We start from the raw sequence: 50,659 nt of genomic DNA, 5'->3' as shown, positions 1-50,659 counted from the left end.
GTTCCAGCTTTTTCGCAATTCGCTCAAAACGTTCATCGTAGAAGTTGAGTTCACCGTTTTTCCAGTCACCGGCAATGAGGTTTTCCGGGCTGCTAAATTCGAGTGATTCGGATTGCCGGTCCATTTTAACCAGCTGTCCAGGTGCAAGTTTGTGCTCGGTGTCACTTTTTTTTGTCATGAAGGTTACGATTCCTTCTTCCAGATGGGTGGTAACAAACGGGTCGTCATGATAAGCGCTGACAGCAAACCGGGTTCCGGTTACTTTGATTTGCGCATCGGATGTTGATACAAAAAAAGGATTGTCAGAATCCGAAACAACATCAAAATAGGCCTCACCGTCGAGCGAGACATAGCGGTCGCTTCCGATGAGATATTGGGTGTAAGTGAGTTTCGATTTGGCGTTGAGCCACACCTTTGACCCATCAGGCAAGCTGACTTCATTCACTTGGCCGGCATCAGTGATGTATTCGATTTGTTCAACCGGATAATGCTTTGCCCAGGAATAAAGTCCGAAGCCAATGGCTACAACAACCAAGACAACAGCCACATAACCAAGAAAGTTATTCTGAAAATCCCGAAAGTTTCGAAACGAGATTTTGCGCCATGTTCGGCGGCTGATGCGCGATGCAACATGCTCATCTTCCACTTTCATATTCCAAAACTCCTCAATTTGGCTAAAGTTGGATTTGAGGTCATTGCCTAAAACACGACTTTTTAATGAAGATGCTTCTCGCTTAGAGAGATCTCCCGCCAAATACCGGGCGAGAAGTTCATATGTGCTTGGTTTCGTATCCACTTTACACGCGTACATTTTGGTCATCAATTTTAAAGATGCATTTGGCGAAAGAATCCCCTAGCTTGATTCCGTTTATTTTTAAAAAAAATGAAGGAAAAGCAAAATCGTTGTTGAAATCACCTTTTTCAGCTGATCCAATTCCCGCTGATTTTCACGCGATAGTATGGTATCGATTCGTTCAATTGCAGCAGCAATGTGGTTCTCCACGGTTCGGGTTGAAATATTCATCAAAAGCGCAATTTCCTTGTATTTTAGTCCGTTGATTTTCGCCAGCGTGAAGATCATTTTGTTTTTTGCCGGCAGCTGCGCAATGCTTCTGTTGATGAGCCCCATCGTTTCTTTGTCTATCAGTATTGTTTCCGGGCATTGTAGTGGTTCAAGCTCGAAGGTATCAATCTCGTCCAGAGTCAGATGGGGCTTGTTGTTTTTTGATCGAAGATAGGTCAGCGAGTTGTTTCGGACTGCTGTGATGAGGTAGGATCGGATATTATGAATTCGACCGATATTCTGTCGTTCATTCCATAATCTGAAAAAAATATCGCTCACAATTTCTTCGGCAACCTCTTTCCGTTTCACAAGTCCAAACGCAAAAATATACAGCTCGGTCGAAAAGTGTTCGATCAGTTTAGTCAGGGCAGCCTCCTCATTCATTGATATCCCAGCAAGTAATATATCAATACTCTTGTCCATTGGCAACAAATCTATTTTCTAAGCACAAGCAATACGCACAAGCAACAGGCAATTTGTTGGTTTCGGCTAGGTCCGTAAAGGTAAAATTTTTTCTTTTCCCTCCTACAGCTTATGTTTTATGTCATACCTATCCTAGGCTGCCTTCGAAACAGACACTTATTTTAGATCTTTGTATTCACCTGACGACCAGACACCTACTCGTTTGTTTCAAAAGCTGTCCCGAATTAAAGTACAAAATACTGTTATAAAGCATCTGATTTTTTTTCACACCCATATAATTCATCTGGCTCTTTTCCTCGTCCCTGTACCAAAAAAAATCCCTGGCAGACCAAAATTCTGCCAGGGATTTGCCTCGGAGTGAGGGTTATTAGTACTAGTTGAGTTTCATCTTTGCATTTTCAATGGGATTAACGCCTGTGGTCATTGGGCGCATCCGGAAGGAATAGCTGTAACTTCTTTTGGTCAGACGGTATTGTTCGTGTGTCCAGGCACCCCAGCTGTTGTCGCCACCAACGCCCATTTGTTTGTAGTCGATATTCACCGAGGTCAGATCGCGCGGCTTGACGTCGGTTGTGTGACGGTTCACAACCTCCACTCCTTCAATCTGACGTCCGTCCGTGCGTCCCGGTGATTCAAAATCTTCCATGATGTTGTGGTGCGCACTCACTGACAAAAACGGTTGTCCCACGAAGAGCAGGCCATTTCCGGCATCATTGGTGATCGTCATCCAACGGACATCGGTTTTGTTGCCGTTCTCCTGTGGGCGCAGATAAGCCCAATATTGATCAGCAACTGAGCCGGAATACTTGCCGACGAAAGCCGAGGTTTTACGATCTTCGTACGATTCGTGCGGTCCGCGCCCAAACCAGCTCATTTGGTCAAACTGGCGAGGCATCTGCAGGTTCATGCCCATGCGGACAATCTCCGGCAGCTCGTCTTTTGTCATTTCAAACTGATTGTTGACCACGACATCGCCACTGCCATAAACGGTATAGCTTGAACTGTAGTCGGCAATTTTTTCCCCTTGCTCATTGGTCAGGTCAAATTTGAAATCGACCACCACTTGGTTGGCTGCTTTTTTAGTCAGCTTGACGGAATTCACTTTCCGGTTTTCGCCTGCTTTCCGCCATACGCGGCTCCGTTGATCCAGGCCATTTCCGTAATCATTGTCGATTGGTGCACGCCAGAAATTCGGAATCGGGCCTTCTTTCAGCAATTCAGTTTCTCCCGATTGGAAACTGCTCAATACGCCAGCTTCCTTATTGAAAGTCAGGCTAAAGCCTTCGCCCTGAATGGTGATTTCAGAATCGGTCTCACTGGCTGTCATAGATGGAAAATCGGAAGTATCGGTCTTTTGGACAGGCCTGTATCTCGGCGCTTCGATCAAAAGTGGGATAAAACTGGCCAGCACGATTTGTTCGGCAGCCAGCTCATAATTGGCAGGAACCAGTCCCTGGGCCGCTTTTGTTTTTGCAGAGAAGTTCAGGAAATATTCGGTGCCCGGTGCCGGGTCGATGGAATAATCCAGGTCAACTTCGAGTCTCGCGCCGGGAGTTAGTTCAAAGTTGACAAGCTTTCCTTCTTTAATTGTCTGTCCATCTTCCATAATGCTCCAGCTGATATCCAGCTCAGACAAGTTGGTGAAGGTGTATTTGTTTTCAATTTCAACAGTACCCTTTTTCAGGTTTACAGGGGTGAAGCCGATGTTTTGATAAACTTTCTTCACTTCCAACAGGTGCGGTTTAATTCCGCGATCCGGATCAACCAGCCCGTTGTTGCAGAAGTTGCCGTCGGATGGAACCGTGTCCGGGCCAAAGTCGCCGCCGTAAGCCCAAAATTCTTCACCTTCATCGTTCGTGGTCAATAATCCTTGGTCAACCCAATCCCAGATGCAGCCCCCTTGGAGGACATCGTAGTGTTCAATCACGTGCCAGTAATCTTGCAAATTGCCGACGCTGTTGCCCATGGCGTGGGCGTATTCGCACTGAATCATCGGTTTGGAAGGATTCGACTTGGCGTAGTTTTCCATGTGCTCGATTCGTGCGTACATCGGGCAATTGATGTCCGTGTTTTCGCCACCGTGTGCTTGTTCGTACTGAACCGGCCGGGTGGAGTCTTGTTCTTTCAGGTAGTTGTAAGTAGCCATGAAATTGACGCCGTTTCCGGCTTCGTTGCCCAGTGACCAAATGATGATGGACGGCTGGTTTTTGTCGCGCTCGAACATGTTCTTGGTACGATCCAGGTGGGCTGTGCCCCAAACCGGGTCTTTGGCCAGCGATTCTTCTCCGTAGCCCATGCCATGCGACTCGATGTTGGCTTCGTCAATCACGTAAAGCCCGTATTGGCTGCAGAGTTTGTACCACAGTTCGGGCTGAGGGTAGTGCGACGTACGAACCGTGTTGATGTTGTGGGTTTTCATGATCTCAATGTCTTTCAACATGGTTTCCTTGTCCACCACATGGCCGTTTACATCGTGGTGCTCGTGCAGATTGACTCCTTTCACATAAATGGGCTTTCCGTTGACCATTAGCTGGGCATTTTTAATTTCAACTGTGCGAAAACCAACATCCTGACGAAGAACTTCGATGGTGTTGCCCGCTTCATCTTTCAGCGTAAGCAGCAGCAAGTATAAATTCGGATGTTCAGCTGACCATTTTTTCACATCGGCAAATGTCTCTTCAAACGAAACTGTTTCGCTGGGGTTGGCCAGTTCGATTGCTTGTTCAAACGATTTGACAGTGGTGGCGCCATCAAACAATTCGGCTTGCAAAGTCACTTGTTGTGCCGCATCCGACGAATTTCTCAGCTCCACATCCAAGGCAAATGTTCCATGCTGGTAGTTTTCGTCCAGTCCGGCGGTCACCCTAAAATCGTGAATGTTTTGCTTGTTACGCGCCATCAGAAACACGTCGCGGGTCATCCCGCTCATGCGCCAAAAATCCTGATCTTCGAGGTAGCTGGCATCGCTCCAGCGGAAAATCTCTACAGCAAGCGTGTTTTTTCCACCTTTTAGCTTGGGTGTAATGTTGAACTCGGCAGGCGTTTTGCTGTCTTCGCTGTAGCCCACAAATTCTTCATTCACCCAAACATTGATGGCCGAACTGGCGGCCCCAAAGTGCAGGATGATGTCTTTTTCTTTCCAGTCTGAAGGAATGGTAAAGGTTCGTTTGTAAGATCCTACCGGGTTGTAATGATCCTGAATGAGCGGAGGCGTTTTGGCATGCGGATATTTGACGTTGGTATAAATGGGGTAATCAAATCCTTCCACTTCCCAATTCGAAGGAACTTTGATTTCGTCCCAATCGCGCGTATCGTAGTCGTTTTTGAAAAACCAATACGGACGTTCGCCCGGATTTTGTGCCAGATGAAATTGCCAGGTGCCGTTCAATGAAAGCAGCATGGGCGATTCCCATTTTTCATCGGCGATGGCCTGTTCGGCTGTTGCGTAAGGAATGTAATGCGCCCGGGGTGCTTCCTTGTTGATTTGAACGATTTCAGGATCTTCCCAAGGTTTTGGGTTGGGTTCTTCAAAAGGAACATCTTCATACTTGCTGGTACATGAAAATCCTAGGAGAAGAACGAAAAGTAGCGTAATTGAGTAGTAGTAGCTTTTCATTTTTCAGAATTTAGATTGTTAGCCTAACCGGTTGGTACTGGTAGGTATGCAAAAATCTTAAAAATTACCTTCAAATCCAAGTGGAAACAGAAAATTTATAGCGAATCAATTTTTCCGGTATTTTCTGAAAAGAAGACCGATGCGTTTTTTCCAGCACCCGCTTTTGTGTTTGCCCTGCGGAGACTGTTGTTTGAGCCGATTTTTCAACAGCAAGCTGAATGTCAGGCGCTTTTGCTTGAAGGAAAACTTATTCACAAAACACTTGAAAGATATAAACAGCTGACAATATCTTGGTCTTTGTCGGCCAATAAATTTGTACTTTAAAAGACTTAACGAGGTCCGTTTCATACAAGGTGCCTTAATTGTCGTAATTCCTTAACAAAAAAGTTACAGGTTGTTAATTATTGACAAGTATGTTTTTGTGTTATTTGTAATAAATCTTAATCTATTGTTCTATGAAGACAAAAATGAAAAATTACACTTTACTCTTTCTTTTCATGCTGCTGGCATCTTCGCCGGTGCTTTCACAAATTACAACGGCTGGAATGACCGGAACAGTGAGCACCGAATCAGGCGAAAGCCTCCCGGGAGCCACGGTACTGGCCATACACGAACCATCAGGCAGCCAGTATGGTACCATCACCAACAACGAAGGCCGGTTCGATTTGCAAGGGATGCGGTCAGGCGGGCCCTACATCGTGGAAGTATCCTTTGTTGGTCACCACAAAGGAACTTATGCTGATATTCGGCTGGCGTTGGGTGAAACGTTTATTTTAAATGCAAAATTGAAGGAAAGTTCGGTTGATGTTGGCGAAGTGGTTGTGCTGGGAGCAAAAGCTTCGCCTTTTCGCACAACCAAAACGGGTGCCACAACAAATATTTCGAACGAGCAGATGAACGCCATGCCCACCATTAACCGAAGCATCTCGGATATTGCCCGCATTTCGCCCTATGCCAACGGCATGAGCTTCGCCGGAGGCGACGGCCGTTCGACCAATTTCACGGTTGACGGGGCTAATTTTAACAACAACTTCGGATTGAGCTCAACGCTTCCTGGTGGTGGTAATCCCATTTCGCTGGATGCCATTGAAGAAGTTCAGGTGGTGATTGCCCCTTTTGATGTCCGCCAAACGAATTTCATTGGTGGCGGTGTCAATGCCATTACCAAATCGGGAACCAACACTTTTAAAGGCTCGGCCTACCACTACTTCACCAATCAGGATATGCGGGGAAACCGGATTGGAGACGTTGACTTTGGAGCACGCGACGAAGAATCGACAAAAACGTACGGCGCCACGTTTGGAGGCCCAATCATCAAAAATAAATTGTTCTTTTTTGTGAATGGCGAATACGAAATACGCCCGGGACAAGTGGTTACCTGGAGGCCGTCGGAAGATGGCACAGCCAATACCGATTTGTCGCTTTCGCGCACAAGTGTGTCGGACATGGAGCGGGTTCGGCAACATTTGATTGACAATTATGGCTACAATCCAGGTTCGTACAGCAGCTATCCGGCTGACGAAAGCAACAAAAAGCTGTTGGCCCGAATTGACTGGAACATCAATGACGCCAACAAGGTGAGCTTGCGCTATAACTACACCAAAAATCAAGCCTGGAACCCCACTAACGGGAATTCAACCGACGGGGGTTTCCGAAACAGGAACATGGACCGGATCTCTCAATACTCCATGGCTTTTTCAAATTCCATTTACTCGATGGATAACATTGTCAACTCGTTTTCCTTCGATTTGAACAGCCGTATTTCAGAAAAATTCTCAAACCAATTCCTGTCTACTTACACGAAAATCCAGGATGTCCGTGGATCAGAATCGTCGCCATTTCCTTTTATCGATATTATGAACGGCGTGACCGGAGACGGGCAACAAATTCTTGAACCCTACCTGTCGGCCGGTTACGAATTATTCACCTGGAACAATGGCGTAAACAACAACATCTTCAGCATAATCGACAACGCCACTTTCTATTTGGGCAGTCACAAGATTACCGCTGGTGTAAGTTTTGAACACCAAATGGCCAATAACTCCTACATGCGAAATGGAACGGGTTATTATCGCTATGCCAGCATCGACGATTTTTTAAACCAGGCTGCACCCCGGGATTTTGCCTTAACCTATGGGTATGATGGTGAAAAAAGTCCGGCAGCTGAAGTGGCATTTAATCAGTTTGGCTTGTATGCCCAGGATGAATGGAATGTGAATACCGATGTTAAATTAACTTACGGTATTCGCGCCGATTACCTGAAATACGAGGACAACATTATTCGGAACAATGCCATTTATGAATTGGATTTTGGCGGCAAAAAAATTGATACCGGCGAATGGCCCGAAGCCAAAGTTCAGCTTTCTCCAAGAGTGGGTTTCACCTGGGATATGAAGGGCGATCAAAGTATGAAACTGCGCGGTGGTACGGGAATATTTGCGGGTAGGTTGCCCCTGGTGTTCTTCACCAACATGCCCACCAATTCAGGCATGGTGCAAGGCAGCTATGCAGCAGTGACGCGCTACGATTCGGAGGGCAATGTAACCAGTGCTGATCCTGTTTTGGCATCGTTGGCCGGCCCCATGATGACCGATGTCGGCGAAATGATCTCACGTTTGAATCTTCAAAATACCATTAGTCCCGAAGATGGAGCCCTGCCACGCGATGTGAACGCGATCGATCCTGATTTCAAAATGCCACAGGTGTGGAAATCGTCTTTGGCTCTGGATCTTAATCTACCGGTCTCTTTCCCCATGTCAGTCACCGTTGAAGGAATCTATACCAACAACATCAATGGGGTGATGCTGAAAAACTATAACCTGGAACAACCCGACAATAGCTGGCAACGTTTTAACGGCCCCGATAACCGGTACATTTATCCGGATAGCGAAGAGATCACCTATACTTCAAAGAACGCTTATGTTTTAGCGAATACGGATGAGGGTTGGGGTGCAATCGGAAACATTACCCTGAAAGCTGAGCCAATTGAAGACTTGAGTTTAATGGCTGCCTATACCTATACCGAATCAAAGGAAATTTCGGGCATGCCGGGGAGTAACGCAGCATCGGCCTACAATGGTCTTGTTACCGTAAACGGACCGCATTTGCCTGAAGTCCAGCGTTCGCAATATGTGGTGCCAAGCAAAGCCATTGCATCTGCATCGTACAAAATTCCATGGTTGAACAACACGCTTAAATCGGCTACGATCGTTAATTTGTTTTACTCCGGATATTCAGCCGGCGGGTATAGTTTTACCTATACAAACGACATGAATGGCGATGGTTATGCTTCCGATTTAATTTATATTCCAAGTGCTAAAGGGGAGATTAATTTTGTGAGTGCCGCCGATGAAAATGCTTTCTTTGAATTTGTGGAGCAAGATGACTATCTGAAAAAGCACAAAGGAGAATATGCCGAAGCAAACGCTGCCAGAGCTCCTTGGGTACATCGGTTCGATTTGCGCCTGGCACGTGAATACTATGTGAAGATTGGAAATACAACCAACACTTTGCAGTTCAGCCTTGATTTCCTGAACTTTGGCAACCTGCTGAACAACGAATGGGGAGTTGTTAAGAACATGTTTGAAGCCAATAACGGACAGATTTTGAGGTATGAAGGCGTGGACGCCAATAATGTTCCCAATTTCTCCATGGTGAAAGATTCCGATGGAAACTATTTGTCAAAATCCTACTCAACTTACTACAACTACAGCCAGAACTGGCAACTGCAGGTAGGTGTACGCTATATTTTCTAGCGGATCAAGGAAAATTAGCGGTCTGATAAAAAAAGAGGCTGTCCGAACTTAACGGGCAGCCTCTTTTCAATTCAGGAAAAACCGGGAAGCTTATGCGAAGGACTTCCCGGTTTTGAAAAAAAACTCAACTGTGCGAATTTTAGACTGAAAATCTGGCGTTTCGTTTAACGATCGGTTTTTTTCTTTTTTTTAGTAGGAAGTTTGGAAACAAAATCTCTACATTTGTCACGGATTTGGTTCCAACGATCCGGCAACTGCCAGATCAGGATCAAAAGGGAATCCGGTTAGAATCCGGAGCTGTACCCGCAGCTGTAAGCCTCGAATGATCTTTCTGAAACCCCAGCCACTGTCCGGCAACTGACGAACGGGAAGGCATCAGAAAGAGAGGTGAGCCAGAAGACCTGCCAAAATCCTATTGAATATTTAACAAAGGCTTCGGGAATAAAGCTAGTGAAATGTAATCGCGTATCTTTCACAAATCTTATCCTAAGCTCATTCTAATTTTTTAGTAATGAGAAGGTTTATTTTATCAGGACTATTGGTCCTTCTGTTTGGTGGGCTTGATGCGCAGCAGCCCAGCGTGGCCGACACCATTTTGTTGCATGAGGTCACATCGTATGCACCGTACAAAAAGTACCAGGCCGGTGCCAAAATGGAAAGCATTTCGGCTGAGCAAATGCAATTTGCTCAAGCTGGCGGCCTGGATAACCTGCTGATGCGTTTCACTCCCATTTATGTGAAATCGAATGCAGGCGGCCTGTCAACCATTCGTTTGCGCGGCACGAGCCCCAATCACACCTCCGTCAATTTTGGCGGTATCAATGTCAACTCCCTTACTTTGGGACATTCCAACATGGCATCCGTTCCTTCTTACCTATTTGATGGTTTGGATTTGCAATACGGCAGTTCATCGGCTGTCAATGGCTCCGGATCAATTGGCGGCGCCATTTATCTGGGTTTGCAAAACAACTGGACCGATGGCCTGAAGTTGAAAACCACCATCACGCAAGGTTCATTCGGTGAGCAGCTTTACGGAGCAAAAATATTTGCCGGAAACGGGAAGTTTGAGTCCGTCACTCGCCTGTTCTACTTCAGCAAAAGGAATGATTTCCCTTTTGAAAACCCTTACACCGGCGATGTGGAAAACCGCGATCCGGTGAAAGACCGACAAAAAGGAGCAGCTGTCGAAAACAGGGGGTTGATTCAGGAGTTGAACTACCGGTTTCATCCCGATGAATTCATCACATCAGCCATCTGGCTGGAACAGGATTGGCATGAGGTACAGCCCAACATGCCCACCAACCTGAATTTGAAAACTTTGGAAGAGTTGGACAACCAACATGTCAGGATTTGGTCCGAATATCAAAACAACAAGCGTTCGTTGAACTATCGGGCTGGCGTCGGCTACGTGCATGACGTGCAGGTTTACGACAGCATTACAGAACAACGCATTGGCACCGACCGCCTGATCTCGGAGCTGGAGCTCAAGCAGGATTTCAATCCCGGATTGGGTTATAAAGCTGGCGTAAAATACCGGTACATCGTGCCGGATGTGTACGCATATTCAGAGGAAGTGATTGATTCGGAACAGCATCTGGATGCCTATTTTTCAGCTTTCTTTACTGCCTGGCAGCGACTCAAGCTTACGCTTAACCTGCGTCAATCGTTTGTGACCAACTTTTCCGTTCCATTCACCCCTTCGCTCGGCGCCGAATACCGGCTGTTTACGAATGAAACGTCGATCTTGAAGCTGAGTTCCGCAATCGCCAAAAGCTTCCGCGTGCCGACTTTCAACGACCGTTACTGGGGAACGCAGGGAAATCCCAACCTGAAAGCGGAAGATGGAATGAGCTATGAAGCAGGGCTGAGCTATATTTACTGCGATGCCGGCTTTCAATCGGAACTGAAGCTGAACGCCTTTTATATGGACGTGAAAAACTGGATTGAATGGCGGAACTTTGGCGTGTGGCAAGCCCGAAACCTGATGGAGGTGGTCAGCAAAGGGATTGAATTACAATCGAATACCGACTGGCAATTGGGAGCAACAGACCTGAACTTCAAACTAAATTATAACTTCAACCCGGTAGAGGCTGTGGAAAATATTTCGGAGACCGGGATCACGCATCGCCAGTTGATCTACGTTCCAAAACACATGGGCAATGCCTTTCTGATGGCCACCCGCAAACAGTGGCAAATTTATATTGACGGCACCTACACCGGCAGCCGCTTTTCCGACGACTTTGGACATGAGCTTGATTCGTATTTTTTGACCAACTGTGGACTCTTGCGGTCGATCAATTACAACAGCCAACAGTTCAAGTTATCTTTCTCGGTTCAAAACCTGTTCGATGTGGATTACCAAAACCAACGGTATTATGCCATGCCCGGACGAAGCTTCCGAATCAGTATTTCATCCAATTTGAATATTCTTTAAACTAAAATTTATACCTCATGAAAAAGTTTTTGAAATACTTTACTGTTCTCTTTTTCGCACTGGCCGTGCTGAGTTCCTGTAATAAAGACGATGACGAGCCGGATCCGTTTCCCAGTAATCTGGTGAAAGGAGCTTACATCATCAACTATGGCAATTATGGTGATGGCGGGGCAAGCATTTCCAAATATGATTATGGCACGGATGCATTGACCAACTTCTATTACCAGCAGCAAAACCCCGGATTGGAATTGTTGTCCAATATTCAGTATGCCTACGAATACGATGATCAGATTTTTATGATGGGAAACAACCCGGACCAGATCATCACGGTTGACCCCTTATTTGAGCAAACAAAAAATGGGGTCACTGATCAAATCACCAAGCCCCGGGCTTGTGTGGCCAGTGGTGACTACTTGTACGTTTCTTGTTGGGGGGAGCCTGATGCGGGTTGGAGTATCATGCCCAATTCCTATATCGCCAAATACAACATCAAGACGCAAACGGTTGAGGAAACGATTAGCCTGCCTGGCGGTCCCGAAGGTGTTGAGATTGCCAATGGCAAATTGTACGCTGCCTTAAACTACAAAGACAGCGTGGCGGTGATTGATCTTGATAACCAGGCGATTTCCTACATTGTTACGCCTGCCGTTAGTTCTTATTTTTTAAAAGACAATAGCGGCAATTTGTACGTTTCGCTGGTCAACACCTATTCAAGTCCTTCCGAAGAAACGGGTCTGGGGTACATCAATACAAGCACCGATGAACTGACGACTGTTTACAGTTTGCCGAATGTGAGTTACGAATACGCGTCAATCATGGTGACGGATGTTGATCAATCAAAAATTTACGTGATTACTTCTGAGACAGATGAAAACTGGAATGTGACCGGTGCAGTTTCTGTATTTGACGTTGCCACAAAAACCTTTGAATCCGAAAAGCTGGTCAGCGGTCTTTCGGGCCCACGAGGGGTGGCTGTCAATCCAAACGATGGGAATATCTATGTTTTTACCGGCGAAAGTGTGACCGGAGCTGGATTGATGAAAATCTATGATCCATCCGGAGAACTGATTGACCAGAAGACCGTCGGTGCGTCACCCAACATGGCCATTTTTCTCGATTAAATAATGATGCAACTTGTTAAGAAAATCAGATAGTTGTATTGCACAAGAGGCGACTGAAATTTCAGTCTGCCTCTTGCTTTGTTTATAGCCACAATTCAGCAGTACGCGTTGCAAGAACTTGGAACTTGAAACTTGAAACCTGAAACTTTTTAAACGATGGCAAGCATCACATTCATCACCGGAGGAGCCCGCTCAGGGAAAAGCAGTTTTGCTCAACGACTGGCTGAAGCGCAATCGGGAAAGCCCGTCTATTTAGCAACCGCCCGTATTTGGGATGAGGATTTTGCCCAACGCGTTAAACGCCATCAGGATGATCGCGACCAACGCTGGCAAACCGTGGAAGAAGAAAAAAACCTGTCGAAGCATGATTTTGGCGGACAGACGGTTTTGCTGGATTGCATCACCCTTTGGCTCACCAACTATTTTCACGACTGCGGTTATCAATTGGAAGAAGCACTTGAAGCTGCCAAAGCCGAATGGACTCAATTCGCCGAACAAGAGATGAACCTGATTGTCGTTAGCAACGAGCTCGGCATGGGCGTTCATCCCGAAAATGAAATGGCCCGCAAATTCGCCGACCTGCAAGGCTGGATGAACCAGTTTGTCGCCGCGCAAGCTGACACCGTTTACCTGATGGTTTCAGGAATTCCGGTGAAAATAAAGTAACCCTGAAAAGGGTTAAAGAATTTAGCCCAGGGAAAACGAAGAAGGAGTGTCGACCTGGGAAGAAGCATGCAAAAGCGGAATCGTCCGTGCGCAAACCTGTTGAATAGAACCGGAGATCATTCGGACGAAACAGGAATAACGGAATAGAAAATAGCGATTCCAGGATGATGACAAATGACCAATTATCCAATAACTAATTATCCAATGACCAATGACTATTCAATGACCATAAATGACAACCAAATGACTTCACTAAGAAAACAACTCCAACACAAGATCGACTTGAAAACCAAGCCGCTCGGGGCACTCGGCCAGCTGGAAAAAATAGCCCTGCAATTGGGCATGATTCAAAACACGCTTGCTCCTGAATTGAGAAAACCGGCCATTCTGGTGTTTGCTGCCGATCATGGGCTGACCGATGAAGGCGTAAGCCCCTACCCCAAAGACGTGACCTGGCAAATGGCCATGAACTTCTGTACTGGCGGTGCGGCCATTAGCGTGTTCTGTAAGCAAAACGACATTACCCTGAAGGTGATCGACGCGGGCGTGGACTACGATTTCCCGTCCGGCACCCCAATCATTGATGCCAAAGTGGCCCGTGGTTCCAGGAATATGATGCTGGAACCGGCTATGACTGCGGAGGAATGCCGCCAAGCCATGAAACAGGGCGCCGCGTTTGTGCGGCAGGAAGCCCTGGCCGGTTGCAACACCATTGGCTTTGGCGAGATGGGCATTGGCAACACCTCGCCCTCTTCTTTGCTGATGCACCGGTTTTTGAACCTGCCCATTGAAACCTGCACCGGAAAAGGTGCTGGCATGGAAGGTGAAAAGCTGGACCACAAAACCCGGGTGCTGAAAGCGGTTTCGAAAAAATACAACCCGCAGACCCCGGAAGAAACGCTGGCAACCTTTGGCGGCCTGGAAATTGCCATGATGGTGGGCGCCATCCTGGAAGCCAAAAAGCTGGACATGGTCATTCTGATCGATGGTTTCATCGCGACGGCAGCCACTTTAACAGCCATTCAGTTTGAGGCTTCGGTTCGTGAAAACTGTCTATTCTGTCACGCTTCCGAAGAACAAGGGCACCAATTGATGTTGGATTACCTGGGCGCCAAACCGGTTTTAAACCTAGGTATGCGACTGGGCGAAGGGTCCGGTGCAGCGGTCGCTTACCCCGTCATCAAGGCAGCAGCCACTTTCTTAAACGAAATGGCTAGCTTTGACGAAGCGGGCGTGTCGAATAAAGAAGAAAATACGGAAGTGCAACGTTCATAAGTACAGAAGTTTTTTTGAAACCCTGAGGGAGAGAGGGGGAGAAAGTGAGAGGGTGTGAGGAGGAGCGTGTGGGACGGTGAGATATGGAGGGAAAATGTGAGGGCGAGCACGGCTGCAAGATCGTCGACAACTAGGAACTCTAAACCTGAAACTTGAAACTTTTTTAGATGAAAGAACAACTCAACTTATTTCTAACGGCAGTCATGTTTTACAGCCGCATTCCGGTGCCACGGTCGCTGGGCTTTTCCAACGAGCGGCTGAACCGGGCCACCCGCTATTTTCCGCTGATCGGTTGGATCATCGGCGGAATTGGCGCCTTGGTGTTTTATGGTTTGAATTGGATCTTGCCGGTTGAGGTGGCTATCTTTCTGAGCATGATGGCGACCATTTTTGCAACCGGCGCTTTTCACGAAGACGGTTTTGCCGACTTCTGCGATGGATTTGGCGGTGGCTACACCCGCGAAAAGATCTTCACCATCATGAAAGACAGCCGGATCGGAACCTATGGAACCGTCGGTTTGGTTGGCATACTGGGCACCAAATTTCTGGCCTTGCAAAGCCTGCCGCCGCTCACCATTCCACTGGTGCTGGTAGCCGGGCACGCCTTTAGCCGCCTGATGCCGGTGATGATCATCTTCACCAGTTGGTATTCCCGCGAAGACGAACTCAGCAAGACCAAACCCATCGGCAAACGGGGCAAAAATTCCGATTTGGTAGTGGCCGTTTTATTCGGATTGGCACCAGCCGCTTTTCTGCCGTGGCAACTCATGGCCGTTGTTTTGCCCCTTTCGCTGTTGATCACCTTTCTGTTCAAAAAATATATTGAACGGAAAATTGGCGGCTACACCGGCGATTGCCTCGGCGCTTTGCAGCAAATGATCGAAGTGGTGTTTTATTTGTGTTTGGTGGGTATATCATGAAGTACTGAACTTATTTCCCGCAAAGACACAAAGAGCACAATAAATAAGAACTTTTTCAGTGGTGTCCGGTTAAAGTTCCAAATAATGGGCTAAAGCCCCCGGGAGTAACAGGCTTCACTAACCCCAGGCTTAAGCCTGGGGTTAGTGATCGCGCCATCAAGCCGGGGCTTTAGCCCACAAATGTTTTCCCGGACATTACTGATTTTTTAAATTTATCTGTTAAAAACCCAATCTTGAAACTAATCCTTATCCGCCATACCCGCGTAGCCGTTCCGCCCGGCATTTGCTACGGACAATCCGACGTTTCGCTGGCGGATTCGTATGCGGAAGAACTGGAACGGGCAAGGAGCCTGATCGGTGGGCAGTCTTTTGACGCCGTTTTTTCCAGTCCGCTGCTGCGCTGCCGCCAGTTGGCCGAAGATCTGTTTCCCGGCGAGAAAATTGTGCTTGACCATCGGTTAAAGGAGCTGAATTTCGGTGATTGGGAACTTCAGCCGTGGGATCAAATCTATGCCACTTCTGAAGGAAAGTACTGGATGGATCATTACCTGGAAGCACCATGTACTGGCGGAGAGTCGCTACCCGAATTACATGCCCGTGTGTTGAGTTTTATTATGCATTTGGATGATTTATCCTGTCAGCAAATTGCGGTGGTGACCCATGCCGGGGTCATTCGCCTCATCAAATCCATCCTGGAAAAACAAACGATGGATGAAGTTTTTACCACTTTTTCGCCTGAATATGGCGGTGTTTATCAATTTGAAATCAAATGAATCAGAAAAAGCGACTCAAACCCATCCTGTTTGTCGGCACCGGCTCCGACGTGGGCAAGTCGGTGATCAATGCCGCCTTTTGCCGCATCTTCAAGCAGGACGGCTACCACCCTGCCCCTTTCAAAGCGCAAAACATGTCGCTGAACTCGTACGCCAGCGCCGAAGGTTTGGAGCTGGGCCGCGCGCAGGCCGTGCAGGCCGAAGCCTGCGGCATTCCCTGCCTGAGCGCCATGAACCCCATTCTGCTAAAACCAACCAGCGACCAGAAAGCCCAATTGGTGTTGAACGGCAAGCCCATCGGCGACCAATCGGCCCGCGACTATTTCCTGAAAACCGATCGTGAGTTTTTGTTTGCCGAGGCGATGAAAGCCTGGCGCTCGTTGGATTCGCGGTACAACCCCATTGTGATGGAAGGCGCCGGAAGCATCTCGGAAGTGAATCTGTGGGACAAAGACATCACCAACATGCGGGTGGCTTTGGAAACCGGCTCGCCCACCATCCTGATTGCCGACATTGACCGCGGCGGGGTGTTTGGCAGCGTTTACGGCACCATCAAGTTGCTGCCCGAAGCGGAACGAAAACTGATCAAAGGCATCCTGATCAACAAGTTCCGGGGCGATATTAGTTTGTTTGACGATGGGCGCCGGATGCTGGAAGAATTGACGGGAATCCCGGTCATTGGCGTGATCCCTTACTTCCGCGATATTCATATTGAAGAGGAAGACAGCGTAGTGATTGACTACAAGCGGGGCAGTACCGATACCAGCAAAATCAATGTGGCGGTGGTTTTGCTCCGGTACATGAGCAACTTCACCGACTTCAACATGCTGGAACGTATGCCGGAAGTTAACCTGTATTATTCAGCCAATCCAACAGAAATCGCCAAAGCCGATGTGGTGCTGATTCCCGGTTCGAAAAATACCATTTCGGACTTGATTTATTTGCGTGAACGAGGTCTGGCCAAGGCCATCATCCAAGCTGCTGAAGCCGGCAAAGGGGTTTACGGCATTTGCGGGGGCTACCAGATTTTGGGTGAAGAAATCCGCGATCCGGATCAGGTGGAGGGCGACCTGGAAATGATGCCGGGACTTGGCTTGTTGCCGGTTGTCACCACCCTGAGCAAGGAAAAGCGCACCGTGCAAACCCGGTTTCGCTTTCAGCAGCAGAAAGCCTACGGCACGGGCTACGAAATCCACATGGGGCAAACCCGCCTGCTTGGAGGAACCCCGCTCTGCACGCTTGAAGATGGTTCGGCTGATGGCTGCCTGGTGTCGCCCAAATTGTGGGGAACCTACCTGCATGGCATTCTGGATAATCGCGCCGTCGTTGAAGAAATACTGAAAGCCAACCAGCTGCAAGCCGAAGTAGCCCACTTCGACTACAACGCTTTCAAGGAAGAACAGTACAACAAACTGGCCGACCATGTGCGCGCATGTGTGGATATGGACCAGGTGTATTCAGTCTTAGACGGTGAAAGATCATGTTGAAGCTGTCGCACAAGTATAAGTCCTAATAAAAAAGAACGAAATGGATAAATTGAAAGACACCTTGTACGCTCCCGAAATTGTCAGGGAAATAGCTGAATCGTTAAAAACGGTTTACCCTGATTTTTTGGTTGAAGAATTCCTGCGATCTGTTTTTTCGGATTCATGGGAACAACTCGAACTAAAACAGCGCATGAGGCACATCGCTTTGTGCCTGAAACAGTGGCTTCCTGAAAACTACCACGATGCCATTGCCATCATGATCAAGGCCAGTCCGAAAGTGAAGGGTTTGATTGTTATGTCGTTTGCCGACTATGTTGAGCTCTACGGGCAAGGGCATTGGGAGCTTTCCATGCAGGCGCTGGAGGAATTTACCAAAAGTTGCAGTTCCGAATATGCCATCCGCCCGTTCCTTGACCAGGAACCTCAACGGGGCATGCAACAAATGTTGCTATGGGCCGGCCACAAAAATGAACACGTCCGGCGCTTGGCAAGCGAAGGCTGCCGCCCGCGCTTGCCTTGGGCAATGGCGTTGAAGAAATTCAAAAAAGATCCGTCGCCCATTATCCCAATCCTGGAAAAACTGAAAAACGACCCGTCGGAATATGTCCGGAAAAGTGTGGCCAACAACCTGAACGATATCTCGAAAGATCACCCGGAGTTGGTGCTTGGCTTGTGCGAAAGCTGGCAGGGAAAATCGGCCAACACCGACTGGATCATCAAACATGCTTGCCGGACTTTGCTGAAATCGGGCAACAAAAGGGCGATGTTGCTGTTCGGTTTTGGCGACCCCGAACATGTCAATATCCCGCTTTTTGAGGCTGAGGTTGAATCCGCATTCATCGGGGACCAAATCCAACTGAGTTTTCAACTGGACGTGAATGAAAAGCAAAGCAAAAAAATCAGGTTGGAGTACCTGGTTTATTTTGTGAAGGCAAATGGCAAAACTTCACCAAAAGTTTTCCAGATCAGCGAAAAAGCATGGAAGCCAGGGAAACACACCATTGTTTTCAAACACAGCTTTTTGGAACGTACCACGCGGAAACACTTTCCAGGCAAGCACCGGCTTGAGCTGATCGTTAATGGCGAAAAGAAAGCTGAAACAAGCATTCAGCTGAAACCTGCGGGTGAAACTTCAATCAAATAAGAAATGAATGTCTGGATATGGACTCGGTGTATTCAGTTTTGAATGAAAACAAGCAAGCGCGGTAAACGTCATCCCGTCCGGCAATTGCCGGATTGGGATCTGTCAGCTATCAATAGAGATCCTGAAACAAGTTCAGGATGACTCGTAACCAAAATTATCGCTATTATTGATGGACCACACGTACCTGATTCCCCTGCTCATCGGTTTTGCGCTCGACGGCCTGTTAGGCGATCCGCGCTGGCTGCCACATCCCATTCGTCTGTTTGGCTGGCTGATTGCCTGGTTTGAAAAGCACTTGAACCACGGGAACTACCGCAAGTTCAAAGGCGCAACAACTGCTGCCTTTTTGGTTGGAATGAGCTGGCTGCTGTTGTTCTTGCTGTTTCGCAAGCTGGAATCGTTTCCAAGAATTTACCTGATTGCTGCTTCTGTTGGTGTATTTTACGGGCTGGCCAATCGAAGCCTCATCTACGAATCATGGCTGGTGATCCGGGCGTTGAACAACGATGGGCTGGAAGCTGCCCGCCGTCAGTTGAGCTACATTGTGGGACGGGATACGTCGAGTTTGAATGGACAGCAAATCCGCACGGCCGTGTTGGAGACCATGGCCGAAAACCTCAGCGATGGGGTGATTGCCCCGCTCTTCTACTATGCCTTGGGAGGTGTCCCCTTGCTGTTTGCCTTTAAAATGGCCAGCACCCTCGACTCGATGATTGGCTATAAAAACGAACGCTACCAGCACTTTGGCTGGCTGGCCGCCCGGCTCGACGACCTGCTCAACCTGGTCCCGGCGCGCCTCACCGCCCTGTTGATGGTCTTGGTCACCCTCAGTTGGAGCGGCATCCGGCATGTCTTTCAATACGGCCATCAGCACGCCAGCCCCAATGCCGGCTATCCCGAAGCTGCCCTGGCCGGCATCCTCAAATGCCGCTTTGGCGGCCCAAACGTTTATCATGGCAAGCTGGTGGACAAACCGTATATCGGCCATCATGAAAAGGAGATTACTACCCGCGACTTTTGCCTGGCGGTTTATGTCAATGTGGCAAGTGCGGTGGTGATGGTTGGGGGAATTGTCGTGTGCTATTGGTAGCCCCGATAAGCTCCAAAGATGTGGGCATAACCATCTAAAGGGTCCGCTCTTTTCGAATTTTCGATCTTTTTCTGAAGTTAGCTGATCATTTAATGGGATGGAATCCTAACTTTGTGAACGAATTGTTTTGTTGAAATGAAAAGAACAACCCACTACTTTTTACTGATTTTACTTGCTGTTGCCTCGTTTTCGTGCAAAGAGAAGAAGGGATTTCCAAAGCCCGACAACTTAATCAAGGAAAAGCAAATGGTTGACATGCTTTATGATATGCACCTCAACGAAGCGTACGCCAACCAATATCGTTTTGATAAGGAAATCGCCAAACTTGAATCCAAGGACCTGTACTATTCGGTGTTGGAAAAGCATGGCGTGGCCGATTCAGTTTTTGCCCAGTCGGTCGTGTATTATTCGAGTTTGCCTAAAGTATATGAGCGTATTTATCAGCAGGTTGTCGATCGGCTAAACATGCTTCAGGAAGAGGCGAATGAAAAAAAAGAAGTCAACATTCAACCCGAAAAATGAGAAAGTTTGCCGCTCACTTCCTCTTTCCGGGCAACGAAAAACCCATTGCCAAAGGAACAGTCCAGGTCGATTCAAGCGGCTTGATTTTGGACATCATTAAACCAACGGGCCCATTTCGCGAAGAAGCCGGGCTCGAATTTCACAATGGCATCATTTGTCCGGCCTTTGTCAATGTTTACCACGAATTTGAACCGGCAAGGTTCTACCGGAAATTTCCCGCACTCCGCCCCTTCGAGTCGCTTTGTCCCGAGCGCCTCAACACCGAAAAAGACCTGCTGGGTTGGTTAAAAGCCATTCAAATGGACAATCAAAACATCAGCCTCGAGCAACTGATCCGTATCTTCACGCTCGACTCGGCCAAATCCATTTCGCTCGACAAGGAGCTGGGCAGCATCGAAAAAGGCAAACGACCGGGCCTCATGCTCATCTCGGGCATGGACTACCAAAAACTCCGGTTAACCGAAAACAGCCACCTGAAAATGCTGATCTGATTGACGCATTGAAAATCAGAAGTCTGCTGTCCATGGCTAATTCTTTCATTTAATCCTTACTTTTGCTGAAAAATGACGCATGGCAACCTTTCTGTTCGATGAGATTATTTTTGGGCCGGTCAATAGCCGCCGGCTGGGTGTTTCGCTGGGAGTTAACCTGCTGCCAACCGACAGCAAACTGTGTTCGTTCGACTGCATTTACTGCGAATGTGGCTGGAACCCCAAAAAGCGGGAAAAGAAGGCCGAGCTTCCGCCACGCGAAACGGTAGCCGATAAGCTGCGGAGCAAGCTAAAGGCCATGCAGGAAAACGGCCAACTACCCGATGTGATTACCTTCGCGGGAAACGGCGAGCCCACCCTTCACCCCCAGTTTGCCGAAATCATTGACGACACCCTGGCCCTGCGCGACGAATTTGCCCCCAACTGCCGCATCGCCGTATTGTCCAATTCAAGCATGATTCACCGCGAAAGCGTGTTTCAAGCCCTGCTTAAAATCGAAGATAATATCCTGAAATTAGATTCGGCCATCGAAGAAACGGTGCAACTGCTCGATTGCCCCGTTGGCCGTTTCAACCTGCAGGAAACCATCGGACAACTGAAACGCTTCGGGCACCGGGCCATCATTCAAACCCTGTTTGTTCGAGGAACGCATAAAGGGCAAGTGGTCGACAACACCACCGAAAAAGAGCTGACCGCCTGGCTGGAAGCGCTAAAAATCATCCAGCCGGGGCAGGTGATGATTTATACCATTGAGCGCGACACCCCGGCCGAAGGATTGCAGAAAATCACGTTGGAAGAACTGAACGCCATTGCCGCACGCGTGGAGCAAGCCGGTTTCAAGGTGCAGGTTTCGGGCTAATTCCGCAACCTGAACCAGATCCGTCTGCCGCGGCTTCATTTAAATTGCAAAACAAGCCATTTCACCCTATCTTTAAAACCAAAATCAACAATCATGAAGAAAAAACTGGTGGTTTTAACCGGGGCCGGCATCAGCCAGGAAAGCGGCATCCGCACCTTTCGTGATATGGGTGGTTTGTGGGAAGAATACGACATTACCGAAGTAGCCACGCCCGAAGCCTGGGAACGCAACCCGGAGCTGGTGATGAAATTTTACAACGACCGCCGCAAGCAGTTGTACGAATGCGAACCCAACGCCGGTCACCTGGGGCTGGCTGAACTGGAAAACGATTTCGACGTGCAAATCATCACCCAAAATGTGGATGACCTGCACGAGCGGGCCGGCAGCTCAAAAGTGCTGCACTTGCATGGCGAGCTGAAAAAAGTGCGCAGTACCAAATACGAAGAGTTGGTTTATGACTTGGAGGGCTGGGAACTGAAATTTGGCGATCGGTGTGAAAAAGGCTACCAGCTTCGTCCGCACATTGTTTGGTTTGGCGAAATGGTGCCCGCCATGGAAGAGGCCGTGCCCCTGGTGGAGCAGGCCGATATCTTTGTCGTGGTCGGCACCTCGCTCAATGTTTATCCCGCCGCCGGGCTGCTGCATTACACCCGCGACGATGTGCCCTTATTTGTAGTCGATCCCGAGCGTCCGCCAGTCTATCTGCGGAAAGTGACTTTTATTGAAGAAAAAGCCGGGCGGGGTGTCGCCATTCTGAAAGAAAAACTAAAGAAACTGTGCTAAGGTGAAACGGATCTTACTCCTGATATTGATGGCCTTGTCCGCTTTTGCAGCCCAGTCGCAGCGCTTCGAAGGCGGAATTTTGGCAGGCTTCAATGCCTCGCAGGTCGATGGCGACTTTACCCACGGCTACCACAAACCGGGCGTGCTGCTTGGCGGATATGTGCAAACCGACTTGTCGCGCGTGATTTATGCCGGAGGAGAAATTAAATACAGTCAGAAGGGCAGCCGCAAAAATCCGGATACCGAAACAGGCGACCAGGAAAAATACATCATGCGGCTGGGCTATATGGATGTGCCGGTCTATTTGGGATTCCGAACCAGTCGGGCCATTTCGTTTCTGGCCGGGCTTTCGGTGGGCTACCTCATGCACAGCGGCGAGTGGGACAACCATGGGCCGTTTCCACCAGAAGACATCCGCCCATTTAACGAATTCGACTACCAAGCCTTGCTGGGTACCCGCATTGAGCTGACCGACCGGCTGAAATTCGACCTTCGGCTGGCTTATTCTTTCTTAGCTACCCGCGATTTGCCCGGCGAAATCTATTGGTATTGGTGGGACGATCAATACAATAAAGTCATCAGTACCAGCCTTTACTACCGACTGGGTCGCTAAACGGGGTAGTACTTAACAGCTGGCTACCAGCTTTTTGTGAATTTTAATTGTTTTTTCACAAAAAAATTGCAACGTTTTGATACCAAGTGAGTCTTATTGATTAGCCAGAAAACAGTTACGAAACAATTGAAACGTCTTTAAACCATGTTCAGAAATTTTTTTATACTGGCTGTGTCCATTTGCACAGCCGGATCTTTGTTTGCCCTCCCTGATCACGATGAAAAAACCGCCCGCAAAATCATCAGTGGGCACATTAGCGATGCCGAAAGCGGCGAAAGTTTGATCGGAGCCACCTTGCTCGTCAAAGAACTCGGTGTGGGAACCGTCAGCAACAGCTATGGTTTTTATTCCATTGCCGTCCCCGCCGGCACTTACACCCTGGTGTCAAGCTACATTGGTTATCACGATTTTGAAAAAGAAATGGATCTGAGCAAAAGCCAGCGCCTGGAAATCGGACTGATGCCCGAATCGGAGGAGTTGGAGGAAATTCAGGTTCTTGGAGAACGGAAAGACCAAAACATCACCCAAGTGGAAATGGGGGTCGAAAAGTTGCAGACCAAAACCATTAAGTCGATTCCGGCACTGATGGGTGAGGTGGATTTGATTAAGGCCATCCAGCTGTTGCCGGGCGTTCACTCCACAGCCGAAGGTGGCTCTGGCTTCAGCGTTCGCGGCGGCAGTCCCGATCAAAACCTGATCTTGTTGGACGAAGCCACCGTGTACAACGCCTCCCACCTCATGGGCTTCTTTTCGGTATTTAACAACGATGCGATCAAAGACCTTAAACTCTATAAGGGCGATGTACCGGCGCAGTACGGCGGACGCCTGGCTTCGCTGCTGGATGTGCGAATGAAGGACGGCAACGCCAAAAAGTTTGAAGGAACAGGTGGCATTGGAACCATTTCGAGCAGGCTGACCCTGGAAGGCCCGCTGAAGGAGGACCAGACCACTTTGCTGTTGTCGGGAAGGCGCACTTACATGGATTTATTCATGCCCCTGGCATCGGAGGAAGAGGTGAAAGACAGCCGCCTGTATTTCTACGACGCCAGCCTAAAGCTTTCGCACCGCTTCAACGAAAACAACCGTTTGTTTGTAAGCGCTTACCTGGGGCGCGATGTGATGAGAAGCGAATTCTTCCAGATAGGCTTTGGCAATAAAACACTGACCGCCCGCTGGAACCACATTTTCAACCAAAAGCTGTTTATGAACCTGACCGCCGTGTGGAGTCGCTACGACTATGAGCTGGGAACACCGGAAGACGAGCCCGATTCGTGGATCTGGGAGTCTGACCTGGAAGATTTGGGACTAAAAGCCGATTTTGGTTATTACATCACTCCGGAGCATTCGTTGAAGTTTGGACTGCAAAGCTTTCACCATGCCTTCAATCCCGGTATGGCCATGGGCGTTGGCGACCAATCCTTTTTTGGCGAATACCTGGTTGGCAAAAATTACGCCTTGGAGCATGCCGGCTACCTTTCGCACCAACATCAGCTGGGTGACAAGCTGGTCATGAAATATGGGGTCCGCGTCTCGCTTTTTCAGAATATTGGCAAGGGAACGGTGTACGACTACGATGACAACTATGCCGTGGTTGATTCCACCACTTATGCTTCGGGCGAGGTGTATCAGAACTACTGGGGCGTGGAGCCGCGATTTGGTATCAACTACCTGGTTGCCCCCGACTGGTCAATCAAGTTTAACTACAACCGCTCGCAGCAAACCATTCAGCAGGCCTCCAACTCGGCGGCCGGCAGTCCGCTCGATATTTGGTTTCCAGCCAGCCCCAATATCAAGCCACAGCTTGCCGACCAATTTGCCCTGGGCGTGTTCCGGAATTTCCAGAACGACTGGTACCAGGCCTCGGTGGAGGTGTACTACAAAGACATGCAAAACACGATCGACTTTGCTGACCACGCCGACCTGCTCCTGAATAAATACCTGGAAGGCGAATTGAGGGTGGGCGATTCAAGAGCTTACGGGGCCGAGTTCCTGCTCAAGAAAACCGAAGGCAACCTGACCGGCTGGCTGGGGTATACCTTGTCGCGCACCGAACGTACCATTCCCGAAATCAACAACGGCAAAACCTATGTCGCCCCTTTTGATAAGACACATGACATCAGTACCGTGCTGAATTACCGGTTAAACCGGCGGGTATCACTGTCGGCCAACTGGATTTATTCCACCGGGCAGCCGGTCACCCTGCCGGTTCAGCGTTACGAAATCAATGGTACGGTCCTGCCCTATTATTCCGAGCGCAATGGCGCCCGCTACGACGACTATCACCGGCTAGACCTGGCCCTGACCTTGCAGGGACGGAATAAGAGAAACCGGGCCTGGAGCGGCGAGTGGGTGTTCTCCATCTACAATGCCTACAGCCGTAAAAATACCTGGGCTTTGAATTTCGTTCAGGATACCGAAAATCCAACGGAAACCTACGCGGAAAAAACCTACCTCTTCCCCATTATTCCGGCAGTAACCTATAACTTCAAATTTTAAATCAGATGAAACGCAAGCATATTCTTTTCTACCTACTAATTGGAACCCTGCTATTCTCCTGCACCGAGCGGGTGGATTTTGAACTGGATGAAGCCGGCGAGCCCCGACTGGTTGTCTTTGGCGAAATTACCAGCGACACGATGGCTCATGCGGTCAGCCTGAGTAAATCAGCTCCTTATTTTTATAACCAGCCACCTCAAATGGTTTCCGATGCACAACTGACCCTTTTTGATGGGGTTGAATCTATTGTCCTTTCGGAAGACCCCGAGCGCCCCGGGGTGTATCTAACCCCCAATGATTATAGCGGTGTTGTTGGTCGCAGCTACCGGCTCGATATTGCCGGTGTTGACATCAACGCGGACGGGGAGGCGGAAACGTATTATGCCGAAACAGAAATGAGGGCAACGGCACCGGTTCACGGAGTCGGCGTGGTGTACAATGCCAGTTGGGACGGCTGGGAAGTTGGTGTTTTTAGCCAGGATCCTTCGGAAACCGAAGATTACTATCTGTTTAAAATCTATCGAAACGGCGTGCTTTATACCGATTCCATTCACAATTACCGGGTGGTGGACGATCGCTTTTTCAACGGAAATGAAATTACCGGGGCCTACGTGCAGTACTTCGATGAAGAGAAAGACGAAATTGTTGAGGAAGGCGATACGATTACTTTGGAAATGGCGGGAATAACAAAAGCTTACCACGACTTCATTGTTGGGGTAAACATTGAAACCGGGCCCAAGGCACCACTTTTTAGCGGACCTCCGGCCAACATTCCCGGTAATATCAGCAACGGGGCGCTGGGCTTCTTTGCGGTCATGGAAGTTGCGCGGGGTTCGACGGTATACAATGGCGCGGTTGTACATGATTGAGGCCAAATTCTCCATGTGGCTCAGGCAATGGCCAAAGTGAGAACACTGATCCGGGCCTGGCAGCGCTTCTGAATGGTGGCGGCACAGGCTTCAAGCGTGGCTCCGGTAGTCACCACGTCGTCAATCAGCAGGATGTGTTTCCCGTCAAAAGCTTCGGGATGGGTCAATTCAAAAATCGACTCCACATTTTCCCAGCGTTCCCAGCGTGTTTTTCTGGTTTGGGTGCTCGAAAACTGTTTCCGAACAAGCGAGTGGTTGTCAATCGGGATACCCGATTTTTCAGACAAGCCTTTTGCCAAATGGTAGCTTTGGTTGTACCCGCGTTTGCGTTCTTTTTTGGGATGAAGCGGCACCGGGCAAATCAAATCGATGGATTGTAACAGTTCAGAATCCCGAATCTCCAAAGCAAACTGCGCACCCAGGTACTCGCCCAACTCTTTCATTCCCCGGTATTTTAGGTAATGTAGAATTTTTTGGTACGAACTGCCTTTTTTGAAATCGAAATAAGCCGTAGCCCGTTCCACTTGTACCCTTCCGTAAAACAGCTGCTCCATCGGATTTCCGGCTGTTTCATGATAATTTGTTCGTGGCAAGTGCAACAGGCACTTCAAACAAATATACTTTTCGCTCGAAATCAGCTTTTGTCCGCACACCAAACAAAGGCGCGGGTAAAACAACTCGAGAAAGGCGTGCAGATACGTGAACTTTTCAGACATGAATTCACAATTTTCAGAAAAAGATACGGCAAAATGATGAATCTTTAGTTAATGATCAGATCATATCCCAAAACTATATTTCATAATGGGTTAACAGCATGATCATTTTAAGGTGATTCGTATCCCGGAATTAGCTTGTAATTTTATTTCAGAAAAAATAAACGATTGACAACGCATACGACATTAAAAGAAAGAAAATAAGCCCTTTAAATTTCTCAACACACGGCGCGTTTTAACGGGATTATTTTCCGCTCTTCCCTTTCTCGCTTTCCCTTCTTCCCAAAAAGGTTGCTTCCCGGCAGCCTTTATTGTTTCAATTTTTTAGTCTAATCGTATTTTTAGAACATGTTTTTGCTAAATTTGTCAGCATGCTACTCAATTTACAAACCAACTAAACGATTGCGACAATGGCTGGAAAGCTTCGAAAATTCTTCCAAGAAAAGATTCTCTTCGTACTTTTTATTGGATTTGCCTTCGGAATTCTATTTCTGATTGCCTTTAACAAAACGGTTGAATACACCTCGACAAACGAATCATGCGAGGCATGCCACATTCATCCACACGTCACGGAATCCTGGAAACTCTCAACGCATTACGATAATAAACACGGGATACAGGTTAACTGCGTGGATTGCCACTTGCCACCCAAAGGCGAAGGTTATCTGCCAGCAAAGATTCGTGCTTCGGCCATCGATATTTATGGCTACCTGTTTAAAGATCATGAAAGTTTCAATTGGGAAGCCAAATCGACGGTGGAGCAAGCCCAGCATTTTACCTACGAAGCTTCATGTGTGAAATGCCATGCCAACCTATTTCCACTTCAATTGACCAAAGAAGGTCAGGATGCCCACCTGTATTACTCACAAAACCAGGAGGAATTGCGCTGCATCAACTGCCACCTGCATGTCGGACATTTCGATCCAAACGCCAAACACGAAAGCAATATTGGTTTTGGAAAGGAAATGCAAGCCAATATTAAAATATATGAAGAACCCACTCCGGTTGACAAACACGAAGATTTTACAGAAAAAATTCCGGCGACACCGGTTGATTTTGAGATGGTAGCCATCCCCGGAGGAACTTTCAAAATTGGAAGCCCGGCCGATGAACCGTACCGGGACGAAGATGAAGGTCCCCAAAAAGAAGTGCAAATCAGCCCGTTTTTTATGGGTAAAGTGGAAGTAAGCTGGAATGAGTACCTGGCATTTTACAGCCAAACCGGCGCCGAAGGAAGAAGTACCGATACCGAAGGCTCGCGCACTGAGGATGATGTAGATGCCATTACGGGCCCAACTCCGCCTTATGGACAACCCGATCAAAACTGGGGACTGGGCGATCGTCCGGCCATTACCATGCGCCACAAAGCCGCACAGGTGTATTGCGAATGGCTGTCGAAAGTGACCGGAAAAACTTATCGCCTGCCCACCGAAGCTGAATGGGAATATGCTTGCCGCGCCGGCACCGAAACACCGTACTTTTTCGAAGGCGACCCAAAAGACTTTTCCAAAACCAAGCTGTGGAATAAACTGTTTGGAGCCGACACAACCAATATCAATTCCTATGTGGTTTATGATGAAAACAGCATGGCAAAGACGCAGCCGCCATCGGCCGTACGCCCGAATCCGTTCGGCTTGAAGAACATGCTGGGCAACGTAGCCGAATTTTGTCAGGATTGGTACGCACCCGACGCATACAGCTTGTTGACGGATGGCGTAAAAGATCCGAAAGGGCCAGTCAGCGGAACAGAATATGTGGTTCGCGGCGGCTCATTTAAAAGTGCCGCCGAAGAGGTTCGCTCCGCTGACCGTGATTATACCAAAACGGAGGCCTGGATGAAAACCGACCCGCAAATGCCTAAAAGTATTTGGTGGTATTCTGATGCAACCATGGTTGGCTTCCGGGTGGTTTGTGAATTTGATGAGAATACAGGAAATCATAACTAAATCAATAAGATCATGACCGAAAAATCAAATTTCTCAAGACGTAGATTTTTAACAAACGCCGCAGCCATAGGTGCCGTGGGCGTAATTGGAGCCAACGCATTGGTTTCGTGTGCTGAAAAGAAAAAAACAGTTGAATTGAACCTGCCACCATTGTTGGATCAAGCTCCGGACGGCGCTCCGCTGAAAGCTGGGTTAATTGGCTGTGGCGGCCGCGGTTCGGGCGCTGCCCTCGACTTTTTAAATGCTGGTCCCAACCTGACCATCCATGCCCTGGGCGATGTGTTCCAAGACCGGATTGACGATTGCCGTAACAAACTGAAAAACCAGGCCAACAATGAAGTGGCCGATGAAAATATTTTCGTTGGATTTGATGCCTTCGAAAAAGTAATTGACTCGGGTGTTGACGTGGTCATTCTAGCTACGCCTCCGCATTTCCGTCCCGAGCATTTTGCCGCAGCGGTACAAGCCCGCAAGCACGTGTTTATGGAAAAACCGGTGGCCGTTGATCCGGTTGGCATCCGTTCGGTGATGGCAACAGCCAAAAAGGCCGAATCGCTTGGGTTGAAGATTGTGGGTGGCACCCAGCGTCGTCACCAGCGCGATTACATTGAAGTGTACAAGCAAATTGCCAACGGAGCCATTGGCGACATCGTAAGCGCCAACTGCTACTGGAACCAGTCGAAACTGTGGCACCGTAACCCCAATGCTGACTGGACGGAGATGGAATTTATGATCCGCGACTGGGTAAACTGGCTGTGGCTGTCGGGCGACCACATTGTGGAGCAGCACATTCACAACATCGACGTAATTAACTGGTTCTCGGGCAAGCACCCCACCAAAGCGGTTGGTTTTGGCTCACGCCAGCGTCGTGTAACCGGCGACCAGTACGACAATTTCAGCATCGACTTCACCTACGACGATGGCATGCATACCCACAGCATGTGCCGCCAGATTAATGGTTGTGCCAACAATGTTTCTGAATTCGTGATGGGCAGCAACGGATCGTCGAACTGTCAAAACAAGATTTGGGATGCCAACGGAGCCGAGCTTTTTGCCTATGCTTATCCAACCGAGGAAAGCGGTGTACGCGAAATCAGTCCGTACGTACAGGAGCACATTGACTTGGTGACTTGTATTCGCGAAAACATTCCGGTGAACGAAGCCGAGCAAATCGCCATCACCAACATGTGTGCGATTATGGGCCGTGTTTCGGCTTATACCGGCAAGGAAGTGACCTTTGATGAAATGATGAACTCAGATATGAAACTGGGTCCTGACACTTACATTATGGGTGAAGTGGGTATTGTTGACAATGCCACGGTTCCTGTTCCCGGTGAAGCTGCGGAATAAATCATTCAAACAGTATATGGAAAGGGGTGTTCATTGATTTGAGCACCCCTTTGCTGTTTTTACATAGCCTCTTCTCCTGCCCTTAACCCAATCGCCTAGCCATTTTTTCTGCCGGTTTCGAGTTTGGTGGTCACCTCGCGACGAACCCGTGCGTGCAGGCGATCGCCATGCTTTTTTATAAACTTCGCCACGGCATGACTGTCTGATTTAGACAGTTCGCGTAGTGCCCACGAAAGCGCCTTGACCACCATATCGTCGCGGTCGTCAACCACCTGCTCACAAATCATGATGGTTCGTTCTGCATCACCGGTACCACCTTTCGAACGCAAGTTGAGCGGAACAGTGCAAACGACTGCTACACGCCTCATCCAGCGGTTATTACTTTTCAGCCAGGCCAGAATTTGTTGATCCGACAGCGTACCTTCCCGCCAGTGCCAGCCGGCAATCATCGTCGAATAAGTGTCGGTCGAAGCCCAGTTATCCAAGCCGCGCCCTAAGGCTAAAATTTGTCCTTCATTCAGCGCCTTCAGCAGCTTTTTGTTCTTCCAAAGCAATTCGTAAGCAAAGATTTGACATTCGAAGATTCCCGCCTGGCTAAGTGCGATGGCCAGATCAACCCATCGCGCAACGGTCAGGTCGTGCAGAATGTCAGTCCAGTTGTTTACTGCTTTCCGCAGTTGTGCCGCATTCACTCCCAGCCACGTCAAGTTGGTCTTAAAAGTGGGCACACCCAAGGTTTTGTGCCGTACATTGGCAACCGTTTTTAAATCCTCGCAGATCAGATCGATGATTTCTGTATTGGTCATTGGAAGGTTTTTGTAAATTTGACTTCGTTAAAAGTAAAAAGAAATAAAACACAAGGCGATTGGAGCATGATCAAATTCAGCTCGAATCAACCTTCAATCAAAATAAATTACGATTCATGGAACTTGTTTTTGCAACCAACAACCCCCATAAACTCCGCGAACTTCAGCAACTGCTGGGCGACGAAATTCATTTACTCAGTCTGAATGACATTGGCTGTGATGAAGAAGTACCCGAAAACCAGGATACGCTGGAAGGAAATGCCGCGGAAAAGGCCTTCTTCATTTTTGAAAAGTACAGCTACAACTGTTTTGCCGATGATACCGGCTTGGAAATTGACGCACTCAATGGCGAGCCGGGCGTCTATTCGGCGCGCTATGCCGGCGAGGAGAAAAGCGCCGAAGCCAACATGGCCAAGGTGCTGAAAAAAATGACTGAGATAAGCAACCGCAAAGCCCGCTTTAGAACCGTTATTTCGCTGGTGATTGATGGAAAGGAAAACCAGTTTGAAGGTTTTGTTGATGGTGAGATCTTGCACAAAAAGCGCGGAGCAGAAGGCTTCGGGTACGATCCCATTTTTCAGGCCGAAGGCACCACGCAGTCTTTTGCTGAAATGAATTCAGAACAAAAGAACCAGTTGAGCCATCGCGGACGGGCGGTTGAAAAGCTGGTTCGCTATTTGAAATCGTTGAACTTAAGCTTATGATACGCGGCTTGGTATTCGCTTTTTTCATGTGCTTTTCGCTTGGGTTAACGGGTCAGGTTGGCGTTGGACAGTGGACGGATCATTTGTCCTACGCCTCGGCACAGCAAGTGATTGAAGCCAAAAGCAAAATCTATTGCCTGACGAGCGGTGGCCTGTTTACCTACTCGCGCTCCGACAACAGCCTGCGAAAGTTAAATCAGATCAATGGTTTGTCGGATATTCAGCCTCGGGTGCTGGGTTATGGAGCCGATGCCGGTGTGGTGTTGGTTGCCTACCAAAGCAGCAACCTCGACCTGATTGGTGAGCGGGAGATTTTCAATCTTTCCGACATCAAACGCAAGCAAATTCAGGGTGACAAAAACATATACAACATCCTGGTGGTCGGGCAAACAGCCTACTTGTCGTGCGGATTTGGTATTGTGGCGGTCAATCTCGAAAAGCGGGAGATCAAGGATACCTATTACATTGGCCCGGACGGATCGCCGGTTGTGGTGTTGGACATGACTTTTGACGGAACCTATTTGTATGCTGCAACTGCCGACGGCATTTTCATGGCCGACATCAACTCGGCAAATTTGCAGGATTTTAACAACTGGGCGAAAATTGAGACCATTCCGCATGCCGATGGCCGCTTTAGTCAGCTCGAGTTTTTCAATGGCCATGTGGTTGCCTGCTATGCTGATGAAGTGAATGATCAGCAGGAATTGTACCGAAACAACGGGAATGGCTGGGAACGATACCTACCGTCGATCAGTACCGTCACCAAACTCCGGGCGTGCAACAACCAGCTGCTGGTTGCCCAAGGCGATCAACTTCAAGCTTACGACACCAATGGCAACTTAATCGAACAGGTCAGCAGCTATTCCTTTTCAGGAAGTACCATTTCAGGTATCAACATTCAGGACGCCGCTTGCGACGAAGCCGGGCAGCTTTGGATTGCCGATGCCCGTTACGGATTGGTCAAAAATTCGGGCAACAGCTTTGAGCTTGCTGTTCCCAACGGGCCGGTTGACAACCGCGTTTTTTCGCTGCATGCCAGCAAAGGCGATATTTGGATGACCTCGGGCGGACGCACAGATGCCTGGAACAATGTTTTCAACCACCCGCAAGCCCATGTGTATCGCAACGGAAACTGGCATGTTTTTAACCAACGAACGCATACCGGCTTGAGTGATTTTCATGATTTGGTGACCGCGGCCATTGATCCCACCGACCCGGATCATGTTTATTTTGGATCGTGGGGAGGCGGCCTTGTGGAGCTTCGGGGGAACGAAATTATCAACCGATACACGCAATTCAACAGCTCGTTGCAAACCGCTTTGCCGGGAGATGCCAATCCCAACTATGTGCGCATTGGCGGACTCGCCTTCGACTCGAAAAACAACCTGTGGATGACCAATTCCCTGGTTGGTGAGCCGCTTTCGGTTTTAAAAACTGATGGAAACTGGGAGTCATTTCCACTCGGAGATCTTGGCGGAATCGACGTAGGAGAAATGGTGATGACGGAGAACGACGACCAATGGATTGTCCTGCCACGCGGACGCGATTTGTACGTCCGTAAGGCGGATGGTTCCGATGAAAAACATTTGCCGCTAATTGCCTATTTCAACAGTGGCGATCGGGAGGAATTTTTCAGAATGAATGACGTGTATTCCATTGCGATTGATCACGATGGCGTGATTTGGGTGGGGACATCGCAGGGCGTGGCTGTTTATTTCGATCCGGAATCCATTTGGGAGCAAAGCCCATTTTACGCCTCGCAGCCTGGGTTGGATCTGAATGATGGAATTTATCATCCGCTGCTGAGAGGGGAAACCGTGACCGCAATCGCGGTGGATGGTGCCAACCGGAAATGGCTGGGGACAAAGAACTCGGGCATTTTTCTGGTTTCCGAAGATGGACAGAAAGAGTTGAAAAGTTTTAACGAGGCCAACAGTCCATTACTATCCAACACCATCCAGACGATCGCCATCAATGAAAAATCGGGCGAAGTGTTTATAGGAACACCCGGGGGCATCATTTCCTACCGGGGCGAAGCCATTGCCGGGGCCAATGAATACTCGGACGTGTATGCTTTTCCCAATCCGGTTCGGCAGGACTACGATGGCGACATTGTCATTACCGGTTTGATTACTGATACGGACGTGAAAATCACCGACATCAGCGGGAACTTGATTTATCAAACCACTTCGCTGGGCGGACAAGCCATTTGGAACGGGAAAAACCTGAATGGCAAGCGGGTCAGCACCGGGGTGTACCTGGTGTTCGGAAACGACCAGTCGGGTGAAAAAACCTTCACCACCAAGATTCTTTTTATTCATTAAAAGGAGGTAACAAATTGTGCTTGAAAAAACTCGTGGCATCTATTTGCATCACATCAATTATTCGGAAACCAGCATCATTGCACGTATTTATACCGAGCGGTTTGGTATTCAGTCGTACCTGATCAATGGGGTGCGAAAAAGAAAATCGACCTTCAAAAAAAATCTTTTTCAACCTTTGTTTTTGCTCGATTTGGAGGTGTATTACCGCCCCGGTCGCGACTTGCAACGCCTGAAGGAAGCCCGGCTGACAGTGCCTTTTGAGCACCTTCCCTTCGATATTGTTAAAAGTTCGCTGGCCATCTTTCTTTCCGAACTTCTGTTAAAATGCCTGAAAGAGGAAGAAGCCAACGAGGAGTTGTTCGATTTTTTGTTTCATGCCATTGCTTTGCTGGATTTGAAGAAAGATGGAATTGCCAATTTTCACCTGGCTTTTCTGTTTCATCTCAGCCGCTTTTTAGGTTTTTCGCCGCAGGCTTCCAATCATCACCAAACCCAGTTTTTTAATCTCAACACCGCTTCATTCTCAGCAAGCGAACCACAGTATCATCAATTTATGGATGCTGAAACAACAGCCAGCTTTAAGCAGTTGTTTCAGTTTGATCTGGGCAAGATTGAGCTCTTGAGTTTCAACAACCGTCAACGGGCCAATCTGCTCGCTCAGCTGTTGAAGTATTATCAAATTCACATGGATTTGGCCGGCGACTTTAAATCGTTGGCTGTTTTAAAAGAAGTACTGTCATAGCAATCCATGAAGAATAATTCCTTAATTTTGACGAAACGCCTCGTGGACTATCAGCTGTTTTGTTAATTTTGCCAACTTATAGTTTTGTTATGGTGCAATCGAAATTACCCAATACAACGACAAGTATGTTTTCATCCATCTCCCGATGGATTGACGAATCCGGAGCCATTGATATGGGCATTGGAGGCACTGATTTTAAATGTCCACAGAAGTTAATTGACCTGGCTTCCAAGTATTTCAACGATGGCTATAACAACTATGCACCGCTGGAAGGAATCTTGCCGTTACGACAGGCCATAAGCCATATTGTGAGGGCAAACTACGGACAGGTTTATGATCCGAAAACCGAGATTACCGTCACAGCCGGAACCATACAAGCCATCCACACCGCCATTAGCACCGTGGTGAAAGATGATGATGAAGTTATTGTTTTCGAACCGGCATTCGAATCATTTGCACCCTCCATCATTCTGAATGGAGGACGTCCGGTGTATGTAAAACTGAAAGCACCCAGCTTTAAAATTGACTGGGAAGAGCTTCGAAAAATGGTGACCTCGAAAACCCGGATGATCATTCTCAACTCACCCCATAACCCCACAGGATCAGTCCTGTCTGAAAACGATCTGTTTCAGTTGCAGCGATTGACCAATGGAACGAACATCACCATTTTAAGTGATGAGATTTTTGAGTCGATGATTTTTGATAATCAGACCCACCAAAGTGTGTCGCGCTACGAAAAACTGCTGGAAAGGAGTTTTGTCATTTCATCATTTGGTCCGCTGTACAACATCAATGGCTGGGGAATATCTTATTGTTTGGCGCCCGAAAAGTTGATGCGCGAGTTTCGGAAAATACACCAAATCCAGGTTTACAACGTCAATACGCCGTTGCAGCACGCCCTGGCCGAATACCTGCCAGGCAACCACAATTTCGAAGAAGTCTCGGAACTTTACCAAGGAAAGCGAAATTATTTCAACCGCTTGCTCGAAGGCAGTCTTTACGAAGTGATTCCGGCGCAGGGAGGTTATTTTCAGTTGCTCGATTATTCCAAAATTTCGGATGAACCGGATGTTGAGTTTGCCGAACGCCTGGCGCGTGATTATGGTGTCGCTACGGTTCCATCCTCTGCCTTCTACCACGAAAAAAGCCGGCTACCGCTCATTCGGGTGTGTTTTGCAAAAGACAATGAAAAACTGGAACGCGCCGCTGAAAAACTGCTAAAGGTTCCATCAACGACTGATTTCTAATCTGGCCATAAGTCGAAACATCAAGCCATTGTGTTCTTGAATCCCGGTGCTTTACGATGTTGGGTCACTTGCTCATAGGCGTAGGCAATCTTTAACAAAACCGGTTCGCTCCAGGCCCGGCCAAAAAAGGAAATGCCAACCGGCAAGCCATGCACATATCCAGCCGGAACGGTCACGTTCGGGTAGCCCGAAACAGCCGCAGCATCGCTACTTCCACCGATAAAATGATCACCATTCACCAAGTCGATCGGCCAGCTGGGGCTGTTGGTGGGAGCAATCAAGGCATCCAACCGGTGTTCATCCATCAGCTTGTCGATTCCTTCGCGGCTTTTCGACTTGGAAGTCTTTAAGGCTTCCAGGTAGCCCGGATCGTCCAGGCCCGTGGTCTTGTCCGCTTCTTCAAAAATCTCTTGGTCAAACCACGGCATTTCCTTGTCAGCATTCGCCTTGTTAAATTGGATGATTTCAGCCAGTGTTTTTACCTTGATGTCGGTTCGACTGGCCAGATAGCTGTTCAGATCAGCTTTCAACTCGGTAATCAAAACGGTCCATTCAGCTTGGCCCCATTCGTTGCGGCCTTCAATTGTCAGATCGGCGATCATTTCAGCTCCTGCGTTTTTCATATCCTCAATCGCTTTTTCCATCAGCTTGTCCACTTCAGAATGAAAGCCAAAGAAATTGCTGGCCACGCCTATACGCGCTCCTTTCAATCCATCCCGATCCAGAAACTGGGTGTAGTCGCTGTAAACCTTTCCCTTGGACAAGTTGGTTGGCGTATCGTTCGCGTCAAATTCAGCCAGCGCGCCCAGCAAAAGGGCGGCGTCTTTTACGGTTCGTGCCATGGGGCCAGCGGTATCCTGGCTATGCGAGATGGGAATAATACCGTCGCGGCTCCACAGGCCTACGGTTGGTTTAATGCCAACCAGGCCATTGATACCCGAGGGACAAACGATGGAGCCATCGGTTTCGGTGCCAATGCCAATCACACTGAGGTTGGCCGAAACGGCCGCACCTGTTCCCGAGCTGGAGCCGCAGGGGCTTCGATCCAAACAATAGGGATTGTGCACTTGACCGCCACGGGCGCTCCAGCCACTTGATGAGCGAGTTGAACGGATGTTGGCCCATTCGCTCAGGTTGGTTTTTCCAAGCAGCACAGCGCCGGCCTTGCGAAGCTTTCTGACGACGAAAGCATCATCGGGTGCACTTGACCCCATCAGCGCGAGTGATCCTGCTGTGGTCATCATCTGGTCGCCGGTGTCAATATTATCTTTAATGAGGATCGGAATACCGTGCAAGGGCCCGCGAAGCTGGCCTTCCTGTCGTTCGCGGTCGAGCTGAGCGGCAATTTTCAGGGCATCGGGATTCAGCTCAATGACAGAATTCAGTATTGGATCAACCACATCAATCCGGTCGAGATATTGCTGACAAAGTGAAACCGCAGTCAATTCACCATCGGCCATTTTCTGTTGCAACTGTTCAATGTCAATTTCATTCCAGGCAAAATCGGCCGGCTGTGTTCCTGAATCTTCCGCTTTTTCGGAAATTTGGCAAGCTGAAAGCCCAACCATCGACATGGCGGAACCTCCAGCCAATGCCGATTTCATAAAATAACGTCGTTTCATGAATACCCTTTTCTAAATTTCACCCAAGTTAAGGAAAGTGTTTGATCAAGGCAAAAAGAAAAGTGGGTTGGTTTTATCGTGAGTTTATTGAGCGTCTCACTTGAAACGAGACGCTCAATAGCTCAATAAGCTACCGCTTTTGATATTGTTCTTCGTAGTAGCTCTGGTAGTCCCCGCTGGTGACGTTGTTCATCCATTCTTCGTTGGCGAGGTACCAGTCGATTGTTTTTTCCAATCCTTCTTCAAACTGCAGGCTGGGCACCCAACCCAATTCGTTTTGCAACTTGGTGCTATCGATGGCGTAGCGCAGGTCGTGTCCGGCGCGGTCCTTCACATAGGTAATTAGTTTTTCTGAAGTACCCGATTCGCGGCCCAACTTGCGGTCCATGATGGCGCACATCAGTTTGATCAGGTCGATGTTGGTCCACTCGTTGTGGCCGCCAATATTGTAGGTTTCGCCCACTTTTCCCTGGTGGAAAATCACGTCGATGGCCCGGGCATGGTCTTCGACCCACAGCCAGTCGCGGATGTTTTCGCCTTTGCCATAAACCGGCAGGGCCTTGTTGTTGCGAATGTTGTTGATAAAAAGCGGAATCAACTTCTCCGGAAACTGGAACGAACCATAGTTGTTGGAACAGTTCGACACGAGGGCGGGCAGCTCAAACGTATCGTGATAAGCCCGGACAAAGTGGTCGGAACTGGCTTTGGAAGCCGAGTACGGACTGTGCGGGTCGTAGCCGGTGGTTTCGGTAAACATTCCTTCGCTACCCAATGAACCGTATACTTCGTCGGTGGAAATATGGTAGAATAATTTGCCTTCAGAGTTGTCTTTCCAGATTTCCCGCGCGGCATTCAGCAAGTTGACCGTACCAATGACGTTGGTAAACACAAACTCCGTGGGGTTCGAAATAGAGCGGTCAACATGCGACTCAGCGGCCAGGTGAATCACTCCGTCAAACTGCCGTTCGCGGAACAGGTTCAGCATGGCTTCGCTGTCCACAATGTCGGCCTTGACAAATTCGTAGTTGGGCTTGTCCTCTAAATCTTTCAGGTTGGCTAGGTTACCGGCATAGGTCAATTTGTCGAGGTTGACAATGTGATAGTCCGGATATTTGTTAACAAACAAGCGAACCACATGCGATCCAATAAATCCGGCACCGCCGGTTATAAGTAAGGTTTTCTTCATCATTTAATTTTTTACGAAACCAAAAGTAAGCCTTTCTGAAAGAATATTGAAATACAGTGTAAACTAAAACAGCTTCAAGAAGCTTCCTGGCACCGAGGTTTCAAACCGCATCTTTTTTCCGGTCAGTGGATGCTTAAAAGCCAGTACCCAGGCGTGTAAACCAAGCCGTCCGATTGGGTTTGAGGTAGAGCCATATTTTTTATCGCCAACAATGGGATGCTTCATGTCCTGCATATGCACACGAATCTGGTTTTTCCGGCCGGTTTCCAGGTTCACCTTCAGCAGCGAATAGTTGTCGTTGCTCTTTAGGGTCGAGTAGTGGGTAATGGCTTCGCGACCTTTCTCCGGATCGTTGGTTGAATGCACCTTAAACACCTTGCTTTCGAACAAATACGAGCGGTAGCTTCCTTCCGCCGGGTCGAGTTTTCCATCGATCACGGCCAGGTAACTGCGCTCTTCAACAGTTTCTTTCCACGATTCCTGAAGCAATTCCTGCATTTCCTCGTTTTTGGCAAACAGCATCAAGCCCGAAGTTTCACGATCAAGCCGGTGCACAATGAAAATTTTGTTGTCTTTATTCTTGTCTTTCACATAGTTGCTGAGGATGCTATACACTGTGGCCCTTTTTTCCTTGTCGGTGGCCATGGTCAGCAGCCCGGCGTTTTTATTCACCACAATCAGGTCTTTATCTTCGTGCACCACGTTAATGCCGCGCATTTGAGTGGCTTGCGGTGCCGGCGCCTGGTCCAACACAATTTTTTGACCCGGTTTCAGCAAGTAGTTAAATTGGCTGATCGCTTTTCCGTCAACCAATACCTGCCGCTTTTTGAGCAGCGTTTTGATGTTGTTGCGGTTTTTATGCGGCAATTGCGCAATCAGAAATTTCATCAGTTCTTCCTGTTCCTTCACCACAAAAGTTACGGTTTGTGGCTTTTTTGATCTGGCGAATTCGCCACCGGTATATTTCTTCTTCATGTTTGCAAATGAATTAAAAGGCTGAATTTGTTGAAAATCCAACTGCTGCAAAGATAGGCTTAATCTTTCGTCTTTGAGGCTGGGCCGCCACAATTTGCCGGGCCATTGCAACACCTTCAATGAAAAGCCGGCCACTGGCAAAAAAAAATAAGCTCATGTTTGGACGTTCCGCACCTACCCACTTTGGCGCGGGGCAACAATGCGCCTCAGGCCATCATCAGATAGTCATGGCCGGCGCGATATTGCCTGCTGTCCAAAAACGATGAGATCTTTTCGCGGGCACCATATCGGCCCACCATCGACAAAATAAACTGTGTCCCCGGCTGCGGAACATCGTGAAACGCCAGGCATCGTTTTTCGGTTGTTTTATGGGCTTTTAAGTCGTAGTAACCCGCTACTTGCAAACCTTCTTCTTCGAGAAACCTGACCCGCTGCCGCGATTTTCGTCCCGCGCCCCAAATCCACAGTGCTTTGCGAGCCTGGTTTTGCAGAAACCATTGAGCAAAATAGTGCGCTTTGGTTTTGTAAAAAGCTTCGGTGCTGTATCGCTCATCCGTCCGGGTGAGGCGGGTTTCGGAGTCGTGCCACTCGAACAACACGTCGGGCAACTGCGCAAAGCAAACACCGCCCGCCAGCCAACGCAGAAACAATTCGTAATCTTCAGGGAAGTCTCCCTGTCGATAAGCACCGTGTTGTCTCAACAGCTCGCCCCGGAAAAGTACACTGGGTTGAATAATCGGAATTTCGACAAAACGGTTCAACCAGATTTCCTCTTCCGAATGAAAGGCATTGACCCAATCGACAAAGCGTTGCAGGCCCTTGGAAGGCAAGCTTGAAACATGCCGCACGTTGCAGCCTACCAGGCCAACATCCGGATAATTCTGCAAAAACCGGTACTGTTTTTCCAGGCGCCCGGGCAGCGACACATCGTCGGCATCCATACGGGCCAGGTAGCTCCCGCGGGCAGCATCCATGCCGCAATTCATCGCAAACACCACCCCTTGCTGCGGTTCGTGCAACAGTTTGATCCTGTCATCGGATTGAGCCAATTTCCACGCGATATCGGCGCTTTGGTCGGTTGAATTATTATCAACCAAAAGCAATTCAAAATCCCGAAATGTTTGCTTCAGAATAGATTGAACCGCACGCTCCAAGGTTCGTTCGGCATTGAAAAAAGGAAGGATCACAGAAATGGGAACTGGTTTCATCGCGTCAATTCCGTTTGGCCTTTGGTCAGTTCGCGGAACACGCTTTCGAGTCCGGCTTGCTGTTCATTCATGGTTAAAATGATCAAACCCTGCTCAACGGCAAACTGAAAAATAGCCGGACGCAAATCCCGTTCATCGAGGGCAATGGCCAAAAAAGATTTCTCTGAAAGGATTTCAACCGTGTCAACACCAGGTAGCTTCTGCCATAACTCTCGGTCCACCGGTGATGAAAGTTCGACCAGCACTTGCTGCTTCGTGACCAGCTGGGCAGAGCGAACCAACTCGACCGGGCCATCAGTTACAATCTTACCGCGGTTGATGATGATCACCCGATTGCAAATGGCCTCCACCTCCTGCATAATGTGCGATGAAAAAAGCACCGTCTTTTCCCGGCTAATCTGCCGGATTAACGCACGAATGTCATCCAGCTGGTTGGGATCGAGGCCGGTGGTTGGCTCATCCAAAATCAACACCGAAGGATTATGAATCAAGGCCTGGGCCAGCCCTACCCGTTGCCGGTAGCCTTTCGACAGCGCACCAATTTTTTTATGCTGCTCCAATCCCAGGCCGGTCATTTCAATGGCCTCGGCTACTTTTTGTTTTTTATGCTGAAGTTGATAAAATCCGGCCGCAAAACTTAAAAACTCTTTGACATACAAATCAGTGTACAAGGGATTATTTTCGGGCAAGTACCCAATGTGGCGGCGCAGGGCATAGTTTTCGGATGTCATTTTCTCACCGTTCAAAATCACCTGCCCCTCATCGGGTGCCAGGTAGCCGGTCAAGATTTTCATCAGGGTTGACTTTCCCGCTCCGTTCGGCCCCAAAAAACCGACCAACTCACCATCATCAAAGCGGAAACTAAGCTGGTCAAGCGCCTTTTGCGACCCATAGGTTTTCGAAATATTTTCAACTTGTACAGGCATACGATTCAGTTCGTGTTGCTCAAAAGTAAGCGATTTAAAGCAAACCTAAAAACGGCACAAAACAAGACTGAACCGACTGCTATTATGTTTATTTCCATAGGCACTGAGCGGGTCGTCCTGCTTTCAATTTCAAATTAATCAAACTGTAATCTGCTTAATATTTAAGCCAATAGGCTTTTTTTCAACCAAAAAGAAACCCGGGCCTCCGATTTCTTTTCAGGTGGCCCTTGAATTTAGCCCCGGACATTTTTTATTTCTTAACTTTAAATTAACTTTGTGGCGCTCAAAAAAGCACGGCGGAAGATGAAAGACCAGAATTTTAATTACATCGAAGATTTAACGAAATACCAACGCCAATCGACCTCAACAGTTCAGATTGGAAAAGTGCCGATGGGGAGTGATTATCCGATTCGGATCCAGTCCATGACCGATACCGACTCGCGCGATACGGATGCGACGGTTGAGCAAATTATCCGGATTATCAAGGCTGGGGCCGACTACGTGCGCGTAACGGTAAAAGGCATTAACGACGCGGAGAACCTGAAGAACATCAAGAAAGAATTGGTGGCCCGCGGATACGAAACGCCGCTGATTGCCGATATTCATTTTAACCCGCGGCTGGCCGAGGTGGCGGCCAAATACATCTCCAAAATCCGGATCAATCCGGGTAATTTTTATGACAAACGTGCCCGCTTTGAGCATCACCTGTACACCGATGCTGAATATAAAGCGGAACTGAATAAAATTGAGGAACAGTTTATTCCCTTCCTCGAAATATTGAAAAAGACAAACACCGCTTTGCGGATCGGAGCCAACCAAGGCTCACTTTCCGACCGGATTATGAGCCGCTTTGGCGATACGCCCGCCGGAATCTCCGAATCAGTGATGGAGTTTCTGCGGATTTGCAAAAAGGTGGATTACACCAATGTCGTGATTTCCATTAAGTCGAGCAACACGCGGATGATGGTTTACACGGTGCGCCTGCTCAACAAAAAGATGCGGCTCGAAGACATGAATTTCCCGCTCCATTTGGGCGTTACCGAAGCCGGCGAAGGCGAGGATGCGCGCATTAAATCGGCTGTGGGTATTGGCGCCCTGTTGGTTGACGGCATTGGCGATACGATTCGTGTTTCACTGACGGAACATCCTGAAGCCGAGATTCCGGTAGCACAAAAGATTATCAAGCATATATCGACTTACCAGGGACACGCGCCAATTAAAGCACCGCTTTTTGCGCAAACCAACCCGTTTGAATATGAACGTCGCTCGGTTCGCCCGGTGATGAACATGGGCGATAAACAGGTTCCGGTTGTTTTGGCCGATTTACGGGACCGCAACATGTCGGAAATCCTTCCGCTACGCGGAAAACAGATTCCGGAATACTTCCTGAAAAACGATGAAGTACTGGATTTGGAAGGAAACTCCTACCCCATTCTGAGCATTGACGAATACCTGTTTGGCGGGTCGCACTGGGGACAAATGAAATTTATCCGGACCAACAAGCCGGAGTTTGACCGGTTTATGGCTGAAAACCCCGAAATTATTACCAAGCTGAAACAGACCCGCAAAACGGTGCTGATTCTGGAAAGTTTCAACAAAAACCCGCTGGCCGAGCTGCGCGCCTTCTTTATGAACCTGGAAACCCACATTTGGAAAGTGCCCGTTATCATTTACCGGAAATACAACGAGCGGCACCTGGATGACTTGCAGATTAAAGCTTCGGTTGATTTGGGCGGGCTGCTGCTGGATGGTTACGGCGACGGACTGTGCATCACCAACAGCGGCGACAACATCACGTTTACCGATCTGAAAAACCTCAGTTTTTCGGTACTGCAAGCCAGCCGCATGCGGGTCACCAAAACCGAATTTATTTCGTGCCCGGGTTGTGGGCGAACGCTTTTCGACCTGCACGAAACCACCAAAAACATCAAAGCGCATTTCAAGCACCTGAGCCACCTGAAAATTGGTGTGATGGGCTGCGTGGTGAATGGGCCCGGTGAAATGGGCGATGTGGACTATGGCTTTGTTGGCGCCGGCCCCGGAAAAGTGAACCTGTATAAAGGCCAAAGCTTGAAAAAACGCCACATTCCGTTTGAAAATGCGGTGTACGAACTGGAAAGCCTGATCAGGGAGAGTGGCGACTGGAAAGAGCCGGAAGACCACTAATCCTGCCGAAAAAGCTGGTGCAAGCTGATGTTTCCATTCAGATGAAAGGCCTGCATCCCTGCCCGCTCTGCACCTTCAATGTTTTCTTTTGAATCGTCGATAAACAGTGTTTCACCCGGATTTAAAGCCGCATCATTCAACACAAACCGGAAGGCTTCCAAAGCTGGTTTCCGGCTGTTGATTTCATTCGAATAATAATCTTTCACAAATAAATCGGACAAGGAAAAGCCGAATTTTTTCTGAAACAGCTTGTGGAAAAAATCGACATGAATGTTGTTCGTATTTGAAAACAGGTACAAGTTGTAAGTCGATTTTAGCTGCTTCAACAAACGCACGTGGTCGGCCGGAAAATCAATAAGCATGGCGCACCAGGCCCGGTCAATTTCGGCATCCGAAACGGGCGTTGGGAGTAATTTCCGAACTCCGTCACGAAACTCACCGTCCGTTAGCTTTCCTTCTTCCATCTGCAGAAAAACCTCCTGCTTGTAGCCCCAACCGCCAGGTTTGATCACATCGGTCAATCCAAGGGCCTCAAAGGCTTTAACCGTGCGTTGCGGATCGATATCAAGCAACACGCCACCCAAATCAAAAACGATATTTTTTACTTCGCGAAGGATCTGTTCCATGTCCGCAAAACTACGGAATGTTTGGCTGAACAGAAAAAATCAGGACGAACCGCAACGAAAATTAGCGGATGGAGATCAGCTCGGATTGGCTGTGGTTGACTTTAATGAGATAAATTCCCGGCTGCATATCCCCGAATTTAAGCTGATATTCCTGATTCCGGATGGCTGATTTCGAAAAGATCAGGCTTCCCTGAAGGGAAAAAAGCTGGACATCTTGGATCATTTCATCCGAAACGATCGTTACAAAATCTCTGGCCGGATTGGGGTAAACCGATACAGAAGACGGCCGTGCCAGACTGTGAACAGAAGTGCTGGTCGCCTCCTGAAATCGCATATTTTGAATCACAAAACGGCCGCTTCCGGCTTTTCCAAAAATACCGAAGTTGACATACACGCGGATCTGTGCAATCTTGTTCAGTAAAAACGACCCATCGCTTTTGGATGCAAAATGATGATAATGAAAATGGAAACTCTCATCGGTATCAAAAGAATTCATCTGAAACAAATTAACCAGTTCCACATTTCCGTTGACATCAACCAGATCAAAACGTAAGTTGGAAGGCGGGTTATCCGGATCAACTTTCAATTCCAAAGCCAACTCATTGATGGCGGTCAAATCGATTAATCCATCAAAATTATAGTACAAGTTGGGATTCCTCCCCGGATCCGTGATGTCAAAATCAACCGTCAAAGCATCATTCTCTTCACTCAAATTCAAGCTATTACCGGTTCCGGCATTGGCCTGCCAAAGCAGCTGTTGTGCCTCGTTGGCCGGAAACACATCCCAGCGATCGGAACCTGGCTGAATGAGGTAATCCACATGAAAAACATTGGAAACCACCGCGTCGCAGGCGGTTGAAACCTCCACATGGATATCCCCCGGCGCATCGTTCCAGCGCACCGTAATGCTTGACGTTCCCTCGCCGCTCAAAATGCTCACGCCATCGGGCAAAGTCCACGTGTATTGTGCGCCGGCAACATCGTTAACAGCATAAGTCACTTCGTCATCCAGCGTCTTTAAGTTCGATCCCTGAATAACCGGCTTCGGCAATTTGTTGTTGTAAACCCGCACGTAGTCCACTTCCATCACCGCTTCGGTCAGATTGGGATCAATGCCTTTAGCTCCGCCCCAGTCGCCACCAATGGCAATATTGAGCAACAAATGAAACCGCTTGTCGAACGGCCATTCGGCAGAGGTTTTATTTTGATTGTTGAAGGTGAAATACAACTCGCCATCCAGGTACCATTTAATCGATTCGGGTGTCCACTCAATGGCATAAACATGAAAACTGCTCATCGCGTCGGGCACTTGAATACTTTTCCCAACCTGGGTTCCAATGCTGTGGTTAAAAGCTTGGGTGTGTACGGTTCCATGCACTACGCCCGGGTCGTAGCCCACGTGTTCCATGATATCAATTTCGCCACTGGCAGGCCAGCCACCATAAGCCCAATCGGTGGGCAGCATCCAAATGGCTGGCCAGGTTCCCCTGCCTGACGGAAGTTTGGCCTTCACCTCAATGCGGCCATACAACCAGTCACCTTTGTCTTTGGTAATTAACCGGGCCGAACTCCAGCTGTTGTTCGTCTTCACAGCTTTGATAAACAGCTTGCCGTTGTCCACCCACGAGTTGGTGCGGGTGTTGGTATAGGTTTGCAGCTCGTTGTTTCCCCAGCCGCCACCACCCGTATCGTAGCCCCACTTCGCCGTGTTGGGAGCACCATCGGTATCAAATTCATCAAACCAAACCAAACTTTCACAATCGCCCTGTCCGGCTACCTGCAAGCTTAGGCTCAACGAAAAGCATGTCAGCAAGGACAAGATTAATATTCTACGCATTTTCATAAACCTTTCGTTTTATTTTTTCTGATAAACCCGCACGTAGTCCACCTCCATCGATCGTGGGAAAATTGTCGTATCGATTCCTCTTGAGCCTCCCCAGGTTCCGCCAACAGCCAAATTCAGCAACAGGTGAAAACGCTTGTCATAAGGCCATTCGTCAGGTCCGGTGCCTTCGTTTTTGAAGGTGAAAAAGTGCTCGCCATCTACAAATACCTTGTACTGCTCGGGTTCCCATTCCAACTGGTACAGGTGAAATTCGTCGTAACAGGTTGGGACAACAATCGTGTCGGAGCGCTGGGTACCGATCTTGTGATTGTAGGTTTTGGTGTGCGACGATGCCAAAATGGTGTCGGGCATGTAGCCCACATTTTCCATGATGTCAATTTCGCCGCTTGCCGGCCAGCCGCCATATTCCCAATCGGTTGGCAACATCCAAATGGCCGGCCACAAACCTCTTCCTTCGGGCAGCTTGGCACAAACTTCAACCTTCCCATACAGCCAGTCGCCTTTCTCTTTGGTGATCAACCGGGCCGATGTGTAGTTCCGGTCTTTATAACTTTCGCGAATGGCGGTAATAAACAGTTTCCCATCTTTCACTTCGGCATTGGCCAGCCGGCGACTGGTGTAGTACTGCTCCTCGTCGTTTCCCCACTGCCAGGCGTTGCCTTCGGTGTCGTAACTCCATCGGGTTGAATCGGGCAGTCCTTCGTAGTCAAATTCGTCAGACCACACCAGTTGATAGTCTGCATAATCGTTGTCAACTTTATCCTGCTTGCTACTTTGACAAGAAACAAAACTGCTAAAAAGCAACATGACGATTGGTAGATAGTTTATATTCATTGTGTATGTTTTTTATTGACGCTAATTCATAATCACAAACTTCTTACTTGTTACTGCTCCATTCCCTGCGATCTGAATAAAATAGATTCCGTTGGAAAGTCCTCTCAAATCAAGCATGATCTGACCTGCCTGTACCACTTCCTGACTCAACACTGTATTTCCTTGAAGGCTGATAATCTTTACGGAATAATCAGATTTTTTCGATGCTGAAAAATTCACATAAAGCTTGTCCTTTGCAGGATTGGGATAGATGCGATATTCAGCTTGCTTTTGCTGACCGTTGACAGAGGTACTCACATCCAGATTAAACCAATTGAGGTTATGCTCGCCCTTTTTCACCAATAAACGCACAAAGTAATATCCCGCCTCCAAATACACAGTAGAAGTTTGGGTCTCCCATTTTTGCCATCCACCGGTTGACGTTATCTGTATGGTATCCAGCGAGCTGAAGTTTTCGCCGTCTCCAACCTGAAAAATCAACTCAGCATCGGTTTTTTCGGTGGCCACCCGATATTCCAGGCGATAGTTTCCGGCGTTGGCAACATGCACCTGGTAGTCCAAATAGTCTCCGGCTGCTGCATGTCCGGTGTTTTGTCCGCCACCAAGATCCTGACAATCCTCCAGGGCCAAGCCGTTGTTGTGATAAAAATTTTCAGCCTGAATTTTGCCGGGCAACTGGTAAGTGGTGTGCAAGTTGTTTGCGGCGACCAAGCCTGAAAACTCCAGCAGATTTTGCGATCCTGCGCGAACAGATTCGCCATCATACCCCACAGTAACTACTTGGTCTGAGTAAATTTTTTTGTCGTGTTTGATAATCAGGACCGACGACTGGGACGGATGGTTTTGAACCGACAGCAAACTCACAGGCGTTCCGTCAACGCTAAGCTGAAAGTCAGCCAGGTTCAGTTCTGCATCGGTGCTGGTAATTTCCTTGTTGAATCCGATGCTGATTTCAAAGCCATCGGTTGAAGTACTGGCCGCCAAAGCCTGAAAATCAACCGACGCGGCCGATTCAGGATTGCTGAACTCGAAATAGTTGAGGTTGGAACTTCCGCTATCAAAAACCCATTTTAGCTGAATGGCGCCGCCCGGAATAACGATATTCTCAAAGGTGGCTGTTTTCCAGTTCTGCCAACCGCCCGTTGAGGGCAACGTCAACTCGCCGGTCACATCAGCACCATTCACTTCGAGGTGCATTTTTGATCCCGAGCCAAGCGAAGCATGTCGAATCTTGAGGGTGTACTTTGCGGTTGAATCTGCCGAAAGCGAATATTGCATCCACTCGTTTTTCGCGGTCCAACCCACCTGATAGCCATTTGAGATTCCGCCGGGGTCCTGGCTGGCTTCAATATCCACGCCGTCATTTCGCAATCCCCAGCCCGTATTCCAAGCCGTCCAGTCGCCACCGTCATGCGCCACATCGTGGTCGAAATAAGCGATTCCATTTCTTCCCAAATCGAATTCACTAAAAAAAATGGGCTCCAATAGTTGATGTTTTTTGAAAGGAATCACCGCATCGGTGTGCGGCTGACGAATCATGGCATCAATCACATCGTACTGAACCGTGCAGTTTTCAATTTTATGGTTTTCGGCCCACTGCATTACCGCCTGGTAGGCTTGTGTTTGAGTTGGCGCCGTTGAAATTTCGCCTTTCCAATATTTAACCAAATCTTCATACCCCTTGTTAATTGGGACATTCAACACGTTGTTGATGCCGTTCTTTTTTACCGGCCACCACGACCAACCTACATTGTTGGTTTCGCAAAGTTCGATGAAATCGGTGAACCAGGTATTTGAGTTTTCACCTGATTCGCCCATCCAGATTGGAACGTTGTGCTCGTCCCTGATGTCCAACACCCAATCCAGGTCGTTTGCTCCGGTTCCACTCCAGTACTTGTGAAAGCTGTACACCATGTTATTGTCCCAGGGCGGTGTTAAACCGGAAAAATCATTGGCCCAATTGTTCCCTTCAATAAAAATGATATGATTGTTGTCCACTTCCCTGATGGCTTCGGTTATTCTTCCAAACAGCTCGCGCATTTGGGAGTTATTGCCTTCGGGAAATGTCCAGTTGGTTTCATTGATCAGGTCGTAGCCGCCAATCCACGGCTCGTTGGCGTAGCGTTCGGCCAGCTTACGCCACAAAGCCACGGTTTTATCTTTGTTGGCCTGGCTCTCCCAAAGCGATGGTTTCGAAGGATCATAATCCGAAATATCGGCGTTGGCACCCTGTCCGCCAGGCGCACCATGCAGGTCCAGAATGAGGTACATTTCATTGGCCTCGCACCAGTCCAGCAACTGATCAATCATTTGAAAACCCTTAAACCGCCAGGTCACTTCGCCCGGAATCAGCTCTTCTTCGATGGGCGGTGTAAACCACTTGTAATGCATGGCCACCCGCACGCTGTTAAAACCCCAGGCTTTCATGGAATCGACATCAGTCCGGGTAAAATGGTTGGCCAGCCAGGTGTTGAAAAAAGTCTCCGTTTTTTCGGCCCCAATCGTTTCAATCAATTTGGCTTCAAACTCATGCTGGGTTCCGGCAATGCCTTCGGTTTTCATCATGTAGCCTTCCATCAACATCCAGTTTCCGGTGCCAATTCCTCTTAAAATGATAGGTTCCCCATTGCCAGTGACAATGTTCTTGCCCTCGGTGTGCAAATACGACTGGGCCTGGACCAAGCCAACGATTCCGGCCAGGAAACCAATCATTAAAAGTAATTGGCGCATGAGGTTCATCATTTCTAATCACTTAAAGTTGAGACAATCTTAATTTTTGCTGATCGAAAGTTCGCCATGAAGCCCTTCAACCGAGTTCGTTCCCACCCAAACATCAAAGTCGCCAGGCTCAATCACGTAGCCTTTCCCGTTAAAAAACTCCAAATCTTTGGCCGTCAGTGTCAGGCTTACCTGGGTTGATTCACCCGGCTTCAAGCTTACTTTTTTATACCCTTTCAACTGCTTTACCGGACGGGTCACACTTCCAAAACGGTCGCGAATGTACAATTGGACCACCTCTGCTCCTTCAAATTTTCCCG

General features: G+C 48.4%; 39 protein-coding genes and 1 riboswitch. Of the genes, 24 read left to right on the top strand and 15 right to left on the bottom strand.

Features of this window, described 5'->3' with window-relative positions; all coding sequences use genetic code 11:
• From NC99_RS18300 to NC99_RS18290, 3 genes are all read right to left on the bottom strand, one after another.
• A partial coding sequence (locus NC99_RS18300; RefSeq protein ID WP_157625062.1) for a FecR family protein occupies nt 1–820 on the bottom strand: 820 nt, incomplete at its 3' end.
• A 54-nt stretch (nt 821–874) separates the two neighbouring features.
• Nucleotides 875–1,486 carry an RNA polymerase sigma-70 factor gene (locus tag NC99_RS18295; RefSeq protein WP_082326567.1) on the bottom strand — a complete coding sequence of 204 codons (612 nt, stop codon included), beginning with the start codon at nt 1,484–1,486 and terminating at the stop codon, nt 875–877.
• A gap of 373 nt (nt 1,487–1,859) precedes the next feature.
• On the bottom strand, nt 1,860–5,102 hold the full coding sequence (locus NC99_RS18290) for a glycoside hydrolase family 2 TIM barrel-domain containing protein (RefSeq protein ID WP_053187236.1): 3,243 nt from the start codon (nt 5,100–5,102) through the stop codon (nt 1,860–1,862).
• A 455-nt stretch (nt 5,103–5,557) separates the two neighbouring features.
• Here NC99_RS18290 and NC99_RS18285 point away from each other — a divergent pair, with 455 nt between their 5' ends.
• The 17 genes from NC99_RS18285 to NC99_RS18205 all read left to right on the top strand — a co-directional run bounded on the left by NC99_RS18285 (nt 5,558) and on the right by NC99_RS18205 (nt 26,400).
• Nucleotides 5,558–8,857, top strand: a complete 3,300-nt coding sequence (locus NC99_RS18285) for a TonB-dependent receptor (RefSeq protein ID WP_053187232.1) — start codon at nt 5,558–5,560, stop codon at nt 8,855–8,857.
• A 217-nt stretch (nt 8,858–9,074) separates the two neighbouring features.
• A riboswitch (cobalamin riboswitch) is annotated at nt 9,075–9,280 on the top strand.
• Nucleotides 9,281–9,368: 88 nt separating this feature from the next.
• Nucleotides 9,369–11,291: a TonB-dependent receptor plug domain-containing protein gene (locus NC99_RS18280; protein ID WP_082326566.1), complete on the top strand. Its 1,923-nt coding sequence runs from the start codon at nt 9,369–9,371 to the stop codon at nt 11,289–11,291.
• A gap of 17 nt (nt 11,292–11,308) precedes the next feature.
• Entirely contained in the window at nt 11,309–12,412 is a 1,104-nt protein-coding gene (locus tag NC99_RS18275) for a DUF5074 domain-containing protein (protein ID WP_053187226.1), read from the top strand.
• Between the two features lie 156 nt (nt 12,413–12,568).
• A complete protein-coding gene (gene cobU, locus NC99_RS18270) occupies nt 12,569–13,078 on the top strand; it encodes a bifunctional adenosylcobinamide kinase/adenosylcobinamide-phosphate guanylyltransferase (RefSeq protein ID WP_053187223.1) in 510 nt (169 codons plus the stop codon).
• Between the two features lie 243 nt (nt 13,079–13,321).
• Nucleotides 13,322–14,353: a nicotinate-nucleotide--dimethylbenzimidazole phosphoribosyltransferase gene (gene cobT / locus NC99_RS18265; RefSeq protein WP_053187260.1), complete on the top strand. Its 1,032-nt coding sequence runs from the start codon at nt 13,322–13,324 to the stop codon at nt 14,351–14,353.
• Between the two features lie 167 nt (nt 14,354–14,520).
• Nucleotides 14,521–15,273 (top strand): adenosylcobinamide-GDP ribazoletransferase, encoded by a 753-nt coding sequence (locus tag NC99_RS18260; RefSeq protein WP_053187220.1) that lies wholly within the window; start codon nt 14,521–14,523, stop codon nt 15,271–15,273.
• Between the two features lie 233 nt (nt 15,274–15,506).
• Nucleotides 15,507–16,046: an alpha-ribazole phosphatase family protein gene (gene cobC / locus NC99_RS18255; protein ID WP_053187217.1), complete on the top strand. Its 540-nt coding sequence runs from the start codon at nt 15,507–15,509 to the stop codon at nt 16,044–16,046.
• Nucleotides 16,043–17,533 carry a cobyric acid synthase gene (locus tag NC99_RS18250; protein ID WP_053187214.1) on the top strand — a complete coding sequence of 497 codons (1,491 nt, stop codon included), beginning with the start codon at nt 16,043–16,045 and terminating at the stop codon, nt 17,531–17,533. The genes cobC and NC99_RS18250 overlap by 4 nt, the downstream gene beginning before the upstream one ends.
• Nucleotides 17,534–17,573: 40 nt before the next feature.
• The gene (locus NC99_RS18245) at nt 17,574–18,677 is read left to right on the top strand and encodes a DNA alkylation repair protein (protein ID WP_053187212.1); all 1,104 of its coding nucleotides are present in this window, start codon (nt 17,574–17,576) and stop codon (nt 18,675–18,677) included.
• Between the two features lie 169 nt (nt 18,678–18,846).
• Nucleotides 18,847–19,767 carry an adenosylcobinamide-phosphate synthase CbiB gene (gene cbiB / locus NC99_RS18240; protein ID WP_053187209.1) on the top strand — a complete coding sequence of 307 codons (921 nt, stop codon included), beginning with the start codon at nt 18,847–18,849 and terminating at the stop codon, nt 19,765–19,767.
• A gap of 135 nt (nt 19,768–19,902) precedes the next feature.
• Entirely contained in the window at nt 19,903–20,289 is a 387-nt protein-coding gene (locus tag NC99_RS18235; RefSeq protein ID WP_053187206.1) for a DUF4296 domain-containing protein, read from the top strand.
• Entirely contained in the window at nt 20,286–20,780 is a 495-nt protein-coding gene (locus NC99_RS18230; RefSeq protein ID WP_053187203.1) for an amidohydrolase family protein, read from the top strand. The genes NC99_RS18235 and NC99_RS18230 overlap by 4 nt, the downstream gene beginning before the upstream one ends.
• A 79-nt stretch (nt 20,781–20,859) precedes the next feature.
• Nucleotides 20,860–21,639 carry a radical SAM protein gene (locus NC99_RS18225; protein WP_053187200.1) on the top strand — a complete coding sequence of 260 codons (780 nt, stop codon included), beginning with the start codon at nt 20,860–20,862 and terminating at the stop codon, nt 21,637–21,639.
• A 93-nt stretch (nt 21,640–21,732) separates the two neighbouring features.
• Nucleotides 21,733–22,422 carry an SIR2 family NAD-dependent protein deacylase gene (locus NC99_RS18220; RefSeq protein WP_053187196.1) on the top strand — a complete coding sequence of 230 codons (690 nt, stop codon included), beginning with the start codon at nt 21,733–21,735 and terminating at the stop codon, nt 22,420–22,422.
• 1 nt (nt 22,423) lies between these two features.
• Complete coding sequence (locus tag NC99_RS18215) at nt 22,424–23,035, top strand: porin family protein (RefSeq protein WP_157625060.1); 612 nt, start codon at nt 22,424–22,426, stop codon at nt 23,033–23,035.
• Nucleotides 23,036–23,179: 144 nt separating this feature from the next.
• Nucleotides 23,180–25,531, top strand: coding sequence for a TonB-dependent receptor (locus NC99_RS18210; RefSeq protein ID WP_053187190.1), 2,352 nt, complete (start codon nt 23,180–23,182; stop codon nt 25,529–25,531).
• A 5-nt stretch (nt 25,532–25,536) separates the two neighbouring features.
• Nucleotides 25,537–26,400, top strand: a complete 864-nt coding sequence (locus tag NC99_RS18205) for a DUF4249 domain-containing protein (protein WP_053187187.1) — start codon at nt 25,537–25,539, stop codon at nt 26,398–26,400.
• Nucleotides 26,401–26,420: 20 nt separating this feature from the next.
• On the opposite strand, the gene NC99_RS18200 is transcribed toward NC99_RS18205, so the two are convergent.
• Nucleotides 26,421–27,116 (bottom strand): ComF family protein, encoded by a 696-nt coding sequence (locus NC99_RS18200; RefSeq protein ID WP_053187183.1) that lies wholly within the window; start codon nt 27,114–27,116, stop codon nt 26,421–26,423.
• 407 nt (nt 27,117–27,523) lie between these two features.
• On the opposite strand from NC99_RS18200, the gene NC99_RS18195 reads away from it, so the two are divergent.
• Both NC99_RS18195 and NC99_RS18190 read left to right on the top strand, forming a co-directional pair.
• Nucleotides 27,524–29,059: an SUMF1/EgtB/PvdO family nonheme iron enzyme gene (locus NC99_RS18195; protein ID WP_053187180.1), complete on the top strand. Its 1,536-nt coding sequence runs from the start codon at nt 27,524–27,526 to the stop codon at nt 29,057–29,059.
• Nucleotides 29,060–29,071: 12 nt separating this feature from the next.
• Nucleotides 29,072–30,409 (top strand): Gfo/Idh/MocA family protein, encoded by a 1,338-nt coding sequence (locus NC99_RS18190; protein ID WP_053187177.1) that lies wholly within the window; start codon nt 29,072–29,074, stop codon nt 30,407–30,409.
• Between the two features lie 95 nt (nt 30,410–30,504).
• Here NC99_RS18190 and NC99_RS18185 read toward each other — a convergent pair whose 3' ends face one another.
• Nucleotides 30,505–31,215, bottom strand: coding sequence for a DNA alkylation repair protein (locus tag NC99_RS18185; RefSeq protein ID WP_053187174.1), 711 nt, complete (start codon nt 31,213–31,215; stop codon nt 30,505–30,507).
• Nucleotides 31,216–31,331: 116 nt separating this feature from the next.
• On the opposite strand from NC99_RS18185, the gene NC99_RS18180 reads away from it, so the two are divergent.
• The 4 genes from NC99_RS18180 (at nt 31,332) to NC99_RS18165 (ending at nt 36,232) form a co-directional block, all read left to right on the top strand.
• Nucleotides 31,332–31,919: a non-canonical purine NTP diphosphatase gene (locus tag NC99_RS18180; protein WP_053187257.1), complete on the top strand. Its 588-nt coding sequence runs from the start codon at nt 31,332–31,334 to the stop codon at nt 31,917–31,919.
• Nucleotides 31,916–34,243 (top strand): type IX secretion system anionic LPS delivery protein PorZ, encoded by a 2,328-nt coding sequence (porZ, locus tag NC99_RS18175; protein ID WP_053187172.1) that lies wholly within the window; start codon nt 31,916–31,918, stop codon nt 34,241–34,243. The genes NC99_RS18180 and porZ overlap by 4 nt, the downstream gene beginning before the upstream one ends.
• Before the next feature lie 16 nt (nt 34,244–34,259).
• On the top strand, nt 34,260–34,985 hold the full coding sequence (recO, locus tag NC99_RS18170) for a DNA repair protein RecO (RefSeq protein WP_053187169.1): 726 nt from the start codon (nt 34,260–34,262) through the stop codon (nt 34,983–34,985).
• An 89-nt stretch (nt 34,986–35,074) separates the two neighbouring features.
• Entirely contained in the window at nt 35,075–36,232 is a 1,158-nt protein-coding gene (locus NC99_RS18165) for a methionine aminotransferase (RefSeq protein ID WP_053187167.1), read from the top strand.
• 20 nt (nt 36,233–36,252) lie between these two features.
• Here the strand turns inward: NC99_RS18165 and NC99_RS18160 are convergent, their stop codons facing one another.
• The 5 genes from NC99_RS18160 to gldA form a co-directional block, all read right to left on the bottom strand.
• A complete protein-coding gene (locus NC99_RS18160) occupies nt 36,253–37,854 on the bottom strand; it encodes an amidase (protein WP_082326562.1) in 1,602 nt (533 codons plus the stop codon).
• A gap of 130 nt (nt 37,855–37,984) precedes the next feature.
• Complete coding sequence (gene rfbB, locus NC99_RS18155) at nt 37,985–39,043, bottom strand: dTDP-glucose 4,6-dehydratase (protein ID WP_449451336.1); 1,059 nt, start codon at nt 39,041–39,043, stop codon at nt 37,985–37,987.
• Nucleotides 39,044–39,103: 60 nt separating this feature from the next.
• Nucleotides 39,104–40,015 carry an RluA family pseudouridine synthase gene (locus NC99_RS18150; RefSeq protein ID WP_053187250.1) on the bottom strand — a complete coding sequence of 304 codons (912 nt, stop codon included), beginning with the start codon at nt 40,013–40,015 and terminating at the stop codon, nt 39,104–39,106.
• A 206-nt stretch (nt 40,016–40,221) separates the two neighbouring features.
• Entirely contained in the window at nt 40,222–41,223 is a 1,002-nt protein-coding gene (locus NC99_RS18145; protein ID WP_053187163.1) for a glycosyltransferase family 2 protein, read from the bottom strand.
• Complete coding sequence (gene gldA, locus NC99_RS18140; RefSeq protein ID WP_053187159.1) at nt 41,220–42,149, bottom strand: gliding motility-associated ABC transporter ATP-binding subunit GldA; 930 nt, start codon at nt 42,147–42,149, stop codon at nt 41,220–41,222. Before gldA ends, NC99_RS18145 begins: the two co-directional genes overlap by 4 nt.
• Nucleotides 42,150–42,452: 303 nt before the next feature.
• Between gldA and ispG the strand changes: the two genes are divergently transcribed.
• Nucleotides 42,453–44,315, top strand: coding sequence for a (E)-4-hydroxy-3-methylbut-2-enyl-diphosphate synthase (gene ispG, locus NC99_RS18135; protein ID WP_053187247.1), 1,863 nt, complete (start codon nt 42,453–42,455; stop codon nt 44,313–44,315).
• Here the strand turns inward: ispG and NC99_RS18130 are convergent.
• From NC99_RS18130 to NC99_RS18110, 5 genes are all read right to left on the bottom strand, one after another.
• Nucleotides 44,312–44,941 carry an HAD family hydrolase gene (locus NC99_RS18130; protein ID WP_053187156.1) on the bottom strand — a complete coding sequence of 210 codons (630 nt, stop codon included), beginning with the start codon at nt 44,939–44,941 and terminating at the stop codon, nt 44,312–44,314. The genes ispG and NC99_RS18130 overlap by 4 nt on opposite strands.
• 61 nt (nt 44,942–45,002) lie before the next feature.
• Nucleotides 45,003–46,784: a family 16 glycosylhydrolase gene (locus NC99_RS22185; RefSeq protein ID WP_162231259.1), complete on the bottom strand. Its 1,782-nt coding sequence runs from the start codon at nt 46,782–46,784 to the stop codon at nt 45,003–45,005.
• Between the two features lie 12 nt (nt 46,785–46,796).
• Nucleotides 46,797–47,621, bottom strand: coding sequence for a glycoside hydrolase family 16 protein (locus NC99_RS18120; protein ID WP_053187152.1), 825 nt, complete (start codon nt 47,619–47,621; stop codon nt 46,797–46,799).
• 21 nt (nt 47,622–47,642) lie between these two features.
• Nucleotides 47,643–50,363 carry a carbohydrate-binding protein gene (locus tag NC99_RS18115; RefSeq protein ID WP_239684477.1) on the bottom strand — a complete coding sequence of 907 codons (2,721 nt, stop codon included), beginning with the start codon at nt 50,361–50,363 and terminating at the stop codon, nt 47,643–47,645.
• Between the two features lie 27 nt (nt 50,364–50,390).
• The coding region (locus tag NC99_RS18110; protein WP_193392008.1) for a fibronectin type III-like domain-contianing protein at nt 50,391–50,659 on the bottom strand (269 nt) is incomplete at its 5' end.

Source organism: Sunxiuqinia dokdonensis, assembly GCF_001270965.1.
In the GTDB taxonomy this organism is placed as follows: Bacteria; Bacteroidota; Bacteroidia; order Bacteroidales; family Prolixibacteraceae; genus Sunxiuqinia; species Sunxiuqinia dokdonensis.
Note: the sequence above shows the minus strand (reverse complement) of the source record. Positions and strands in the feature narration are given on the sequence as shown.

Coding starts and splice junctions, on each gene's coding strand:
- NC99_RS18295 (WP_082326567.1), bottom strand. CDS start 1,486: ATGGACAAGAGTATTGATATATTACTTGCTGGGATATCAATGAATGAG.
- NC99_RS18290 (WP_053187236.1), bottom strand. CDS start 5,102: ATGAAAAGCTACTACTACTCAATTACGCTACTTTTCGTTCTTCTCCTA.
- NC99_RS18285 (WP_053187232.1), top strand. CDS start 5,558: ATGAAGACAAAAATGAAAAATTACACTTTACTCTTTCTTTTCATGCTG.
- NC99_RS18280 (WP_082326566.1), top strand. CDS start 9,369: ATGAGAAGGTTTATTTTATCAGGACTATTGGTCCTTCTGTTTGGTGGG.
- NC99_RS18275 (WP_053187226.1), top strand. CDS start 11,309: ATGAAAAAGTTTTTGAAATACTTTACTGTTCTCTTTTTCGCACTGGCC.
- cobU (WP_053187223.1), top strand. CDS start 12,569: ATGGCAAGCATCACATTCATCACCGGAGGAGCCCGCTCAGGGAAAAGC.
- cobT (WP_053187260.1), top strand. CDS start 13,322: ATGACTTCACTAAGAAAACAACTCCAACACAAGATCGACTTGAAAACC.
- NC99_RS18260 (WP_053187220.1), top strand. CDS start 14,521: ATGAAAGAACAACTCAACTTATTTCTAACGGCAGTCATGTTTTACAGC.
- NC99_RS18250 (WP_053187214.1), top strand. CDS start 16,043: ATGAATCAGAAAAAGCGACTCAAACCCATCCTGTTTGTCGGCACCGGC.
- NC99_RS18245 (WP_053187212.1), top strand. CDS start 17,574: ATGGATAAATTGAAAGACACCTTGTACGCTCCCGAAATTGTCAGGGAA.
- cbiB (WP_053187209.1), top strand. CDS start 18,847: ATGGACCACACGTACCTGATTCCCCTGCTCATCGGTTTTGCGCTCGAC.
- NC99_RS18235 (WP_053187206.1), top strand. CDS start 19,903: ATGAAAAGAACAACCCACTACTTTTTACTGATTTTACTTGCTGTTGCC.
- NC99_RS18230 (WP_053187203.1), top strand. CDS start 20,286: ATGAGAAAGTTTGCCGCTCACTTCCTCTTTCCGGGCAACGAAAAACCC.
- NC99_RS18225 (WP_053187200.1), top strand. CDS start 20,860: ATGGCAACCTTTCTGTTCGATGAGATTATTTTTGGGCCGGTCAATAGC.
- NC99_RS18220 (WP_053187196.1), top strand. CDS start 21,733: ATGAAGAAAAAACTGGTGGTTTTAACCGGGGCCGGCATCAGCCAGGAA.
- NC99_RS18210 (WP_053187190.1), top strand. CDS start 23,180: ATGTTCAGAAATTTTTTTATACTGGCTGTGTCCATTTGCACAGCCGGA.
- NC99_RS18205 (WP_053187187.1), top strand. CDS start 25,537: ATGAAACGCAAGCATATTCTTTTCTACCTACTAATTGGAACCCTGCTA.
- NC99_RS18200 (WP_053187183.1), bottom strand. CDS start 27,116: ATGTCTGAAAAGTTCACGTATCTGCACGCCTTTCTCGAGTTGTTTTAC.
- NC99_RS18195 (WP_053187180.1), top strand. CDS start 27,524: ATGGCTGGAAAGCTTCGAAAATTCTTCCAAGAAAAGATTCTCTTCGTA.
- NC99_RS18190 (WP_053187177.1), top strand. CDS start 29,072: ATGACCGAAAAATCAAATTTCTCAAGACGTAGATTTTTAACAAACGCC.
- NC99_RS18185 (WP_053187174.1), bottom strand. CDS start 31,215: ATGACCAATACAGAAATCATCGATCTGATCTGCGAGGATTTAAAAACG.
- NC99_RS18180 (WP_053187257.1), top strand. CDS start 31,332: ATGGAACTTGTTTTTGCAACCAACAACCCCCATAAACTCCGCGAACTT.
- porZ (WP_053187172.1), top strand. CDS start 31,916: ATGATACGCGGCTTGGTATTCGCTTTTTTCATGTGCTTTTCGCTTGGG.
- NC99_RS18165 (WP_053187167.1), top strand. CDS start 35,075: ATGGTGCAATCGAAATTACCCAATACAACGACAAGTATGTTTTCATCC.
- NC99_RS18160 (WP_082326562.1), bottom strand. CDS start 37,854: ATGAAACGACGTTATTTTATGAAATCGGCATTGGCTGGAGGTTCCGCC.
- rfbB (WP_449451336.1), bottom strand. CDS start 39,043: ATGATGAAGAAAACCTTACTTATAACCGGCGGTGCCGGATTTATTGGA.
- NC99_RS18150 (WP_053187250.1), bottom strand. CDS start 40,015: ATGAAGAAGAAATATACCGGTGGCGAATTCGCCAGATCAAAAAAGCCA.
- NC99_RS18145 (WP_053187163.1), bottom strand. CDS start 41,223: ATGAAACCAGTTCCCATTTCTGTGATCCTTCCTTTTTTCAATGCCGAA.
- gldA (WP_053187159.1), bottom strand. CDS start 42,149: ATGCCTGTACAAGTTGAAAATATTTCGAAAACCTATGGGTCGCAAAAG.
- ispG (WP_053187247.1), top strand. CDS start 42,453: ATGAAAGACCAGAATTTTAATTACATCGAAGATTTAACGAAATACCAA.
- NC99_RS18130 (WP_053187156.1), bottom strand. CDS start 44,941: ATGGAACAGATCCTTCGCGAAGTAAAAAATATCGTTTTTGATTTGGGT.
- NC99_RS22185 (WP_162231259.1), bottom strand. CDS start 46,784: ATGAAAATGCGTAGAATATTAATCTTGTCCTTGCTGACATGCTTTTCG.
- NC99_RS18120 (WP_053187152.1), bottom strand. CDS start 47,621: ATGAATATAAACTATCTACCAATCGTCATGTTGCTTTTTAGCAGTTTT.
- NC99_RS18115 (WP_239684477.1), bottom strand. CDS start 50,363: ATGATGAACCTCATGCGCCAATTACTTTTAATGATTGGTTTCCTGGCC.